Annotated in this window: 51 protein-coding genes (1 of these 51 only partly in view); 32 read left to right on the forward strand and 19 right to left on the reverse strand. The window is 70.2% G+C overall.

Annotation, left to right across the window (positions count from 1 at the left end):
- The 6 genes from D7Y04_RS18000 to D7Y04_RS18025 all read right to left on the reverse strand — a co-directional run.
- Positions 1-491, reverse strand: a 491-nt coding sequence (locus D7Y04_RS18000) for a glycoside hydrolase family 18 protein (protein WP_199749694.1), incomplete at its 3' end; no start/stop codon positions are given.
- Between the two features lie 85 nt (positions 492-576).
- A complete protein-coding gene (locus tag D7Y04_RS46775; protein ID WP_366928067.1) occupies positions 577-798 on the reverse strand; it encodes a YbdD/YjiX family protein in 222 nt (73 codons plus the stop codon).
- A 63-nt stretch (positions 799-861) separates the two neighbouring features.
- A complete protein-coding gene (locus tag D7Y04_RS18010; RefSeq protein ID WP_120596936.1) occupies positions 862-2,199 on the reverse strand; it encodes a hypothetical protein in 1,338 nt (445 codons plus the stop codon).
- 82 nt (positions 2,200-2,281) lie between these two features.
- Positions 2,282-3,700 carry an RICIN domain-containing protein gene (locus D7Y04_RS18015; protein ID WP_121760112.1) on the reverse strand — a complete coding sequence of 473 codons (1,419 nt, stop codon included), beginning with the start codon at positions 3,698-3,700 and terminating at the stop codon, positions 2,282-2,284.
- Between the two features lie 86 nt (positions 3,701-3,786).
- Entirely contained in the window at positions 3,787-3,993 is a 207-nt protein-coding gene (locus D7Y04_RS18020) for a YbdD/YjiX family protein (protein WP_120596934.1), read from the reverse strand.
- Entirely contained in the window at positions 3,990-6,056 is a 2,067-nt protein-coding gene (locus tag D7Y04_RS18025) for a carbon starvation CstA family protein (protein ID WP_121760113.1), read from the reverse strand. The genes D7Y04_RS18020 and D7Y04_RS18025 overlap by 4 nt, the downstream gene beginning before the upstream one ends.
- Here D7Y04_RS18025 and D7Y04_RS18030 point away from each other — a divergent pair.
- Positions 6,055-7,563, forward strand: coding sequence for a S41 family peptidase (locus D7Y04_RS18030; RefSeq protein ID WP_158627538.1), 1,509 nt, complete (start codon positions 6,055-6,057; stop codon positions 7,561-7,563). The genes D7Y04_RS18025 and D7Y04_RS18030 overlap by 2 nt on opposite strands.
- A gap of 94 nt (positions 7,564-7,657) precedes the next feature.
- The gene (locus tag D7Y04_RS18035; RefSeq protein ID WP_121760114.1) at positions 7,658-8,152 is read left to right on the forward strand and encodes a DUF6321 domain-containing protein; all 495 of its coding nucleotides are present in this window, start codon (positions 7,658-7,660) and stop codon (positions 8,150-8,152) included.
- 15 nt (positions 8,153-8,167) lie between these two features.
- On the opposite strand, the gene D7Y04_RS18040 is transcribed toward D7Y04_RS18035, so the two are convergent.
- Positions 8,168-9,712, reverse strand: a complete 1,545-nt coding sequence (locus D7Y04_RS18040) for an NAD(P)/FAD-dependent oxidoreductase (RefSeq protein WP_199749688.1) — start codon at positions 9,710-9,712, stop codon at positions 8,168-8,170.
- Between the two features lie 122 nt (positions 9,713-9,834).
- On the opposite strand from D7Y04_RS18040, the gene D7Y04_RS18045 reads away from it, so the two are divergent.
- Positions 9,835-10,356: a GNAT family N-acetyltransferase gene (locus D7Y04_RS18045; protein WP_121760115.1), complete on the forward strand. Its 522-nt coding sequence runs from the start codon at positions 9,835-9,837 to the stop codon at positions 10,354-10,356.
- 26 nt (positions 10,357-10,382) lie between these two features.
- Here the strand turns inward: D7Y04_RS18045 and D7Y04_RS46550 are convergent, their stop codons facing one another.
- Positions 10,383-12,260: a collagen-like protein gene (locus tag D7Y04_RS46550; RefSeq protein ID WP_121760116.1), complete on the reverse strand. Its 1,878-nt coding sequence runs from the start codon at positions 12,258-12,260 to the stop codon at positions 10,383-10,385.
- 184 nt (positions 12,261-12,444) lie between these two features.
- Here D7Y04_RS46550 and D7Y04_RS18055 point away from each other — a divergent pair, with 184 nt between their 5' ends.
- Positions 12,445-12,969 carry a phage tail protein gene (locus D7Y04_RS18055; RefSeq protein ID WP_121760117.1) on the forward strand — a complete coding sequence of 175 codons (525 nt, stop codon included), beginning with the start codon at positions 12,445-12,447 and terminating at the stop codon, positions 12,967-12,969.
- Between the two features lie 51 nt (positions 12,970-13,020).
- Here the strand turns inward: D7Y04_RS18055 and D7Y04_RS18060 are convergent, their stop codons facing one another.
- Positions 13,021-13,656, reverse strand: coding sequence for a YafY family protein (locus D7Y04_RS18060; protein ID WP_121756108.1), 636 nt, complete (start codon positions 13,654-13,656; stop codon positions 13,021-13,023).
- Positions 13,657-13,847: 191 nt separating this feature from the next.
- Here D7Y04_RS18060 and D7Y04_RS18065 point away from each other — a divergent pair, with 191 nt between their 5' ends.
- The 22 genes from D7Y04_RS18065 to D7Y04_RS18170 all read left to right on the forward strand — a co-directional run bounded on the left by D7Y04_RS18065 (position 13,848) and on the right by D7Y04_RS18170 (position 35,871).
- A complete protein-coding gene (locus tag D7Y04_RS18065) occupies positions 13,848-16,331 on the forward strand; it encodes a ribonuclease H-like domain-containing protein (protein WP_121760118.1) in 2,484 nt (827 codons plus the stop codon).
- 85 nt (positions 16,332-16,416) lie between these two features.
- Entirely contained in the window at positions 16,417-17,955 is a 1,539-nt protein-coding gene (locus tag D7Y04_RS18070; RefSeq protein WP_233601497.1) for a hypothetical protein, read from the forward strand.
- 247 nt (positions 17,956-18,202) lie between these two features.
- A complete protein-coding gene (gene mdcG / locus D7Y04_RS18075; RefSeq protein WP_158620643.1) occupies positions 18,203-18,862 on the forward strand; it encodes a malonate decarboxylase holo-[acyl-carrier-protein] synthase in 660 nt (219 codons plus the stop codon).
- Between the two features lie 346 nt (positions 18,863-19,208).
- On the forward strand, positions 19,209-19,949 hold the full coding sequence (locus D7Y04_RS18080; protein WP_171810819.1) for a beta-ketoacyl synthase chain length factor: 741 nt from the start codon (positions 19,209-19,211) through the stop codon (positions 19,947-19,949).
- On the forward strand, positions 19,942-20,721 hold the full coding sequence (locus D7Y04_RS18085; protein WP_121760120.1) for a 1-acyl-sn-glycerol-3-phosphate acyltransferase: 780 nt from the start codon (positions 19,942-19,944) through the stop codon (positions 20,719-20,721). Before D7Y04_RS18080 ends, D7Y04_RS18085 begins: the two co-directional genes overlap by 8 nt.
- On the forward strand, positions 20,708-20,971 hold the full coding sequence (locus tag D7Y04_RS18090; protein WP_014398640.1) for a phosphopantetheine-binding protein: 264 nt from the start codon (positions 20,708-20,710) through the stop codon (positions 20,969-20,971). Before D7Y04_RS18085 ends, D7Y04_RS18090 begins: the two co-directional genes overlap by 14 nt.
- 36 nt (positions 20,972-21,007) lie before the next feature.
- Positions 21,008-21,268 carry an acyl carrier protein gene (locus D7Y04_RS18095; protein WP_120563604.1) on the forward strand — a complete coding sequence of 87 codons (261 nt, stop codon included), beginning with the start codon at positions 21,008-21,010 and terminating at the stop codon, positions 21,266-21,268.
- Positions 21,265-21,816, forward strand: coding sequence for a hypothetical protein (locus D7Y04_RS18100; RefSeq protein ID WP_120595675.1), 552 nt, complete (start codon positions 21,265-21,267; stop codon positions 21,814-21,816). The genes D7Y04_RS18095 and D7Y04_RS18100 overlap by 4 nt, the downstream gene beginning before the upstream one ends.
- Positions 21,809-23,518 (forward strand): AMP-binding protein, encoded by a 1,710-nt coding sequence (locus tag D7Y04_RS18105; protein ID WP_121760121.1) that lies wholly within the window; start codon positions 21,809-21,811, stop codon positions 23,516-23,518. The genes D7Y04_RS18100 and D7Y04_RS18105 overlap by 8 nt, the downstream gene beginning before the upstream one ends.
- Positions 23,515-24,252, forward strand: coding sequence for a glycosyltransferase family 2 protein (locus D7Y04_RS18110; protein WP_121760122.1), 738 nt, complete (start codon positions 23,515-23,517; stop codon positions 24,250-24,252). Before D7Y04_RS18105 ends, D7Y04_RS18110 begins: the two co-directional genes overlap by 4 nt.
- Positions 24,249-25,196: an acyltransferase gene (locus tag D7Y04_RS18115; protein ID WP_121760123.1), complete on the forward strand. Its 948-nt coding sequence runs from the start codon at positions 24,249-24,251 to the stop codon at positions 25,194-25,196. Before D7Y04_RS18110 ends, D7Y04_RS18115 begins: the two co-directional genes overlap by 4 nt.
- Entirely contained in the window at positions 25,168-26,727 is a 1,560-nt protein-coding gene (hutH, locus tag D7Y04_RS18120; RefSeq protein WP_121760124.1) for a histidine ammonia-lyase, read from the forward strand. The genes D7Y04_RS18115 and hutH overlap by 29 nt, the downstream gene beginning before the upstream one ends.
- On the forward strand, positions 26,717-27,136 hold the full coding sequence (locus tag D7Y04_RS18125) for a thioesterase family protein (RefSeq protein ID WP_120563610.1): 420 nt from the start codon (positions 26,717-26,719) through the stop codon (positions 27,134-27,136). Before hutH ends, D7Y04_RS18125 begins: the two co-directional genes overlap by 11 nt.
- Positions 27,133-27,741, forward strand: coding sequence for an outer membrane lipoprotein carrier protein LolA (locus tag D7Y04_RS18130; protein WP_120575945.1), 609 nt, complete (start codon positions 27,133-27,135; stop codon positions 27,739-27,741). Before D7Y04_RS18125 ends, D7Y04_RS18130 begins: the two co-directional genes overlap by 4 nt.
- Positions 27,731-30,028, forward strand: a complete 2,298-nt coding sequence (locus D7Y04_RS18135) for an MMPL family transporter (RefSeq protein WP_121760125.1) — start codon at positions 27,731-27,733, stop codon at positions 30,026-30,028. Before D7Y04_RS18130 ends, D7Y04_RS18135 begins: the two co-directional genes overlap by 11 nt.
- On the forward strand, positions 30,025-31,254 hold the full coding sequence (locus D7Y04_RS18140) for an NAD(P)/FAD-dependent oxidoreductase (protein ID WP_120595668.1): 1,230 nt from the start codon (positions 30,025-30,027) through the stop codon (positions 31,252-31,254). The genes D7Y04_RS18135 and D7Y04_RS18140 overlap by 4 nt, the downstream gene beginning before the upstream one ends.
- Positions 31,242-31,811, forward strand: coding sequence for a DUF3261 domain-containing protein (locus D7Y04_RS18145; RefSeq protein WP_121760126.1), 570 nt, complete (start codon positions 31,242-31,244; stop codon positions 31,809-31,811). Before D7Y04_RS18140 ends, D7Y04_RS18145 begins: the two co-directional genes overlap by 13 nt.
- A 6-nt stretch (positions 31,812-31,817) precedes the next feature.
- A complete protein-coding gene (locus D7Y04_RS18150; protein ID WP_121760127.1) occupies positions 31,818-32,999 on the forward strand; it encodes a beta-ketoacyl-ACP synthase in 1,182 nt (393 codons plus the stop codon).
- Complete coding sequence (locus tag D7Y04_RS18155; protein ID WP_014398653.1) at positions 32,996-33,463, forward strand: hotdog family protein; 468 nt, start codon at positions 32,996-32,998, stop codon at positions 33,461-33,463. The genes D7Y04_RS18150 and D7Y04_RS18155 overlap by 4 nt, the downstream gene beginning before the upstream one ends.
- A complete protein-coding gene (fabG, locus tag D7Y04_RS18160) occupies positions 33,456-34,187 on the forward strand; it encodes a 3-oxoacyl-ACP reductase FabG (RefSeq protein ID WP_120595665.1) in 732 nt (243 codons plus the stop codon). Before D7Y04_RS18155 ends, fabG begins: the two co-directional genes overlap by 8 nt.
- Positions 34,184-35,422 carry a beta-ketoacyl-ACP synthase gene (locus D7Y04_RS18165; protein ID WP_120575952.1) on the forward strand — a complete coding sequence of 413 codons (1,239 nt, stop codon included), beginning with the start codon at positions 34,184-34,186 and terminating at the stop codon, positions 35,420-35,422. Before fabG ends, D7Y04_RS18165 begins: the two co-directional genes overlap by 4 nt.
- Before the next feature lie 17 nt (positions 35,423-35,439).
- A complete protein-coding gene (locus tag D7Y04_RS18170; protein ID WP_121760128.1) occupies positions 35,440-35,871 on the forward strand; it encodes an excinuclease ATPase subunit in 432 nt (143 codons plus the stop codon).
- A 28-nt stretch (positions 35,872-35,899) separates the two neighbouring features.
- On the opposite strand, the gene D7Y04_RS18175 is transcribed toward D7Y04_RS18170, so the two are convergent.
- From D7Y04_RS18175 to D7Y04_RS18185, 3 genes are all read right to left on the reverse strand, one after another.
- On the reverse strand, positions 35,900-37,507 hold the full coding sequence (locus D7Y04_RS18175; protein ID WP_121760129.1) for a hypothetical protein: 1,608 nt from the start codon (positions 37,505-37,507) through the stop codon (positions 35,900-35,902).
- An 89-nt stretch (positions 37,508-37,596) separates the two neighbouring features.
- Positions 37,597-39,117 (reverse strand): CocE/NonD family hydrolase, encoded by a 1,521-nt coding sequence (locus D7Y04_RS18180; RefSeq protein WP_233601498.1) that lies wholly within the window; start codon positions 39,115-39,117, stop codon positions 37,597-37,599.
- 165 nt (positions 39,118-39,282) lie between these two features.
- Positions 39,283-39,912: a GNAT family N-acetyltransferase gene (locus tag D7Y04_RS18185; protein ID WP_120595662.1), complete on the reverse strand. Its 630-nt coding sequence runs from the start codon at positions 39,910-39,912 to the stop codon at positions 39,283-39,285.
- Between the two features lie 188 nt (positions 39,913-40,100).
- Here D7Y04_RS18185 and D7Y04_RS18190 point away from each other — a divergent pair, with 188 nt between their 5' ends.
- The 3 genes from D7Y04_RS18190 (at position 40,101) to D7Y04_RS18200 (ending at position 43,949) form a co-directional block, all read left to right on the forward strand.
- Positions 40,101-42,254, forward strand: coding sequence for a M13 family metallopeptidase (locus tag D7Y04_RS18190; protein ID WP_199749689.1), 2,154 nt, complete (start codon positions 40,101-40,103; stop codon positions 42,252-42,254).
- An 84-nt stretch (positions 42,255-42,338) separates the two neighbouring features.
- On the forward strand, positions 42,339-43,010 hold the full coding sequence (locus tag D7Y04_RS18195; RefSeq protein ID WP_121760131.1) for an O-methyltransferase: 672 nt from the start codon (positions 42,339-42,341) through the stop codon (positions 43,008-43,010).
- 24 nt (positions 43,011-43,034) lie between these two features.
- Positions 43,035-43,949, forward strand: coding sequence for a LysR family transcriptional regulator (locus D7Y04_RS18200; RefSeq protein ID WP_121760132.1), 915 nt, complete (start codon positions 43,035-43,037; stop codon positions 43,947-43,949).
- Here the strand turns inward: D7Y04_RS18200 and D7Y04_RS18205 are convergent.
- Positions 43,939-44,607, reverse strand: coding sequence for an O-methyltransferase (locus tag D7Y04_RS18205; RefSeq protein WP_121760133.1), 669 nt, complete (start codon positions 44,605-44,607; stop codon positions 43,939-43,941). The two genes, D7Y04_RS18200 and D7Y04_RS18205, sit on opposite strands and share 11 nt — an antisense overlap.
- A 136-nt stretch (positions 44,608-44,743) precedes the next feature.
- On the opposite strand from D7Y04_RS18205, the gene D7Y04_RS18210 reads away from it, so the two are divergent.
- The 3 genes from D7Y04_RS18210 (at position 44,744) to D7Y04_RS18220 (ending at position 47,950) form a co-directional block, all read left to right on the forward strand.
- Positions 44,744-45,973, forward strand: a complete 1,230-nt coding sequence (locus tag D7Y04_RS18210) for a S8 family serine peptidase (protein ID WP_121760134.1) — start codon at positions 44,744-44,746, stop codon at positions 45,971-45,973.
- Positions 45,974-46,111: 138 nt separating this feature from the next.
- Positions 46,112-47,302, forward strand: a complete 1,191-nt coding sequence (locus D7Y04_RS18215; RefSeq protein ID WP_158627539.1) for a toxin-antitoxin system YwqK family antitoxin — start codon at positions 46,112-46,114, stop codon at positions 47,300-47,302.
- Between the two features lie 63 nt (positions 47,303-47,365).
- Positions 47,366-47,950, forward strand: coding sequence for a TetR/AcrR family transcriptional regulator (locus D7Y04_RS18220; RefSeq protein WP_121760136.1), 585 nt, complete (start codon positions 47,366-47,368; stop codon positions 47,948-47,950).
- 43 nt (positions 47,951-47,993) lie between these two features.
- Here the strand turns inward: D7Y04_RS18220 and D7Y04_RS18225 are convergent, their stop codons facing one another.
- The 6 genes from D7Y04_RS18225 to D7Y04_RS18250 form a co-directional block, all read right to left on the reverse strand.
- A complete protein-coding gene (locus D7Y04_RS18225) occupies positions 47,994-49,604 on the reverse strand; it encodes a peptidoglycan-binding protein (protein WP_121760137.1) in 1,611 nt (536 codons plus the stop codon).
- Positions 49,605-49,911: 307 nt separating this feature from the next.
- Positions 49,912-53,301 carry a Dauer Up-regulated gene (locus D7Y04_RS18230; RefSeq protein ID WP_199749690.1) on the reverse strand — a complete coding sequence of 1,130 codons (3,390 nt, stop codon included), beginning with the start codon at positions 53,299-53,301 and terminating at the stop codon, positions 49,912-49,914.
- 247 nt (positions 53,302-53,548) lie between these two features.
- Positions 53,549-53,911, reverse strand: coding sequence for a hypothetical protein (locus tag D7Y04_RS18235; protein ID WP_147454535.1), 363 nt, complete (start codon positions 53,909-53,911; stop codon positions 53,549-53,551).
- Positions 53,912-53,982: 71 nt separating this feature from the next.
- Entirely contained in the window at positions 53,983-55,140 is a 1,158-nt protein-coding gene (locus tag D7Y04_RS18240) for a phage capsid protein (RefSeq protein ID WP_233601479.1), read from the reverse strand.
- Between the two features lie 66 nt (positions 55,141-55,206).
- Positions 55,207-55,539, reverse strand: coding sequence for a hypothetical protein (locus D7Y04_RS18245; protein ID WP_120599806.1), 333 nt, complete (start codon positions 55,537-55,539; stop codon positions 55,207-55,209).
- 117 nt (positions 55,540-55,656) lie between these two features.
- Positions 55,657-56,426: the 3' end of an aminopeptidase P family protein gene (locus tag D7Y04_RS18250; RefSeq protein ID WP_121760140.1), read on the reverse strand. 1,051 nt of this gene lie beyond the right edge of the window; the window shows 770 of its 1,821 coding nt (coding positions 1,052-1,821); its start codon lies beyond the right edge, outside the window — the gene reads right to left on this strand; it ends in the stop codon at positions 55,657-55,659.

Genomic DNA, 56,426 nt, shown 5'->3' on the forward strand with positions numbered 1-56,426 from the left:
GACGTGCCGGGGTCCGGGTACTCCCAGTCGATGTCCACGCCGTCCAGCCCGGCCGCGTTGACGAAGTTCACCACCGTGTTCACGAACGCCGTGCGCGTGCCCGCGTTGGCTGCCATCTGCTCGAAGCCGCTGTCGTTGCCGTCGTTCCAGCCGCCTACGGCGATGAGTACCTTCACGCCCTGCGCATGCGCCTGCGTCACCAGCGAGCGCAGCCGCGCGTCAGAGCTGCTCACCCCCGTGAGCCCGCCGGACGCAGTGGGCAGCGCGAACGCGTAGTTGATGTGGGACAGCTTCGAGTACTGCAGCGCATTCACATCCCCCGCCCACGTCGGCAGGTAGCCCACCACGCGCGTGGACAGCGCGGCCGCCTCCACCTGCCCCACCGGCTCCCCGGCGGCAGGAGCGTCCTCCGCGCCCGAGCAGCTTCCCAACGATGCGAGAAACACGGCGCCCAGCGCCCACGTCCGGAACGGCGTCGAGGTACGAGACACAGCAGACTCCTGCGAAGGGGCTTGACGGGCTTAACCAGCAAAACCAACTAGGCAGTTTTGTCCGGAAGACTCAATGACTCATCACTCAGCAGCACCGGCCGCCACCGGCGCGGTAGCGGGCCTGGAGGCGGTCGTTGAAAAACTCCGCGTAGGTCATCACCGGCCGGTCCGGATGGTGACGGCGCATGTGGGCGACGTAGGTGCGGAAGCCTCCCGCTGGGACCACGGCTGGGCCGCCTACGCGCCCGGCGGACTGGACATGCACACGGTGCCCGGAGACCACTACTCCTTCCTCAAGCCTCAGCATCTCCAGGTGCTCGCCGCCAGGCTTCGCGACGCGCTCGCGAAGGCACAGGAGCCCTGAGCGCGATCACGGCCCGGGGCGCGAGGCGCCTCGGATCCGCATCGCCCATCCCTTGGGATTGATGCGCACGCTCGCCTCCGCCCCTGGCGTCTCGCGGACCTCTCGGATGCGTCGGGCGGTCTGGGCCCAGTCGCGCTCGGGCCCCCACGGCTCGAAGGTCCAGCGTGGATGGGCCAGCACCACCACGCAGACGCACAGGCCCCCGGCGAAGACGGTCCGGATCCGCCCCAGCGCCGCCACCCAGAGGGTGAGCCCCGCCGGGAGCGCGAACAGCATGTAGCGGGCATCCATCACGTCCGGATCCCGGAGCACGCCGAACGTGGGGAATTCAGCCGCGTCGGCGCGCACATACCAGGTGAGCGGGATCAACACGGAGACGCAGGCGCAGGCGGCCAGCAGCAACACGCGCGGACGCGCGGGCAACCGGCGAAGCCCCAGGACGAGCACGGCGACGAACCCGGACACCACCGCCATCCGCACCGCGAACGGCCAGAAGAAATAGGCCATCGCCCCTTTGTCGCCCAGCACCGGGTGCAGCACATAGCGGTCGTTCAACGTGATCCAGAGGTGCTCCGCCATGCGGGACAGCGGCCAGGTAGGGAAGTCCGCGGCGGGCAAGTCGGCCTGGCGGAGGAGCACCGTGTTCACCCCGGCCGGCACGGTCAGCACCGCCGCCGCCAGTGCCTCCCCCACCACTTCGCGCAGGGGCCGGCCATCGCGCCACCGCATCACCCCGCGCAGCAGGAAGACCGGCGCCAGCAACACGCCTTCGCCCGCGCTCGTGGCCACCGCGAGCAGCACCAGCCCGTCGGCGAATCCCAGCGGGCGTTCCAGATCCTGGAGCGCCACCAGCATGACTCCGTAGAAGAGGACGGAGTGGAGGTTGGCGAGGTTGCCCGTCACCTCCCAGGTGCCCGACAGGAAGCAGAACGCCACGGCGGTGAAGATCCGCACGCCGTCATGGGGCACCAGCCAGCGGCAGCCGTCCCGCGCGATGAGCGCGAACAGTGCCGCGTTGAGGGCCAGGGTGACGAGCGCCACCCCCAGCGCGAACGCTTCGAGGGGCAGGAGCGCCACACCCCACGCAATCAGTCGCGGGACGACATGCAGGTAGCCCGCATAGGGCATGAACGTGGCGCCCAGGCCGTGTTCGAGCGCATCCGCCAGGAACCTCCATCCGTCTTCCGCCCAGAGGTGCGCCTGCGCGAGCCGGGCGTGCGAGCGCAACAGCAGCAACGCGAAGCACATCCCGAGCGCCGTCGCATACGGGGAGCGCAGGCGCTCCCACCCCAGGTGGATGGGACGACGGAGCAGGCGTCCCCACCGGGCGAATGAGTCAATCATCGAGGGCACCCCTATACCATCCGCCCCGATCCCGATGCACGACGGGGCCGGCGCGGCGCCGGTCCCGCATCCCTGCAAGGGGCTACAACGCTTCCAGCCGGAACTGCTGGCAGTCGTTGTTGGACCAGGTCCACTGCTGGATGAGCGTGCCGTCACCGCTGCCCTGCTGGCAGCCCGTCACGTCCAGCACCTTGCCGCTGTGGCGCGCCTCCAGCCGGTGGTAGCCGTTGCCCAGCGTCACCGGCTTGAACTGCTGGTTGCTCCCGCCGCCGTAGGACCACTGCTGGAGCCCCGCGCCGTCCGCCGTGCTCACCTCCTTCACGTCCAGCGCCTTGCCGCTGTGGCGCGACACGAAGCGGTAGTAGCCGCTGTCCGTCGCCTCCATGGACCACTGCTGGCTCGCGCCCGTATGGCACGCCCACTGGTGGATGGTGGCGCCGTCCGCCGTGCTGGGACCGTTGATGTCCACGCACCGGCCAGAAGCCTTGTTCACCAGCCGGTAGGCCCCCGTGCCGCCCGTGCCCTGCGCCACGGAGTAGATGGCGTTGAGCAGCGACGTGCTCCCGGACGTGTCCTGGGACAGCTCCCAGATCATCACGCCGCCGTTCTGCTTCCCCAGCTGCGTCTTCGCCTGGATGGTCGCGATGCCGTTGTAATAGACGTCCCCCACGTTGTCCTTGTAGGGCGCCTGCGAGTCACGCGCGACGAGCTCCGAATAGCCGACGTAGCTCGACGGCGAGCGCCCGTAGAACGGCACGCCCAGCACCGCCTTCGACGCCGGCAGCCCGCGCCCCTTCCAGTAGTTCAGCGACTGGACCGCCAGGTCATACGTCGAATGCGGCTGCCCGCCGTCGTACGCCATGATGTTGAGGAAATCGACGTCGCTGAACACGGACGCCTGCACGCCGCCGCCCGTGTAGCCGTTGGCCACCACCGCCGCCGTGAGCAGCTTGCCCCGGCTGTGCATGGCCGTGCCCAGCTCGCGCATCAGCGCCGCGTAGTTGTTCCCTGACGTGCCGGGGTCCGGGTACTCCCAGTCGATGTCCACGCCGTCCAGCCCGGCCGCGTTGACGAAGTTCACCACCGTGTTCACGAACGCCGTGCGCGTGCCCGCGTTGGCTGCCATCTGCTCGAAGCCGCTGTCGTTGCCGTCGTTCCAGCCGCCAACGGCGATGAGCACCTTCACGCCCTGCGCATGCGCCTGCGTCACCAGCGAGCGCAGCCGCGCGTCAGAGCTGCTCACCCCCGTGAGCCCGCCGGACGCCGTGGGCAACGCGAACGCGTAGTTGATGTGAGACAGCTTCGAGTACTGCAGCGCATTCACATCCCCCGCCCACGTCGGCAGGTAACCCACCACGCGCGTGGACAGCGCGGCCGCCTCCACCTTCCCCATCGGCTCCCCAACGACAGGAGCGTCCTCCGGGCCCGAGCAGCCTCCCAACGATGCGAGAAACACGGCGCCCAGCGCCCACGTCCGGAACGGCGTCGAGGTACGAGACACAGCAGACTCCTGCGAAGGGGTTGAACGGGTTTGACCCGTAAAACCCACTAAGCAGTTTTGTCTGGAAGACTCAACGACTCATCCGCTCAGCAGCACCGGCCGCCACCTCCGCGGTAGCGGGCCTGGAGGCGGTCGTTGAAAAACTCCGCGTAGGTCATCACCGGCCTGTCCGGATGATGACGGCGCATGTGGGCGACGTAGGTGTCGTAATCCGGCACGCCAATCATCGACCGCGCGGTGCGCACGGCCTGCCGCCAGCCGTGCTGGAGCGCCTGCGTGAATGCGCGCCTCACGGCTTCACCGGGACGGCGGCGGCTACGTAGGGCGTCTCGTGCGACGTGGGCACCGGCGAGGCCCGGGCCCGGAGCGCGGCGCGCACGCCGAAGAGGATGGTCGCCACCACCACCCCCATGAAGAACACGGTGAGGCCGGCATCCAGATAGTCATTGTGGATGATGGCCTCCATCTCCTCCACGGACTTCGCCGGGGCGATGAGGCGCCCTTCGGCCACCGCCTGGGAGAAGGCCCGCGCGTGGGCCACGAAGCTCACGCGCACGTCGCCGCCGAACACCTTCTGGAAGCCGGCGGTGAGCGTGCACAACACCAGCCATGCGGCGGGGATGCCGGGCACCCAGACGTAGCGCTCGCGCTTCATCTTCACCAGCGCCACACAGCCCAGCGTGAGCGCCACCGCGGCGAGCATCTGGTTGGCGATGCCGAACAGCGGCCACAGCGTGTTGATGCCGCCCAGCGGATCCACCACGCCCTGATAGAGGAAGTAGCCCCAGGCGGCCACGCACAGCGCGGTGGCCAGCAGGTTCGCGCCCCAGGACTCCGTGCGCTTGAGCGGCGCGTACACCAGGCCCGCCAGCTCTTGAATCATGAAGCGCCCCACGCGCGTGCCGGCGTCCACGGTGGTGAGGATGAAGAGGGCCTCGAAGAGGATGGCGTAGTGGTACCAGAAGGCCATCATCCCCTTCCCGGACACCAGCCCGTGGAGGATCTGCGCCATGCCCACCGCCAACGTGGGCGCGCCACCCGCGCGGGAGAGGATGGTCGTCTCACCGATATCGCGCGCCGTCTGCTCCAGCACCTCCGGGGTGACGACGAAGCCCCACTGGCTGAGCGTCGCCGCCGCCTGCGCCGCTTCCGTGCCGATGAGCGCCGCGGGCGAGTTCATGGCGAAGTAGACGCCCGGCTCCAGCACCGACGCGGCGATGAGCGCCATGATGGCCACGAAGGCCTCCATCAGCATGGCGCCGTAACCCACGAGCTTCGCGTCACCCTCCGTGGCGAGCATCTTTGGCGTGGTGCCGGACGCGATGAGCGAGTGCCACCCGGACACCGCGCCGCACGCGATGGTGATGAAGAGGAACGGGAAGAGGCTGCCGGAGAACACCGGGCCGGAGCCGTCCACGAACCGCGTCACCGCCGGCATCTTCAAGTGCGGCGCCGCCAGCACGATGCCCACCGCCAGCAGCAGCACGGTGCCAATCTTGAGGAAGGTGGACAGGTAGTCGCGCGGCGCGAGCAACAGCCACACCGGCAGCACCGCCGCGCAGAACCCGTAGCCGATGAGCAGCCACGCCAGCGTGCGGCTGTCGAAGGTGAACCAGGGGCCCCAGGTCGCGGACTCGGAGACCTGGCCACCCAGCCAGATGCTGAGCATCAGCAGCACGAAGCCGACGATGGACACCTCCAGCACCTTGCCGGGCCGCACGTAGCGCAGGTACAGGCCCATGGCCACCGCGATGGGGATGGTCATCGCCACGGTGAAGGTGCCCCACGGGCTGTGCGTCAGCGCCTTCACCACGACCAGCGCCAGCACCGCGAGGATGATCATCATGATCATCAGCACGCCCACCATGGCCGTCACGCCGGCCGCGGGCCCCAGCTCCATGCGCACCATGTCGCCCAGCGACTTGCCGTCGCGGCGCACGGACAGGAACAGCGTCACGAAGTCCTGCACCGCGCCGGCCACCACCACGCCCGCGAGAATCCAGAGCGTGCCGGGCAGGTAGCCCATCTGCGCCGCCAGCACCGGGCCCACCAGCGGACCCGCGCCCGCGATGGCCGCGAAGTGGTGGCCGAACACGACCCACCGGTCCGTGGGCACGTAGTCCAGGCCGTCGTTGCGGCGCTCGGCGGGGGTGGCGCGCGAGGGGTCCACCTGGAGCGCTTTTTCGGCAATGAAGCGGCCGTAGAAACGATATCCCAGCATGAAGACCGCGACCGAGGCGATCACCAGCCAGATGGCACTGATGGACTCTCCCCGGTGCAGCGCCACCACGCCCAGACAGAAGGCCCCGACCAACGCCAGGGCCACCCATCCCAACTTCCGAGCGACTCCACCCATGATGTCTCCCATCAGCGGGCAGGCCACCCCCACCCCGCGCGAGGCTTATAGCGCACGCTCCGCATCCCCCCGACCCGCTCGCGACGGGGTGTCGGGTGGTGGAGGAAGTTGGCGCGAAGCCGTTCTCGTCGTCCTCGCGGGCCTGCTCGCCGCGTGTGCCACGCCGCACGCGGTGCCGAAGGCCAGCGCCGCGGACGGGTATGGCGTGTGGCGCTCGCGCGGGTACGGATGGCTGCTCACGGTGAGGCCAGAGGGCCTGCGCCTGCACCACGAGACGGCGGCGGGGTGCATCCCGGATCCGGCGTCGTCGGCGGAGCTCGTGGAGATGTTCGGTGTGCAGGAGCCGGGGCCCTCGGCGGACGTCCGGGACTTCCTCGCCGGGCCGGGGGAGACGCGCTACCGCTTCGACCGGCTGGCCGCCCTGCCCGCCCGCTGCGACACGCCTCATGTGTGGAGCGCGCTGGAGATGTTCGACGTGTTCCGGGCGACCTTCGCGGAGCACTACGCCTCCTTCGCCCAGCGAGACCCGGACTGGCTGGCCCGCCTGGACGCGCAGCGCTCGCGGGTGACGCCGGGCATGGACGGCCGCGCGCTGTTCACCCTCTTCGCGGACGCGCTCCGTTCGTTGAACGACGCGCATGTGGAGCTGATCGCGGACGACGCGTCCTCGGACACGTTGACGTACGAGCCCCGTCCCACGGGCACGTTCGAGATGCTGGAGCTGGCCATGGATCGCCCCGCCAGGGAGGTACAGAGGGAATGGATGCGCACGTACCGCGACGGCATCCTCCAGACGGTGCTGCGCGGAGAGGGCCATCACGTCGCGAACCAACGCGTCCTCTGGGGCTTCGCCGCGCCCCGCGTCGCCTACCTCAACCTGTTGACGATGGGCGGCTTCGTCGCCGGGGAGGAAGGAAAGACGCCCACGCTGGCCCAGGAACTGGCCGCCCTGGAGCCGGTGCTGGATGAGGCGCTGACCGCCTTCGCGGGTGCGGGCGCGGTCATCCTGGACGTGAGCAACAACCGGGGCGGCTACGACGCCGTGGCCCGCGCTGTCGCGGAGCGCTTCACGGCGAAACCCGTGCACGCGTATTCCAAGTGGGCGATGGGCGCGAAGGACGTCCCGCCGCAGATGTTCACGCTCCAGCCCTCGTCGCGTCCGTTCTTCCACGGGCCTGTGTACGTGGTGACGAGCGACGTCACGGTCAGCGCGGGCGAGGTCCTCACGCTGGCCCTGCGAGCGCTCCCGAACGTCGTCCACGTCGGCACCGCGACGCGGGGCGCGTTCTCCGACATGCTCGTCAAGCCGCTGCCCAATGGATGGACGGTGCACCTGTCGAACGAGCACTACGCCGACGCGCAGGGCCAGGACTACGAAGCCCGAGGCCTGCCACCCCAGCGCCCGCTGGATGTCTTCAAGGGCGAGGACATGTGGCACTCGCATGCGCGCGCCATCCGTGCGCTGGCGGATTCGCTGGTGCCCCCGGAGGCGAAACCCACGCCCTAGGAAGCAGGCAGCCTGTCACGTCATGCCAACAAGGCAGGGACGACCTACCTCTCATGCGGAAGCCTTCACCTCCGTTCAACGAGGAGCACCTCCGATGCCGACCCGGGCCCCCACTCGCAAGAGCGTCACGCGCACGCGGCGCCTGAAGGATCCGAAGGGCGGCCTCACCGCGGCGGGCCGCGAGTGGTTCCACGAGAAGGAAGGCGCGAACCTCAAGCCCGGCGTGAAGGGCAAGGCGGACACGCCGGAGAAGATGCGCAGAAAGGGCAGCTTCCTGCGCCGCCACTTCGCGCACCCGCGCGGGCCCATGGTGGACGCCAAGGGCAAGCCCACGCGCCTTGCCCTGTCCGCCCGCGCCTGGGGTGAACCCGTGCCGAAGGACAACGCGGGAGCGAAGCGGCTCGCCACCAAGGGCACGAAGCTGCTGGAGCGCTACCACGCGACACAGGAGCGCGCGAAGCCCGCCGCCAAACGCTCCGGCGCCAAGAAGACGCGGACCGCCATCGCGGCCCGCCGTGCGACGGCGAAGAAGCGCGCATCCCCCACCGCGAGGAAGACCGCGGCCCGGAAACGCGCGAAGCGTTCCTGAAGCCGCGTCACCGCCTCACCGCCGGAGCGCGCGAGGGACAGCTGCCCGGGGAAGCGTGACGTAGTCCGATGGTTCGAAGTGCTCCACCCGGTGGCGGAAGGCCGTGGTGGAGCCGGGCCAGAGGGCGGAGTTTCGCCCCGAGGCATCCATGTACCAGCTCCGGCATCCCCCCTGGTTCCACACCGTGCCGGACAGCCGCGCCTCCAGGTCGCGCACGAAGGCGTCCTGGGCTCCTGGATCCGGCTCCACTGCGGCGGCGCCCCGGGCCTCCAGGTAGCGCAGCGCGCCCAGCACGTGCTCCACCTGGGCCTCCATCATCAACAGCACGGAGGTGTGGCCCAGCGTGGTGTGTGGCCCCTGAAGCAGGAAGAGGTTGGGGAAGCCACTCACGGTGGTGCCCAGGAAGGCCCGGGGACTGCCCGCCCACACCTGCGCGAGCGTCCGGCCGTCACGGCCGTGGATGTGGTGCCCCATGGGCATGTCCGTCGCCTGGAACCCGGTGCCGAAGATGAGCGTGTCCACCGGGTGGACGGCGCCGTCGCCGGTGACGACCGCGTCCTCGCGCACCTCGCGGATGGGCGCGGTGACGACCTCCACGTTCGGACGCGTGAGGGCCGGCAGATAGTCGTCGGAGACGAGGATGCGCTTGCACCCCATCGTGTACCGGGGCGTGAGCCGGTCGCGCAGCGAAGGATCCTTCACCGTCTTCAGCATGTGCCGGAGCACCACTGGCTGCGCGAGCCGGAGGATCCACGGGTGCTGGAAGCCCAGGGCCAGGCTCTCGCGCAGCATGCGCAGCGCCCCACGAAGCAGCCACCGCGCGCCCGGCACCCACCGGTACAGGGCCTTTCGCAGGGCGCTGTTGGGTTTGTCGCCCCGGGGCAAGACCCATGCGGGCGTGCGCTGGAAGAGGACGAGCCGGCCCACCTCCGGCTGGATGGCCGGGACGATCTGCACCGCCGACGCGCCCGTGCCCACCACCCCCACCTGACGCCCGGCCAGCGCGTAGCCCGCATCCCACCGCGCCGAGTGCATCACCTTGCCCCGGAAGCGCTCCAGCCCGGGCAGGGGTGGAATCACGGGCTCGCTCAACGTGCCCACCGCCGCCACGAGGGCGTCCGCGGTGAGGGTGCCGTGGGATGTCTCCAACACCCAGCGCCGAGTCGTCACGTCCCACTTCGCGCGGAGGACCGCGTGCCCGAGGCGGATGAAGGGCGCGAGCTGAAAGCGCCGCACACAGTCGCGCAGGTACTCCTGGATCTCCCAGCCCGGTGAGTAGGCGCGCGACCAGCCAGGGTTCGGCGCGAAGGAGAACGAATACAGCAGCGACTGCACGTCGCACGCGCAGCCGGGATAGACGTTGTCACGCCAGACGCCCCCCACGTCATCCGCGCGCTCCAGGATGACGAAGTCGTCGATGCCGTCCTGCTTCAACCGGATGGCCATGCCCAACCCGGCGAAGCCCGCGCCCACGATGGCGACGCGCACATGCTGCGGAAGACGGGGAGCCACCGGATGGACCTCCTGGATGCGAAGGGGCACGAAGCCCCCGACCTTCATGCTGTGCACATTCCGCCCGACACGGCACCTACGGGAAGGTCCGGAGACCTGGGGAAGCCAGCCGAGGCGGCCTCAACCTGTCCGACTGTCGGACAGGTTCGCGCGGCGTAGGATGCCCCGCCGTGACGACGCCCCCATCCTTCGCGCCCCTCTTCCGCACGGTCACGTCCGCGGACGAACCGTTCCTCTTCACGCTCTACGCGAGCACGCGCGAACAGGAGCTGGCCGCGTGGGGCTGGCCGCCCGCGCAAGCGGAGCTGTTCCTGCGCATGCAGCACCAGGCACAGGCCCGCCACTACGCGGCGACCTATCCTCCGGAGGGACACGCCATCGTCGAAGTGGAGGGAGTTCCCGTGGGCCGCCAGTGGCTGGTGCGCACCTCCGCGGAGCTGCTGCTCCTGGACGTGACCCTGCTTCCGACGCAGCGGGGACAAGGCCTGGGCACGCACCTGCTGAATGCGATTCAAGCGGAGGCGGCGCGGGCGCTCGTGCCCGTGCGGTTGCACGTCACGCGCGACAATCCGGCGCTGCGGCTCTACACCCGGCAGGGCTTCACGCTCGTGCCGGGCAGCGACCCGGCGTCGCCGTACCTGGAGCTCCAGTGGCGGGATCCAGAAGGCGACTCCGGAACCGGCGGCGGGTGAGCCCGCCGGTCCCGTGAGGCCCACGCCTACAGCCCCAGCAGCGTCTCGGGTTCCGGGGCGATGGTCTGGAGGAAGTAGCCGCCCATACCTACAGAGGGGGTCTCGATCGTCGGCGAGCCCACGAAGGCGTTACCGCCCGCGTTGCCACCACTCCCGCCGCTGCCGCCCCCTCCGCCGCCCGGAATGATGGTGGTCGGACCTCCCGTGGGAGCCGCATTGGTCCCCGCCGCGCCTCCCGCCACCGCCACGGAGCCCGTCACGCTGGGGGTCGTCGAGGAGATGAAGTGGACGATGCCGCCGCCGCCGCCGCCGCCGCCGCCTTCACCCGTGCCGTCGTTGCCGTTGAAGCCATTCGCGCCCTTGCCGCCCATCGCCTTGATGGTCCCCCCCAGCGTGATGCTTCCCTTGGCCGCGACCACGACGATGCCGCCACCGCCGCCGCCCGTGCCCACGATGGACACGCCGCTGGTCCCCGGGTTCACGCCGTCCTCACCGAACGCGTCGATGGACCCACCCACGGGGATGCGGATGTTGCCGCGTGCCGCCAGCATCAGCGCGCCGCCACCCGCGCCACCGTCGGCATTGGGCCCCGGGTAGATTCGCGCGCCGGCTCCGCCTGACGCCGACTGCACCCGGCGCACCTGGGCGGCCTGGAACGACGTCAGCCCCGCACCACCGTTGTAGTTGGTCGCCGCCGACCGGGCGATGCCTTGAGGGGCCTCACCGTTGCCCGGATCATCCGCGTCGGGCATCACGGTCACCTTACCGCTCACCGTGATGTCCCCGGAGGAGCGCAGCACCGTGCCGCTCGGGACGATCAGCGTTCCGGCGATGGTGATGTTGCTGAACTGGAGGTTGAACCCCGACGGCAGTTGGGACACGCCCGTCGAGAGGGAGAGGTTCACCGTCTGGCCCACGCCCACGTTGAACGCCCCCGCCGAGCCGTCGCCGTAGAGCCCCTGCGTGCCCGCCGGTCCTTGCAGCCCCTGCGCACCCGTGGACCCCTGGGGACCCGCGGGTCCGGTCGCGCCGACGGGTCCGACCGCGCCGGTCGCTCCCGTGGCTCCCGTCGGCCCTGCCGCGCCCGTGTCTCCCTTCGCGCCAGCAGGACCGGTCGCACCGGCGGGTCCAATCGCGCCGGTCGCTCCCGTGGGCCCTGCCGCGCCCGTGTCGCCCTTCGCGCCAGCAGGACCGGTCGCGCCAGCAGGGCCGATCGCGCCGGTCGCTCCCGTGGGGCCTGCCGCGCCCGTGGTGCCCGTGTCCCCCTTCGGACCTGCGGGGCCGGTCGCGCCAGCGGGTCCGACCGCGCCGGTCGCTCCCGTGGCTCCCGTGGGACCTGCCGCGCCCGTGGCGCCCGTGTCACCCTTCGCGCCAGCAGGGCCTGTGGCTCCCACCGAGCCCGTATCTCCCTTCGCGCCCGTGTCGCCCTTCGCTCCCGTCGGACCCGCAGGACCGACAGCACCCGTGTCGCCCTTCGCCCCCACGTCGCCCTTCGCTCCCGCGGGGCCCGTGTCGCCCTTCGCTCCCGCAGGACCGGTGGGCCCCGAGGCGCCCTGCGGCCCCATGGGGCCCATCAAACCGATGAGCCCCTGAGGACCTGTCGCGCCCGCCGGTCCCTGCACGCCCTGAGGCCCCTGGGGACCGGGCGCGCCAGCAGCACCCGACAGGCCCTGCGGCCCCTCGGGACCCAGCAGGCCGGGTTCACCCGTGGCGCCCTTCTCACCTCGCGGGCCGGCCGAGCCCTGGGGACCTGTCGCGCCCGCGGGCCCCGGAGGTCCTTCCGGTCCCACCGGCCCATCGCCCGTCTCTCCCGTGCAGGCGGACACCATCAACGTCGCGCAGAGCGACAGCACACCAAAACGCGAGAACGCCCCACGAATGGGCAAGAAAGCTCGAAGCGACATGGACCAGGTCCTCCCCAACGACAGACGGTGCGGCGACGTGCGGCGTAGGAAAATGGGCCGTCACGGAACGTGAAGCTTCGCACACGTTGGGTTGGTTTGCCTGATGACGCGCCGCGGTCTTTCATCAGGGGGCTGCCCATGGTCTGTTCGCTGGCACACACCAGCCGGAACACCAGGGGGCACCATGTCCACGCCGTACATTGGGCAGATCATCATGTTTGGAGGCGACTTCGCGCCGAAGGGTTGGATGCCCTGCAACGGTACGCTGCTGTCCATCGCGCAGAACCAGGCACTCTTCGCCATCCTGGGGACCACCTACGGCGGCGACGGGATAACGACGTTCGCGCTGCCGGACCTGCGCGGCCGCTTCCCCATGCAGCCCGGCCAGGGCCCCGGTCTCGCGCCGCACTCGCTGGGTGAGATGGCCGGCCAGCAGCAGGTGACGCTCATCTCCTCCCAGATGCCCGCGCACACCCACCCGCTGATGGCCAGCATGCAGGAAGGCAACACGGAGAGCCCGGAGGGCGCGTACCTCGCGGCCGTCCCCCCCGGCACCCTCCCCGCGCCGTATGTCACGACCCCCAGCACGGTGATGGGCCACCAGGCCGTGGGCATCGCCGGCGGCAACCAGCCGGTGCCCATCGAGAACCCGTACCTCTGCGTGAACTTCATCATCGCGACGGAAGGCGTCTTCCCCTCGCGCGGCTGAAGCCCACGACAGGAGGGCGCCGCCCCATGAGCGCGGCCCCTCCTTCGCGCTTCAGGCCCCCACCACTTCCGCGCGTGTGATGCGGTCCAATCGGAAGTGGCGCCGCTCCCCGGACGCGAGGTCCACCGCGTCCAGCCGGGTCTCGTGTCGGTCCATCACCACGGACTCGACGCGCACCTCGCGCACCGTCTCCAGGAAGTTGCTGTCCACGTAGGTGATGCGCAGCGGCTGGCGCTCGAACCACGCGCGCTCCAGGGCTTCGCGCACGGGCTTGCGAGTGGGCAGGGACGGCACGCCCAGGAACGTCAATTCGCGCAGCCGGGCCAGCAGTTCCCGCTGCGCGGACGTGGACAGCGCGGAGCGCACCTTGTCCAGCGCCGACTCCAGCGTCCCCGTGAAGGGCAACAGCCGCATGTCGATGGCGAATCGCCCCAGCGCCACCACCAGCGCCGCCTCGCGCGCGGTGAAGTTCACCGGCGGCAGGCTGTAGCCCCGGTCCAGCGCGTAGCCACCGCCCCGGCCCCGCTCCGCGCCCACCGGCAGCGCCGCGGCGCGCAACGCGTCCAGGTCCCGGTAGATGGTCCGCACCGTCACGCTGAAGCGCTCCGCCAGCACCTCCGCGGTGACGCCGGTACGGCGGCCCCTCAGGTACTCGGCGAGGGCGAAGAGTCGCTCGGTGCGCTGCATGACGGTGAATCCTGACATACCGCTGTCAGCCGGGGGCCTCAAGCTGGGGCCGAGCCCCAGCGATGCGAAGCCCTTCCGACAGCGCCACGCCGCTCCTGTCCGCCCACCCTTGCGAAGCGGGCCCTCGCGCGCCTATGAGCGGCCGGAGCAGCGCCCGCGCGCCGCGCCTTCCGCCCCCTGAGTCCCCGCCCATGGTCCCGCCGCCCCATCCGCTGGAGGACGAGTGGTTGTGGGGATGGGACCCGACGCCGGGCATCGTGTCCGTCTGGGCGGAGCCGGACGGGCGAGCCTTCATCTGGAAGCGGCAGCAGGGCACGCACGCGAGGCTGCGCGAGGACGCGAGGTACCGGCCCTGGGTGCTGCTCGCGTCGCTTCAAGACCTGGAGCACCTGGGGGACGCGCTCCGCCCGGAAGGCATGCCGCCGGTGCCGGGCGCGATGACGTTCCGTGAACTGGAGGGCCCCGGCGCGCTGCGCTTCCTCGTCAGCGCGGATGACGGCCGCGCGCTGGCGTCCGCGGTGCTCAAGGGCGCATCGAAGCGGTTGGATCAACGCGTGGGCCACCTGCGCGACCTGGGCCCGGCCGCGGCGCTGGTGCTGCCTCCGGAGGAGCAGTACCTGGTGGCCACCGGCCGCACGTACTTCCGCGACCTGGTCTTCGACGACCTGCGAAGGCTCCAGTTCGACCTGGAGACCACCGGCCTGGACCCATCCAGGGACCGCATCTTCCTCGTGGCGGTGAGGGATCCGGACGGCCGGGCGGAGACGCTGGAGGTGACAGCGGACGGAGACGCGGGAGAGGCGGACCTGTTGCGCCGGCTGGTCGCGCGCATCCGAGAGGCCGACCCCGACGTGGTGGAGAACCACAACCTGCATGGCTTCGACCTGCCCTTCCTGGACCAACGCGCGAAGCGGCTGAACGTGTCGCTGGCGCTGGGCCGAGCGGGGCTGCCGGGCCTGCGCCACCGCCCTTCGGCGAGAGGCGCCGCGCTGAACCGAGGGCCCGGAGGCCGCGACGCGGACGCCATGCGCCGCGCGCGCTACACCGTCCCCGGCCGCGAGTTCATCGACACGCTGGACGCCGTGCGCCGCCACGACTTCGCCGCCCGCGACCTGCCCGGCCACGGGCTCAAGGCGGTGGCGCGACACCTGGGCCTGTCCGGTCCCGACCGCGAGCTCATCCCCGGCGCGCGCGTGCACGAGGTCTTCCTGAAGGATCCGGAGCGCGTGCGCCGCTACGCGCGCGAGGACGTGACGGAGGCCGCGGGGCTGGCGCACCTCATGGGCGGCGCGGCGTTCGCGCTCGCGCGCATGGCCCCCCGGCGCTACGAGCGGCTGGCGGACGCGGGCCCGGCGACGGGCGTGTTGGATCCGCTGCTGGTGCGCGCCTACGTGCGCTCGGGCGCGGCGCTGCCCGGGCACGAATCCGGCGACGGCACGTCCCACAGCGGCGCGGCGCTGCACCTGTTCGCCACCGGCGTCGCGCGGCACATCGTGAAGGCGGACGTGGCCAGCCTCTACCCGTCGCTGATGCGCCAGTACCGCATCGGGCCGAAGCGCGACCGGCTGAACGCGCTGCTCGCGCTGGTGGACCGTCTGGTGGATCAGCGCCTGGACGCGAAGGCCAAGGGGAAGAAGGCTCCGCCCGGCTCCCCGGAGCGGCACACGCACGAAGCCATCTCCGCGGCGATGAAGCTCCTGATCAACTCCGCCTACGGCTACATGGGCGCGGTGGGCCTCACCCGCTTCTCGGACGTGCACGCCGCCAACGAGGTGACGCGGCGCGGGCGCGAGCTGCTGGGCCTGATGTGCCGCGAGCTGGCGCAACGGGGCGTGACACTGCTGGAGGCCGACACGGACGGCGTCTACTTCGCGGTGCCGGAAGCCTGGACGGAAGCCGACGAGCGCCGCGTGGTGTCGGAGGTAGCGGCCCTGCTGCCGCCGCGCGTGAAGCTGGAGTTCGACGGGCGCTACGCCGCCATGCTGTCGCACGAACCCAAGAACTACGCGCTCCAGCCCTACGCCGGGCCCCTGCTGCTGCGCGGCGTGGCCTTCCGCTCCAGCCGCGCGGAGCCCTATGGAGAAGACTTCCTGCGCCGGGCCCTCCAGCACCTGCTGGCCGGCGACGTGCGCACCGTGCGCGACACGTACGTGGACGCGGTGATGGCGCTCCGACGGCGGAAGGTGCCCACCTTCGAGGTCACCGCGCAGGTGCGGCTGACCAAGTCCCCCTCGCAGTACCTGGCCACGCGCAAGCAGCGCAGGGAGATGCCGTACGAAGCGCTGCTCACGAACGGCCGCGAGCACTGGTCCCTGGGCGAGCGCGTGCGCATCTACCGCGCCACCGGCGGCCGCGCGGGCCTGCTCCCGGAAGCGCTCACCGAGGACGGCGAACCCGCCCCGCGCCCCGCTCCAGGCGAGCCCGCGGGCGACGACGCGCGCGACTACGACGTCGAGTACTACGTGCGCCAGCTCAAGGACTCGTTCGCGGCCCGGCTCGCGCGAGGCCTGGCCCCGGAAGACTTCGCCACCGTGTTCGCGGACCCCGACCAGCCCTCTCTCTTCACTCCGTCGCTCGCGGACGCGCGCCCCGTGCTCACCGTCGTGAGAGAGCCCCGAGGCCCGGAGTTCGGTGAGGACACGCAGGTGGTTGGAGCCCCGCCCTTCTCACCGTGACTGGAACCCTGCCGTGTCCCGGTTGCTCCGGGAGTCAGTGGGAGGCTTCTGCTACGTTGCGTCAACTTCGATGGCCTTCTCGTTGATGAAGCGTCTCCCGCCGCGCGCGCTGGTGGTTCCCGGCACCGTGGCCCTGCTGCTCCTGCTTCCCTGGCTCATCTATTGGAGCGCGGTCATCCACCGGTATGGCCTGCGTGACGACTACGCCATCCTGCGCGAGGCGCGCGAGGAGCCGGGGAAGATCCTCCGTTTCTGCGCGTCGCAGGGCCGCCCGCTCTACGGCTGGATGCTGGAGGTGTCCGCGAAGGCGGCCAACGGCATCGACGGGCTGGTGGGGCTGCGGCTGATGGGCGTGGCCGGCCTGGGCGTGCTCGCGGCGGCGGTGTTCCTGCTGCTGCGCAAGGAGGGCTGGCGGACGGGCTCCGCCGCGCTGCTGGCGGGGTTCCTCACGGTCACGCCGTCCGCGCAGGTCATCGCCAACTGGAGCATCTGCTGGCCGCAGGCCCTGGCGCTGATGCTGGGCCTGGGCGCGTTCGCCTTCGCCCGCCGCGCCATCGGTCCGCCGGGAGCGGAGGCCTCCGTCCGGTGGCCGTACGCGCTGGCCGCGGTGGGGAGCATGGCCAGCGCGACGCTCATCTATCAGGTGAGCGGCCTGTTCTCCGCGGTGCTGCTGGCGGCATCGCTGGTGGTGCGCCGCGACGTGTCGCTGAAGGACACGGCGCGATGGATGCTCAAGCACCTGCTGGTGATGGCCGCGGGCCTGGCGCTCGCGTACGCCGTCACGCAGGTGCTGTTCAAGGCGGGCATCTTCCCGCCCTCGCCCCGGCTCAACTTCGAGAAGCACTGGGTGGACAAGACCGTCTGGGCGCTCATGCACGTGTTCCCCAACGCGCTCGCGCTGTCCGCGCTCAACGAGGCGCCACTGGGCGACATGGACGGCTACTGGGCCATGGTGGTGCTGACGCTGACGCTCCTGGGCGTGGGCATCGCGGTGGAGGGGCGCCGCTCGGGGCTCGGGGGCGTGGGGCGCTGGCTGCTGGCGCTGGTGACGCTGTCGGGCGTGGCGTACTCGGTGAGCTTCCTCGCCGGGGAGCGGTGGCCCACCTATCGCACGCTCAACGCGCTCACGGGAGTGTGGGCCGTGTTCTTCGCCGCGTCGCTGGTGAACCTGGGCACCATCTGGCCCAGGCATGGCCCGCGCATGGCCACGGGCCTGCTCACCGCGTTCGTGGCCTTCAGCGCCCTGCTCGCGCACGAGCAGTCCCTGGAGCTGTTCGCCCTGCCCCAGGGCCGGGAGCTGGCGCTGATGGAACAGGGCGCCAGCCTCGTCGTCCCGGACCGGAAGCCGCGCGTCTTCGTCCTCACCGCGAAGCAGTCGGACTCCACCGCGCCCTTCCACTATCTGGACGAGTTCGGCTCCGTCTCCGTGGACGCGGAGTGGGTGGCCAAGGAGATGCTCAAGGCCCTGGTGAAGGAGCGCTTCCCCCGCGAGCGCGACGTGAGCGGCCTCTACCGCTTCGCCGCCGGCCCCGTCGCCCCGGAGCCGCGCAACTACGACATCCTCATCGACATGCGCCGCCAGCACGTGAGCGCCGTCAGCCCCATTCTCCAGAAGCCCCGCTAGCTTCCCGCGTCTCAGGGGAATCCCTGAGGCGTGCGCTCGGCTCCCACCCGGATTTCCGGGGAGATTCGCGCCGCCGAGAGCAACCGGCACCGAGCGGTGCAGGATCGCTCCCACCGGCGGCGTGAATCCGGGTAATGAATCGAGGAGTGAGTTCCACCGCTTCCGCTTCCGCATGTCCCGGGGGCAGCCCCGTCCCGCGTCGCGGAAGCGGGCACGGCTTCCCCCTGGCGGCAGGAGATGCCCGCTGATGGGCGGTGAACGTCCGGTGCGGCACGACTGGGTGTACCTGGGCGCCAACTGGGCGGCAGCCCTGCGCTCTCCCCTGGTCCCGGACGTCCTCGCGCACGTCACTGCGTGGCGGGATCAGGGCCGGCCCTTCGCCGTCGCCCGGCAGGAGCCGCCGGACCTGGAGGACGACCTGCGGCTGGGGCTCACCCTGCCCGACCGCCGCCACCTGTCGCTGCATGTGGCCCTGTCCGCCGTGGAGCGCCACCTGCCGCCGCCCACGGTGCAGGAGGTGCGCGCCTCCGCCCCCGCGGCCTGGGGCCCTGCCCTGGACGACGTCATCGCCCTGGGCACCGCGCTGGATTTGACGGTGGGCGTGTTCGGTTCGCTGGCCTGGCAGCACCGCTCGGGCGTGCCCTTCGTGCGGCCGCTGTCGGACGTGGACCTGCTGTTCGCCCCCGCGCGCTGGTCGGACGTGGAGCGGCTGCTGTTCGGGCTGGAAGCGGTGTCCCGGCGCCACTCGGTGGTGCGCCTGGACGGCGAGGTGCTGCTGCCCGACGGCGGCGCCGTGTCCTGGCGTGAGCTGGCTCTGGAGCCCGAGCGCATCTGGGTCACCGGCCCCCGCGGCGCCAGGCCCCGCACGCTCCGCGAGCTGCGCGCCCTCTTCCCCTCCGAGTCCTGAAACACGCGAAGGAAGCACGCGCCGCGTGAATAGGCGCGCCCGCCGCCACGTCACGCAAGCCGCCGTCACAACCCGTTTCCACCGCCCATTTCGAATGACTCGCGGGGCGCTTCACGCTCTGCGCGACGCACGGGCGCGTCACCGCCCTGGACAAACCCGGAAGAACGTGAAGGCCGAGGCCGCGTTGCGTCTCTCATCAACAAGAACCTGGGGTTGCAACGGACACAGGGCAGGCGGCAGGGCGGGCTCCCGGCGTCTGGCCCGCTCGGGTCGGCCGCCCAATTGTCACCCTGTGAATGGTTTGGTAAAGGTTGTCTTTGGGGGCGATTGGGGCCTCTCCGTCACGATGGTGGGATTCTCCGTACAGCGCTGGGCCGCCTGGGCCCCCGGGCTCGTCAATCCTGCTTCCTGGGAAACGTGGCTCGCGACCCCGCATCCGCTCCCCGCGGAAGGCACGCCCGCGCTCGCGGCGATGCCCGCGATGATGCGCCGCCGGGTGGACCGGCTGGGCCGCATCGCGTTGCAGGCTGCGTATGACGCGCACGTGGACGCGCCGGACGCGCCCGTCATCTTCGCATCGCGTTATGGCGACCTGGGCCGCTCGGTGGAGCTGCTCACGCAGTTGGCGCGCTCGGAGCCGCTGTCGCCCACGTCCTTCAGCCTGTCGGTGCACAACGCCATTGGCGCGCTCTACTCCATCGCGCGGGGGGACACGTCCGCCTACGCCGCCATCGCCGCGGGAGAAGAGACGGTGGAGGCCGCCTTCACGGAGGCGTGCGGCCTGCTGTCGGACGGCGTCCCCCGGGTGATGGTCGTCGTCTACGAAGAGCCCGTGCCCTCGCCGTGGGAACACTTCTCCCGGGACGTGGCGTTTCCCCACGCATGGGCCTGCCTCCTCTCCGCCAGCACGGGTGCGGACGCCATCCACCTGGACTGCGCGGCCAGCGCCCCAGACTCGCCCGCCGCGCCGATGGATGCGGCGGACCTCCCGGCGGACCTGCGCGCCCTGCGCTTCCTCGTTTCCGGCGCCTCGCGGTGGGAGCATGCGACGGGCGGCCGGTGTTGGCGGTGGGCGCGCCATGCTTGAGAAGCTCGACCGGCCGTGGCGCATCTTCGCCACCGGGTTGTCCTTCGCCACCTTCGGGCTGGGGGGACTGGCGCTGCGCCTCATCTACTTCCCGCTGCTCGCGCTCTTCGTGCGCGACCCGGAGCGGCAGCAGCGGTTTGCGCGGCTCGCGGTGCACTACACGTTCCGCTTCTTCATCGGCTACATGCGCGCGCTGGGCGTGCTGCGCTACGAGCTGCAAGGCGTGGAGAAGCTGGCGCGCTCCGGGCTGCTCATCCTGGCCAACCACCCGTCGCTCATCGACGTGGTGTTCCTCATCTCACTGGTCCCCAACGCGGACTGCGTGGTGAAGGCGAGCCTGGCGAACAACCCGTTCACGCGCGGCCCCATCCGGGCGACGCGCTACCTGTGCAACGACTCCGGGCCCGGACTCGTCCAGGACTGCATCGCGTCCGTGAAGGCCGGCAACAACCTCATCATCTTCCCGGAGGGTTCGCGCACACCGATGGACGGGAACATGCAGCTGCAGCGAGGCGCCGCCAACATCGCGGTGCGCGGCCCGTGCGACATCACGCCGGTCATCATCCGCTGCGAGCCTCGGGGCCTCACCAAGGGCCTGCCCTGGTGGAAGGTGCCGGAGAAGCCCATGCACTACGTCATCCGCGTGGAGGACGACATCCCCGTGTCCGCCCAGGACGCGGAAGCGGGCGAGGCGGCGAAGGCCGCGCGCCAGCTCACCACCCGTTTGCACGACCATTTCTCCAGGGGGAGCCAGGAACATGTTGGAGCTTGAGCAGGAAATAAAGCGGCTGGTCATCGACACGCTGAACCTCGAGGACCTGAAGCCGGACGACATCGATCCGGCGGCGCCGCTGTTCGTCGAAGGGCTGGGGCTGGACTCCATTGACGCCCTGGAGCTCGGCCTCGCGTTGCAGAAGTCCTATGGCGTCGTGCTGGCGAGCGACTCCAAGGAGAATCGCCGTCACTTCGCAAGTGTTCGGGCGCTCGCGGACTTCGTCAGCACCCACCGCACCCGTTCCTAAGCAGCCCCGTTCAAAAACAAAGCGAGGAGTCACCCCATGACCAAGCACGAGCTGTTCGAGCGCCTGAGCGCCATCCTCCAGGAAACCTTCGACATCGAGCCGTCCCGCATCGTCCCGGAGGCGCGTCTGCACGACGACCTCGACATCGACAGCATCGACGCCATCGACCTGCTGGTGCGCCTGAAGCCGGTGACGGGCCAGCGCGTTCCGCCGGAAGTCTTCCGCTCCGTGCGGACCATCCAGGACGTGGTGGACGCGCTGTACGGTCTGCTCGGCAGCGACTCCGCCGCGGCGTGAAACGTCTGCGTCCGGTGCTGTTGGGGCTCTTGAGCCTCGCCTACCCGCCGCTCGTCTATCTGGGTCTGGGCCACTTCGAGCCCCGCTGGATGGCGCTGCCCCTGGCGGCCATGGCGGTGGTGCGCGCGGTGGCCACGCGGGAGAAGATGTGGCTCGCGGCCGCGGTGGGCGCCCTGGTGCTCGCGGGCTCCAGCATGCTGGGCAACAACGCCCTGCCCCTGAAGCTCTACCCGGTGCTGGTGAACGCGGTGCTCCTCACCGTATTCCTCACCAGCCTGGTGTATCCACCCAGCGTGATTGAGCGGCTGGCGCGGCTTCGGGAGAAGGACCTGCCACCGTCGGGCGTGGTCTACACGCGCCGGGTGACGCAGGTGTGGTGCGGATTCTTCGTCCTCAACGGCGCGCTCGCGCTCACCACGGCGCTCTTCGCGAGCGACGCGACCTGGGCGCTCTACAACGGCCTCATCGCCTACGGCCTCATGGGCCTGCTGTTCGCGGGCGAATGGGTGGTGCGGCAGCGGGTGCGCGCACGGCACGCCCATGGTTGAGCCGCTCGCGCTCGAAACCCTCCTCGTCCACGGCCGTCCCGCCGGGCACCCCGTGGCCCGCAGCGAGGACGGCGTGCGGGACTTCGGTGCGTTCCGCGCCCGGGTCGCCGGCTGGCGCTCTGCCTTCGCGGCGCACGGCGGCCAGCGCTACGCCCTCTTCACCGAGGACACCTTCGAGTTCGCCGCCGCGCTGCTGGGTGCATGGCACGCGGGCGTGTGCGTGTACCTGCCCGCGGACGCGCGCCCCGCCACGCTGGACGCGCTGAAGGCCCACGTCGACGGCTTCGCGGGCCGGGCCCCCCAGGGACAGGGGCCACTGGCGCCCGCGATGAACGAGGACGGGACCGCCGCCGCGTTCCAGGCACTGTCACCCGGGCTCGCCGCGCTGGTCGTCTACACGTCGGGCTCCAGCGGAGAGCCCACCGCCATCCCCAAGCGCCTGTCGCAGCTGTCCAGCGAGGTGGCCACGCTGGGCCGGCTGTTCGACGAGGCCGTGGGGGACGTGCCGGTGCTGGCCACCGTGTCGCACCAGCACATCTACGGCCTGCTGTTCCGGGTGCTGTGGCCGCTGACGTCCGGTCGTCCTTTCGACGTGCACGCCCTGCCCTATCCGGAGGACATCCTGGCCGCGCTCCAGGCCGGCCCCGGCGTGCTGGTGGCGAGCCCCGCGCACCTGAAGCGCTTGCCGGCGACGCTGGACTGGGCGGCCGTGCGCGGGAACCTGCGCGGGTTGTTCTCCTCAGGCGGACCGCTCACCCCCGAAGCGCTCCAGGCCTGCCGCGACCTCCTGGGCCGGGCGCCGGTGGAGGTCTACGGCAGCTCGGAGACGGGCGGCGTCGCATGGCGCCGGCGCGACACGGACGACAGCGCGTCCTGGCACACGATGCCGGGCGTGGAGGTGCGCGCGGAAGACGACGCGCTCCGCGTCCAATCCCCCCACCTGGACCTGCCCCCGGGCGAGTGGTTCACCACGGAGGACCGCGCGCGGCCCGTGCCCGGCGGCTTCGAGCTGTTGGGGCGCCGCGACCGGCTGCTCAAGCTGGAGGAGAAGCGCGTGTCGCTCTCCGCCATGGAGCGGACCCTGGTGGCCGGGGGCCTGTTGCGCGAGGCCCGGGTGCTGCCCCTCACGGAAGGGCACCGGGTGATTCTGGCGGTGGTGGGGGTGCCGGACGCGGAAGGCTGGCGGCTCCAGGAGTCGGGGGGCAGGCGGTCCCTGAGCCAGGCGCTGCGCGAGAAGTTGGCCCCGCATTTCGAGTCCAGTGCCTTGCCGCGCCGGTTCCGGTATCTGGAGGCCATGCCGGTCAACTCCCAGGGCAAATCCACCGAGGCGGCGCTCACCGCGCTCTTCGACCCGAAGCGTCCTCCATTCCGCGTGCTGGAGCGCTCCGACGAGCGCGTGCTGCTGGCGGTGGAGGTCCCCGCGAATTCGCCCTACTTCGAAGGGCACTTCCCGGGCTCGCCCATCCTGCCCGGCGTCGTGCAGGTGGAGTGGTCACTGCTCCTGGGCCGCGAGCACTTCGCGCTGCCGCCGGACTTCCTCCGTATCGAGACGCTGAAGTTCCAGCAGGTCATTCCACCCGGCACGCTGCTGTCGCTGGAGCTCACCTGGGCGAAGGAGTCCGGGCGGCTGGGGTTCAAGTTGACGTCGGCCGCGGGCTCGCATGCCAGCGGCCGCATCGTGTTGGGGGGAGGGGCAGGATGAAGGTCTGCGCGGTGATTCCGGTCTACAACCACGGCGAGGCCGTGGGCGCGGTGGTGAAGGCGGTGCGCGGTCACGGGCTGCCCTGCGTGCTGGTGGACGACGGCAGCGAGCCCGGCTGCGCGGCGGTGCTGGACGGCCTGGCGCGCGAGGACAGCGAGCACGTGGAGGTGGTCCGCCTGCCCCAGAACGAGGGCAAGGGTGGCGCGATGATGGCGGGCCTGCGCACGGCCCTCTCCCGCGGCTACAGCCACGCGCTGCAAATCGACGCGGACGGCCAGCACAACGCCAACGACATCCCGCGCTTCCTGGAGCTGGCGAAGGCGCAGCCGGACATGATGGTGTGCGGCACGCCCGTCTATGACGAGTCCGTGCCCAAGGGCCGGCTGTACGGCCGCTACGCCACGCACATCTGGGTGTGGATCAACACGCTGTCGTTCGCCATCCGCGATTCCATGTGCGGCTTCCGCGTGTATCCGCTGCAGCCCACCGTGGCGCTCATCGACTCGGTGAAGATCGGCAAGCGGATGGACTTCGACGTGGAGGTGCTGGTGCGCCTGTTCTGGCGCGGCATGCGCATCCTCAACCAGCCCACCCAGGTGCGCTACCCCACCGACGGCATCTCCCACTTCGACGTGCTCTGGGACAACGTGCGCATCTCCGGCATGCACGCCCGGCTCTTCTTCGGGATGTTGGTGCGGCTGCCCGTGCTCCTCTGGAACAAGGTGGCGAAATGAAGTCCCGCCACTGGGCGGAGATGGGGGAAACCACCTTCGTGGCCGGCATCTGGATCCTCTACTGGGTCCACCGGCTGCTGGGGCGCTGGCCCTTCCGCGTCTGCCTCTACCCGGTGGTGCTGGTGAACTGGCTCCGGCGGCCGGTGCTGCAGCACTCGTCGCGCCAGTACCTGAAGCGGATGCAGGCCGCGACCGGCGCCCTGGGGCACGAGCCCCACTGGCGCGACAGTGTGCGTCACGTGCTGATGTTCGCGGAGACCATGCTGGACAAGCTGCTCGCGGTGAGCGGGCGCTACCGCTTCGAGAGCGTCCGCACCGAGGGCCGCGAGGAGCTCTACGAGGCGGCGAAGTCCGGCAAGGGCGGCATCATCGTCACCGCGCACATGGGCTGCCTGGAGCTGTGCCGCACCATGGCGGAGCGCCGGGGCGAGGTGAAGCTCAACATCCTGGTGCACACGCTGCACGCGGAGCAGTTCAACCGCCTGCTCAAGCGGCTCAACCCGGAGAACGATTTCCGGCTGATGGAAGTCACGGACATGGGCCCGGCCACCGCGGTCGCGCTGAACGAGCGCGTGGAGGCCGGAGAATTCGTGGTCATCGCGGGCGACCGCATCCCGGTGAATTCCGCGCAGTCCGTGCGCGTCGACTTCCTCGGCCACCCGGCGCCATTTCCGGTGGGCCCCTACGTGCTGGCGGCGCTGCTCAAGTGTCCGCTCTACCTACTGGGCTGCATCCATGAGGGCAAGGGCTACACCATCCACTTCGAGCGCCTCTTCGAGCGCGTCGTGCTGCCCCGGGGCAAGCGCGAGGCCGCGCTCACCGACTGCGCGCAGCACTACGCAGCCCGGGTGACGGCGCTCCTCCAGCGCGCGCCCTACGACTGGTTCAACTTCTTTCCCTTCTGGGATCAGGTGCATGTCTCCGCGAAGCCCCCCACTTTCTGACACCCCGGTCCGCTTCGACGGCACCCGGCTGACGCTCGAGGACGTGGGCGCCCTCTCGCGCCGCGAGCGCCCGGCGGAGCTGGGCACCGCCCCCGCCTTCCGCCAGCGCATCGCCAAGGGCGCCGCGTTCCTGGACCGGCTGCTGGCGGAGGACGGCGTCATCTACGGCGTCACCACCGGCTACGGCGACTCCGTCACGGTGTCCATCCCGCCCGCGCTCGTCGCGGAGCTGCCGCACCACCTCTACACGTACCACGGCATCGGCGCGGGCCGGTTCCTCACCCCGGAGGAGACACGCGCGGTGCTGGCCACTCGGCTGGCGTCGCTGTCGCAGGGCTTCTCCGGCGTGGGCGTGCCGCTGCTCACCCAGTTGGAGCTGCTGCTCCAGCACGACGTGCTGCCCATGATTCCCGCGGAGGGCTCCGTGGGCGCGTCCGGCGACCTGACGCCCCTGTCCTACGTGGCGGCGGTGCTCTGCGGCGAGCGCGACGTGTGGCACCGGGGCGAGCGCAAGCCCGCGGCGCAGGTCCTGAAGGAGCTGGGCATCGCGCCCCTCAAGCTGCGGCCGAAGGAAGGCCTGGCCATCATGAACGGCACCGCCGTGATGACGGCCCTGGCGTGCCTGGCGTGGGAGCGGGCGGAGTACGTGTCCCGACTCGCCACGCGGCTCACGGCGTTCAACGTGCTGGCGAGCGCCGGCAACGCGCACCACTACGACGAGACGCTCTTCGCGGCGAAGCCCCACGCGGGCCAGCAGCGCGTGGCGGCCCGCCTGCGCGCGGACCTCGTAACGGACCGGCCGCCGCGCAACGAGCAGCGGCTCCAGGACCGGTACTCGCTGCGGTGCGCGCCGCACGTCATCGGGGTGCTGGAGGACGCGCTGCCGTACTTCCGCACGCTCATCGAGAACGAGCTGAACAGCGCCAACGACAACCCGCTCATCGACCCGGACGGCGAGCGGGTGCTGCACGGCGGCCACTTCTACGGTGGCCACATCGCCTTCGCCATGGACGGGCTGAAGACCGCGGTGGCCAACGTGGCGGACCTGTTGGACCGGCAGTTGGCGCTGCTGGTGGACCCGCGCTTCAACCACGGGCTGCCCGCGAACCTCTCCGCGTCCACCGGCGCCCGCGCGGCCATCAACCACGGCCTCAAGGCGGCGCAGATCAGCGTCTCCGCGTGGACCGCGGAAGCGCTGAAGCAGACCATGCCCGCGTCCGTCTTCTCCCGCTCCACCGAGTGCCACAACCAGGACAAGGTGAGCATGGGCACCATCGCCGCGCGCGACTGCCTGCGCGTGCTGGAGCTGACGGAGCAGGTGGTCGCGGCCATGCTCATCGCGGCGCGCCAGGGCGTCACCCTGCGTCAGCGGATTGACGCGGACGCGAAGCCCGGCCCCGCGATGGCCGCGATGCACGCGGACCTGGAAGCGCGCATCCCCTTGCTGGTGGAGGACCGGGCGCTGGACGGTGAGCTGCAGGGCCTTATCACCGCCATCCGCCGTCGGGAGTGGAGGCTGCATGAAGCCTGACCTGAGCTGCGAGCTGGAGATCGACCCGGCGTTCCACGACCTCGACATGATGGAGATCGTCTGGCACGGCCACTACGTGAAGTACCTGGAGCTGGCGCGCGCCGTCATCCTGCGCAAGCACGACTACGACTGGCCGCAAATGCGCGAGTCCGGGTACGGCTGGCCCGTGGTGGAGATGAAGCTCAAGTACGTCTCCCCCATCTCCTACAAGCAGCGCATCATCGTGCGCGCCGAAATCACCGAGTGGGAGAACCGGCTGCGCTTCGACTACCTGCTGCGAGACGCGGACACCGGGCGCAAGGTGAACCAGGCCCACACCATCCAGGTCGCGGTGTCTTTGAAGACGGGCGAGATGGAATACGTCTGTCCGGAAGTCCTCTGGAAGAAGCTGGGAGTGTGGCCGGGATGAAGCCCTTCCTCGTGTTGATGCTGTCGCTGCTGTCCGTGAGTGCCCACGCCGCGGACCTGGTGAAGGACGTGCGCGCGCGGCTGGTGGACGCGCCGCTGGTGCGCGGCCAGTTCGAACAGAAGAAGACCGTGCAGGGCTTCAAGAAGCCGCTGGTGTCCAAGGGAGACTTCCTCCTCGCGCGCGACCAGGGAGTGCTCTGGAACACGCGCACGCCGTTCGCCTCCACGCTGACGCTCACGCGCAAGTCGCTGAGCGCGCAGCAGGCCACGGGCGGCGCGGCCTATCACCTGGACTCCACCAAGGAGCCCGCGCTGGCGGCGGTGAACGAGCTGCTCTTCGCGCTCCTGTCCGGCGACGTCGCGGCGCTCCAGAAGCGCTTCACGGTCGAGGGCGCGCTGGTCGGCGACAAGGGCTGGAAGCTGGATTTGACGCCCACGGACGCGGGGCTCGCGCGCGTCTTCAAGCACATCCACCTGGAGGGTGACGGGTACGTGCGCCAGGTGCAGCTGGACGAGACGCGCGGCGACAGCAGCGTCATCACGTTCGAGCAGCTCGCGCAGACGCCGCCCCCCGACGCCACGGAAGCGGAACGCCTTGGCAAATAAGCTGGCCATCCTGTGGGCGCTGGTGGTGCTCGCCGTGGGTGTGCACCAGGTCCAGTTCTGGCGCTCCGCGAGCCTGGACACGGACGTGCTCGCGCTCCTGCCGGAGGACGAGCAGGCGCCGGAGGTGGACGCAGCCACGCGCAAGCTCGCGGACGAAGCCGGCCGGCAGCTCGTGCTGCTGGTGGGCGCCAAGGACTGGCCGTCCGCGCAGAAGGCTGCGGACGAGGCCACGCGCGTGCTCACGGAGTCGTCCGACCTGCTGGAGCCGGCGGTGGTGGACACCTCCGCGCTGGAGCAGGCGGTGGACTTCTACCGTCCCTATCGCGACCGGCTGCTCACGCCCGCGCAGCGCAAGTGGCTGGCGCACGCGACGCCGGAGGAACTGGGCGGCACGGCGCTGATGAAGCTCTATCAGCCCGCGGGCGCGCAGCTGACGGACTGGAACGCGGATCCGCTGGGCCTGTGGCAGGACTGGTGGCAGGCCCGCGCGGCGGAGACGTCCGCCCGGCCCCGCGACGGACGGATGTGGCTGTCCGGCGAGGAGCGCGAGTGGGTGCTCCTCATGTGGAAGAGCAAGGTGTCCGCCTTCGCGCTGGGAGACGGCTCGCGCGTCACCGCCACGGTGGAGCGGGCGCGCGCGAAGGTGGAGGCGGCGGTGCCCGGCGGACGGCTGGTGGCCGCGGGCGTGCCGCTGTACGCGGAGGCCGCCGCCGCGCAGGCGAGCTGGGAGATGTCCACCATCGGCTTCGGGTCGCTGGCGGCGGTGCTCATCCTCGTATGGCTCACCTTCCGCTCGCTGCGGCCCATCCTCCTCGTGGGCGTGTCGCTCACGCTGGGCTGCGCGGTGGCACTCACCGTCACCGCGCTGGTGTTCGACCGGGTGCACCTGCTCACGCTCGTCTTCGGCTCCAGCCTGGTGGGCGTGGCGGAGGACTACGGCTTCCACTACTTCGCCGCGCGCCAGGGCAAGGCCCCGTCGGAGCGCGGTCCGGTGATGCGCGCGCTGCTGCCCGGCATGGTGCTCGCGCTCGTCACCAGCGTGGTGGCGTACCTGGCGCTGGGCGTGGCGCCCTTCCCGGGCCTGCGTCAGATGGCGGTGTTCTCCGCCGCCGGCCTCACCGCCGCGTTCCTCACCGTGGTGTGCTGGTTCCCCTCGCTGGACACGGGCGCCCTGCCCATCACGTCCTTCGCGGAGCGCTTCTCCGCGTCCATCACCCGCTGGCCGCGTATCGCTTCTACCCCGGCGTGGTGGCTGTCCGGCGCGGTCGTCACGGTGCTCGTGGCCGTGGGCATCTGGAAGCTGGAGCCCCGGGACGACCTGCGCCAGTTGCAGGGCGCACCCGCGAACCTCATCGCGGATCAGCGTGAACTGGGACGCCTCTTGGGACTGCCCAGCCCCGCGCAGTTCTTCCTGGTGCAGGGAGACAACGACGAACAGGTGCTCGCGCGCGAGGCCGTGCTGAAGGCGAAGCTGGACGCGCTCGTCTCCGAGAAGGTGTTCGCGGGCTACCGCGCCGTGTCCGACTGGCTTCCGTCCGAAGCGCAGCAGCGCGAGGACGCGGCCCTGAGCGCCCGCGCGGAGGCCCAGGCGGTCGCCGCCGTCAGCGAATCCACGGGTGAAGCCCCCACGCGCGCCGCGTTCTCCCAGGAACCGCTCACGCCCAGGCAATTCCTCTCCGGACCCGCCGCGGCGGTCATCCGGCAGCAGTGGCTGGGGACGCTGGGCAAGGCGCAATACAGCGTCCTCATGCTGCGCGGCCTCAACGACCCCAAGGTGCTGCCCCGTCTGGAAGAGGTGGCCCAGGGCCTGGAGGGCGTCCGCTGGGTCGACAAGACCGCGGAGATTTCCGGCCTGCTCAGCCGCTACCGCCGCATCATGGGCGGGCTCATCGTCGCGGGTTACTTCGCGGTGCTGCTCACGCTGGTGGCGCGCTTCGGCCGCCAGGCGTGGCGCGCGTGGGTTCCCTCCGTGCTGGGCACGCTGCTGACGCTCGCCATCTTCGGGTGGGTGGGCGCGCCGCTGCAGCTCTTCACCGTGCTCGGGCTGGTGCTGCTGCTGGGCATGGGCGTGGACTACGGCATCTTCCTTCTGGAGCACCCCGGTGACGGCTCCGCGTGGCTCGCGGTGGCGCTGGCTGGCGTGAGCACGCTCCTCTCCTTCGGGCTGTTGGGCCTCTCCGCCACGCCCGCGCTGCGCTCGTTCGGCCTCGCCATGCTGCTCGGCGAGGTCACCATCTGGATCCTCACCCCTTGTTTCCGACTCCCACCCGGGAAAGACACACATTGAAAACTGAATCGGCGGACATCCTCATCATCGGCGCGGGCCCCGCGGGCTCCGTCGCGGCGGGCCTCCTTCGCAAGCAGGGCCGTGACGTCCTCGTGCTGGAGCGCGAGCAGTTCCCCCGCTTCTCTATTGGCGAGAGCCTGCTGCCGCAGAGCATGGAGTACATCCAGGAAGCCGGCTTCCTCCAGGACGTGGTGGAGGCGGGCTTCCAGTACAAGAACGGCGCGGCCTTCGAGCGCGCCGGCAAGTACACGGACTTCGACTTCCGCGAGAAGTTCAGCCCCGGCTGGGCCACCACCTACCAGGTGCAGCGCGCCCGCTTCGACCAGATCCTGGCCCAGGCCGCGGAGAAGAAGGGCGCCACCGTGCGCTTCCGCCACGAGGTCCTGACCGTGGACTTCTCCAGCGGGCAGCCGGTGGTGACGGCGCGCTCCCCTGAAGGCGAGACGTACCAGGTGAAGGCGCGCTTCCTCCTGGACGCGAGCGGCTTCGGCCGCGTGCTGCCGCGCCTCTTGAACCTGGAGACGCCGTCCAACTTCCCCGTGCGCGGCGCCATCTTCACGCACGTGGTGGACAACGTTCCGCTCGGCACCTTCGACCGGAACAAGATCCGCGTCACGACGCATCCGGAGCACGTGCACGTCTGGTACTGGACCATCCCCTTCTCCGACGGCCGCTGCTCGCTGGGCGTGGTCGCGAAGAAGGAGTTCCTGGACCAGTACACCGGCACGGACACGGAGCGGCTCCAGGCCATCGTGAAGGAGGCGCCGTCGCTGCAGAACCTCCTGAAGAACGCCGTCTGGGACACGCCCGCGCGCAAGCTCACCGGCTACGCGGCCAACGTGAAGTCGCTGTGGGGCCCGGGCTTCGCGCTGCTGGGCAACGCGGGCGAGTTCCTGGACCCCGTGTTCTCCTCGGGCGTCACCATCGCCTTCAAGTCCGCGAGCCTCGCGTCCGCCTGTATCGCCCGTGAGTTCGCGGGGGAGAAGGTGGACTGGGAGAACGACTACGCGAAGCCGCTCAAGGCCGGCGTGGACACCTTCCGCACCTTCGTGGAGTCCTGGTACGAGGGCGGCTTCCAGGACATCATCTTCCACCCGAACCCGTCGGACGACGTGCGCCGGATGATCTCCGCCATCCTCGCGGGCTACGCGTGGGACAAGAACAACCCCTACGTGGCGGACAGCAAGCGGCGCCTGACCGTGCTCGAGGAACTGTGCGCGGCGTAGTCACCGCCCTGCTCGTCGCGGGGCTGGTGGCCTGCACCAGCACGCCCCGGCCCCGGCCCGCCGCTCCTGGCGAGCCGTTGCCGGAGCTGCGCCTGGCTCCCGCCGCCCTCGGGGCGTCCGTGAGCCTGGCGCAGCAGCTGGTCTTCGCGCACGAGCAGGACCCCGGAGGCCCCCGCTCCCTGGAGGCCCTCCTGGAGGTGGACCCGGCCCAGATGCAACTGGCCGGGCTGGCCATGGGGCACCGCATCCTCACCCTGCGCTGGGACGGCAGCCACCTGGACGAGGAGCGGGACCCCCGCGTGCCCGCCCAGTTCAACTCCGCCCTGGTGCTGCGGGACGTGCAGCTCGTCTACTGGCCGGCCGACGCCGTGCGCGCCGCCCTGCCCGCTGGCTGGACGCTGGAGGACGGACCGGGACAGCGGACCCTGTCGAAGAACGGCAGGGAATGGGTGTCGGTGCGCTACGATGGCACCCCGCGCTGGGAAGGGCGCACGCAGCTCATCAACCACTCCGAGCACTACCAGCTCACCATCGAATCGCACGTCGCGGACGAGTGACTCCTCATGCCTCCTCCTGTCTTCCTCAACCAGCTGGGCCTCGTCTGTGCGTTGGGCTCCGGGAAGCAGGAGGTGGCCCGGGCGCTGTTCGCGGACACCGTCTCCGGCGTCGCTTCGCATGCCGGGTACGCGGACCGTCCGCTGCACCTGGGCGTCGTCACCGCACCGCTCGCGGCGCAGGACGCCCTGCCCCCTTCGCAGCACAGCCGCAACAACGCGCTCCTGCTCACGGCATTGGAGCAGGTGCGCGCCGAGATTGACGCGGCCGTGGCCCGCTTCGGTCCCTCGCGCGTGGCGGTGGTGATGGGCACCAGCACCTCCGGCATCGGTGAAAGCGAGTCGGCCATCGCCGGCCACCTGGCCACGGGCGAGCTGCCGCCCCGCTTCCATTTGCAGCAGCAGGAGCTGGGCTCCCCCGCGCTGGCGCTCTCGCACGTGCTGGGCACCCGGGGCCCCGCCTACGTCATCTCCACCGCGTGCTCCTCCAGTGCCAAGGCCCTGGCCAGCGCGGCGCGGATGCTGCGCACGGGCACCGTGGACGCGGTGCTGACGGGCGGCGTGGATTCGCTGTGCGGCTTCACCGTGGCGGGCTTCCGCTCGCTGGACTCCGTGAGCGAGGAGCGCTGCAACCCGATGAGCGTCCACCGCCATGGCATCAACATCGGAGAAGCGGCGGCGCTGTTCCTGATGACGCGCGAGCCAGGGCCGGTGCGCCTGTCCGGCTGGGGCGAGTCCTCCGACGCGCACCACATCTCCGCGCCGGAGCCCGGCGGCAAGGGCGCCATGGCCGCCATCCAGGAGGCCCTGAAGCGCGCGGGGCTTTCGCCGGAGCAGGTGGACTACGTGAATCTGCACGGCACCGCCACGCCGCAGAACGACGCCATGGAGACCCGCGCCGTGCACGCGCTGCTGGGGCCGGGCGTGAAGGCCAGCTCCACCAAGCCGCTCACCGGCCACACGCTGGGGGCCGCGGGCGCGCTGGAGGCGGCCTTCGCGTACCTCACGCTGGTGGACAACCCGCACGGCAAGCTGCCCGGGCACTTCTGGGACGGGGCCGTGGACGACTCCCTGCCGACGCTGTCGCTGGTGAAGCCGGGCGAGGCGCTGGGGCGCCCGGTGAAGAGCGTGCTGAGCAATTCGTTCGCCTTCGGGGGCAGCAACGCCGCCCTCGTGCTGGAGCGCGCATGATGCGCATCGTGATTGATCAGCCCGTCGAGGAGCTGGTGCCCCATCAGGGGCGCATGCGGCTGCTCGACCGCGTCCTGGAGGGCGACGCGGACTCGCTGCTCGCGGAGGTCACCGTACGCGAGGACAGCCTCTTCTACGCGGACGGCGTCGTGGGCGGCTGGGTGGGCATCGAATACATGGCGCAGGCCGTGGCCGCGTGGGCCGGGTGGCATGCGCGCAAGCGCGGCGGCACGCCCCGGGTGGGCTTCCTGCTGGGCACGCGCCGCTACGAGTGCAGCCGCCCCACCTTCAAGCTGGGCGAAACCCTGCGCATCGAGGTCCACCGCCAGTTCTCCGCGGACAACGGGCTGGGCCAGTTCGACTGCACCTTGCGCATCGGGACGGAGCAGGTGGCCACGGCGGCGCTGACGGTCTACGAGCCGCAACCGGGGCAGGACCTGGGAAGGGGCAACACAGATGGGTGACAAGACGGTGCTGGTGACGGGCTCCAGCCGGGGCATCGGCCGAGCCATCGCGCTGCGCCTGGCCCGCGACGGCTACGACGTCGTGGTGCACTGCCGCAGCAAGCGCGAGGAGGCGGACGCGGTGGCCGCCCAGGTTCGTGAAGCCGGCCGCGAGTCGCGCGTGCTCCAGTTCGACGTGGCGGACCGCGCAGCCACGCAGGCCGCGCTGCTTTCGGACGTGGAGGCCCACGGCTGCTACTACGGCGTGGTGTGCAACGCGGGCATCGCTCGCGACAACGCCTTCCCCGCGATGACGGCGGAAGAGTGGGACGGCGTCATCCACACCAACCTGGACGCGTTCTACAACGTGCTCAACCCGCTCACGATGCCCCTGGTGCGCCGCAAGAAGCCGGGCCGCATCGTCACGCTGTCGTCCGTGTCCGGGCTCATGGGCAACCGGGGCCAGGTGAACTACAGCGCCGCCAAGGCGGGCATCATCGGCGCGACCAAGGCGCTGGCGGTGGAGCTGGCCAAGCGCGACATCACCGTCAACTGCGTGGCGCCGGGCCTCATCGACACGGAAATGGTGCCTCCGGAGGTCCTGGAGGAGGCGCTCAAAATCATTCCCGCCCGCCGGATGGGCAAGCCCGAGGAGGTCGCCGCCGCGGTGGCCTTCCTCATGTCCGCGGACGCGGCCTACATCACGCGGCAGGTGATTTCGGTGAACGGGGGGATGATCGGATGAAGCGCGTAGTCGTCACCGGAGTTGGTGCGCTGAGCCCCCTGGGCCATGACTGGAAGACGGTCGAGGCGCGGCTGCGTGCGCGCCAGAACGCAGTCCAGGTGATGGAGCCCTGGAAGGCCTACGAAGGTCTGAACACGCGGCTGGGCGCGCCCGCCCTGCCCTTCGAGCTGCCGCCGTCCGCGTACTCGCGCAAGACGACGCGCACCATGGGCCGCGTGGCGCTGATGGCGACGCGGGCCAGCGAGCTGGCGCTCCAGGACGCGGGCCTGTTGGGCAGCCCCCTGGTGAAGAGCGGGAAGATGGGCATCGCCTACGGCTCCTCCGCGGGGACGCCGGAGAACATGGGCGACTTCGGGAAGATGATCACCCACAAGACGACGGAGGGCATCACCGCGACGACGTACCTGCGGATGATGTCCCATACGGCGGCGGTGAACATCGGCGTCTTCTTCGGCGTCACCGGGCGCATCATCACCACGTCCAGCGCGTGCACGTCCGGCAGCCAGGGCATCGGCTACGCGTACGAAGCCATCAAGCTGGGCCGCCAGGTGGCGATGCTCGCGGGCGGCGCGGAGGAACTGGACGCCACGGGCGCGGCGGTGTTCGACACCCTCTTCGCCACCAGCACCAAGCACAACGAAGCGCCGCACCAGTCCCCCCGCCCCTTCCACGCCGAGCGCGACGGGCTGGTGCTGGGCGAGGGCGCGTGCACGCTGGTGCTGGAGGAGCTGGAGCACGCGAAGGCGCGCGGCGCCACCATCCACGCGGAGCTTCTGGGGTACGGCACCAACAGCGACGGCCGCCACGTGACGCAGCCCAACGCGGACACCATGGCGGAGGCCATGCGGCTGGCGCTGGAGGACGCGGGCGTGCCTGCTTCCGCCATCCCCTACGTCAACGCGCACGGCACGGCGACGGACACGGGCGACGTGGCGGAGAGCGCGGCGACCAAGACGGTCTTCGGGGAGAAGGTCGCCATCTCCAGCCTCAAGAGCTACATGGGCCACACGCTGGGGGCCTGCGGCGCGCTGGAGGCGTGGATGACCATCCAGATGATGCGCTCGGACTGGTTCGCGCCCACGCTGCACCTGACCGCGGACTCCGTGGATCCGAAGTGCGCGCCCCTGGACTATGTCGTGGGTGAGGGACGTGCGTTGCAGACGGACCTGGTGATGAGCAACAACTTCGCCTTCGGTGGCATCAACACGTCGTTGATCTTCCGCCGCTGGCCTTGATGCCTGGAGACACCGCCATGAAGAAAGCCCTCCTGTTGCTGGCCCTGACCGCCGCGAGCCCCGCCCTGGCGCGCGACACCGTGACGAAGGTGAAGCTGGCGGACGTGATGGCCCTGCCCGAGGCCAAGCAGAAGCTGGACGGCTCGGTGAAGTTCTTCATGGCGGGCGCGAAGACGCCCAACGTGCTGAAGACGCTGGGCAGCGACACCACGAACAAGAAGACCAACGGCGTGGGCAAGTCGGACGACTACGCCTGCAAGTGGGCCGCCCTCTCCGCGATCATCGCCCTGCAGGAGGGCGCGAAGAAGAACGGCGCCAACGCGGTGGTCAACGTCGTCAGCTACTACAAGAAGGTGGAGTTCAAGAGCGCCACCGAAATCGAGTGCCACGCAGGCAGCTTCGTCACCGGCGTCGCGCTCAAGGGCGACTACGCCACCATCGCCAAGTAGTCCCGAAGACTGTTCCGCGCGGTGGGTCCTACCGCCGCGCGGGCACCTCGATGCGGCAGACACTCCCGGGCGCCAGGTTCCGCGAGCGCATCCAGTCCTCCAGGTCGCGGTCGATGCGCGCCGAGGCCTCCGCGTTGAAGCGGCGGTTGTCCTGGAGCGTCCAGCCCTGCGGGTAATTGCCCGAGTAGCCATTCACCGTGGGCACCCCGTGCTCGCCGGACGCCCACACGGCGTCCAGCTGGTACTTCCACTCCTGGGCCTCGCCGGACGTCGGCGCGTAGAAGAAGGTCGCGCAGCCCGGTGCGATGCGCGCGGCCACCGCCTCCACGTCCGCGCGGGCTTCGTGCCGGTCGTAGGCGGGACTGTTGAGGCCCTGCTCAAGAAGGCACAGCGCGCCCAGGCCCACCGCCAGCGCCGCGCGTCCGGAGTCCCACTGCCGCTGGAGGTACAGGGCCAACCCCACGGCCGCGGGCACCAGCAGCCACATTCCAATGCGGGCCAGGGCCCGGATGGCCGCCGCGCCGGGCACGCCGTGGAAGACGAGCCACCAGGGCGTGTAGCCGCCGGTGTAGCGCGACGCGAGCACCACCGTGGCCACGGCCACGACGAGCAGCAGTCGCACCGCGGGCCGTGAGCGCGCCTGCCACAAGCCGATGCCCGCGAGCACCGGGGTGACGAAGCCGAAGCCCAGGCGGTGCTCCCACGCCACGGGCATGCGCTGGAACTTGGAGAAGCCGTTGGTCCACCCGTACAGCCAGCTGTCCTGGCCCACGAAGAACCAGCTCCAGAAGCGCGGCACCATGGGAGAGACTTCCGCGAAGGTGCGCAGCCCCACCGTGCCAATGGCCTGGCGTGAGTGCAGGACGAGCGGCGCGAGCAACGCCAGCCCCACGACCCCGAAGCCCGCGAGCGCCGGGAGGTGGCGGCGCAGCGCCGTCAGCAGCGGACCGCGCGTGTCCCGGAATGCGAGCCCCGCGATGAACGCCAGCAGCAGGAAGAAGAAGAGGAACCAGCCCCAGTAGAAGCCCGCGTAGAGCTGGGCCACGAACGCGCCCACCAGCAGCGCGGACCAGGCAATCCCACGCCGCCGGTCCGTCTCCGGCCGCGTCAGCGCGACGACCGCGCCCACGGCGATGAGCGCGAAGAACTGTCCTTCCAGCTGCGGATGGTTGAGCTGGTTGATGCGCGGCGCGCCGGCCGTGAAGAGCACCGCGCCCACCACCGCGGGGAAGGCGCGCAGGCCAAAGCCTCGCCGCAGCAGCCACACCGCCGCGGCGTAGTTGAGCGCCGCCATGGTGAGCGACCACGCCTGCCAGGACAGGTCCGCGCCAAGGCCCAGCGCGCGCCACAGCCAGTAGAACGGGGCCACGCCCAGGAGCACGTCGGAGTACGCGGCGACGTTGAGCTCCGGGAAGAACATCGGCGGATCCCAGAAGCGCGCGTGCGCAGGGTCGCCGGTCACGAAGCGCCAGCCGTGCTCCAGGACATAGTGGTTGAAGCGCACGTCGCCCTCGTCACCCTGCACCAGGCGCAGCCCGGACAGGATGGCGGGATGGTGCGACAGCAACAGGGCCAGCACGCCGCCAGCGAGGACGAGCAGGGCGACGCGGGTGCGTTCCGTGACGGCGGTTCCCATGGGCGCCGGGAGCGTTAACACACCGACAGTCCCCCTGGAACGACGGAGGGCGTCCAGCAAGCGCGCCCTCCGTCCCCGTCACGCGGTGGTCAGCGCGTCGGCAGGTCCAACCAGGACGGCCCGCCGAGCGACAGCGTCGCGCCGGTGGTGTTGGCGTCCAGGTAGAGCGGGTCCTCCGTGTCCACGACGAGCGCCAGCCGGTGCAGCACGGGGACGTCGTACGCGGTGGCGGGGAACGTCAGGTCCAGGTCGAGCGGCACGCCCGGCGTCGCGTTCTTCCACGTGAGAGGCACGTGGGTGATGAGCCCGCCGTAGTCGCCCAGGAGGTCGTACAGGTAGGCGACGACCGTGCCCGACGCGGTGGAGGGCGTGACGCGCAGGCGCAGCGTGGCCGTGCCCCGGATGGCGACGCCACTCGTGGTGAGGGACGACGTCCAGACGCCCGCGTTGAGGCGGTTGACGCCCGGCAGCCAGACCACGGGCGGAATGCCGGTCAGCGCCTGGAGCCCGTTGGTCAGCAGCGCCACGCCCGCGTCGGCGTTCGTGTCGAAGCCGGACCAGACGGTCCGCGAGCCGCTCGACGACGGCGTGCCGCCCAGGGTGCCGGTGCCATCCAGGACGCGGATGGCGCCCAGGCCGAAGCGCTGCGTGCCCTTGGAGACCTGGGCCCAGGTCGCATAGCCCTCCGTGTCGCCGTCGTAGGTGCGCAGCACGACGGGCGCCTCACGGGAGATGCCGGTGTCCACGCCCGCGACGTACTGGTCCATCCAGCGCGTCACGCTGGTCCAGACGCCGTTGGGCAGGCCCAACAGGCCCGTGGCCTCCACGACGGCGTGGTCGCCCGGCGCGAACTCCAGCCGCTTGGGGCCCGCGAGCTGGCCGTAGAACGACACGAGCTGGTTGGGCGGGAAGAGGCTGTCGCCGTACGCATTGGCCATCAGGATGGCGGGCTTGTTGGCGTTGATCTGGCTGATGTACGTGGCCGCCGAGCGCACGCGGCCCCAGGCCTTGATGGACTCGATGTTCCGGTTGGCGAAGTAGTCGTTGATGGTGGTGCTCAGCTCGGGGCCAGGCCGGCCCAGCAGCGTCGCGGCGAGGTTCAAGAGCGCCACCGCCTGCGGACGCCGCGTCTCTCCACCGAACAGCGACGCCACCAGGTCCGACCAGCCGGAGAGCGCCGCCACCGCCTTCACGCGCGAGTCGAAGCCGGAGGCGATGAGGGAGATGCCCGCGCCATACGAAACACCCGCGAGCCCGATGCGAGAGGGATTCGCGGTCGTGTTGGCGAGCATCCAATCAATGACGCGCGACGTGTCCGCGATGTCCGCCGGTCCGGCCGTATCAATGCCACCGCCGGAGGCCCAGAAGCCGCGCGGCGTATAGGACAGCGCCACGTAGCCCTTCTGCGCCATCGCGTTGGCCTGGGCCAGGTACTCCAGGTCGTTGAGTCCCCAGCTCGAGATGAAGACCACGGCCGGATGCGGACCCGGCGTCGTGGGCGCGATGTAGTTGGCCTTCAGGACGGTGCCGTCGCTCCCGGGGATGTCGACGAACCGGAAGCCGGTGGTCGGCAGGGCCAGGCTCGTGAGCGGCAACAACAGGAACAACATGACCACTGGCAAACGCTTGCACCACGCAGGGAGTTTCAAAGTCATTGAGACACCTCAGGGGGCGGCTGGGGAGTGAAGCGCGGACATATTGAGACCCGTTGATTCCCGAGTCAACACGCAGACGAGAATAAACAGAATTCCAAACCAAACGCGATGTTTGTTATCTCAGAGCAGCTTCTGTCCCAGCACGTCGAAGGCCTCGATGACGGTCGCGGCGGCGGGGCTGGCGGCGTACTCCTCGACGAGCAGGGTCCAGATCATCGTGTCCCGGAGCGCTCCGTCAGGTGCGACGAGCCGCTGTCTCAATGTGCCTTCGTGGACGAACCCCAGCCTCCGGGCGACCGCCGCGCTGCGGACGTTGCGAGGGTCGCAGTGGATCTCCACCCGGCGCACACCCTCCACTTCGAAGGCGACGCGGGTGAGCGCCCCGGCGATTTCCGTCGCGAGCCCCTGGCCCGTGTGACTGGCTGAAATCCAGTAGCCGATCTCCAGGGCCCCCTCCCCCACCCGGGGATGCAGGCCCGTGCCGCCGAGAACCTCGGAGCCGTCGCGACTGAACACGCCGTAGGCGAAGTCCTGTCCCAGGTCGAAGAGCCCGCGCATCCGGCGCAGCTGCCCGGCCTGCTGCTCGACGCTCATGGGATAGCGCTTCGCCCACTCCATCCAGGGACGCAGGTGTTCCAGGCTGGCTTCGATGGCTCGCAGCGCCAGCGGCGCATCCGCTGGTGACCAGCAACGGAGCACGGTGCGCGCGGTCTGGACCGTGTATGCGGGACGAAACGCGGTGGAAGTCATGGGCCCTCCGGATGGCTCAATCCCTGACCGTAATCAGAACTCGATGCCCGTGGGACACCGCACCGCGCCATCGACCCCGGACGTCCAGAACGCAATGGCTGGGATGAAACCGCCATTTGCGCTGTTGGGGACGCGCCCGCGTGCGCCAGAGTGCGCCACCCCGTACGGGCAACAATCCAGGAGCCTCCATGTCGTTCCGTTCCAGACCGCCGTTTGGCGCCGCGCGCATGACGCTCGGCGTCTGCGCTTCCGCGCTCATCACCGCGTGCGCCTCCACCTCGCCCGCGGAGAAGTCCCCGCCGGCCCAGGCCGCCGCCACCCCGGCTCCGGCTCCGGCCGCCCCCGCCGCTCCCAAGCCGCACTTCGGGAGCTTCGGCGTCGACACTCCGGGCATGGACACCTCCGTCGCTCCGGGCGACGACTTCTACCGCTACGTCAACGGCAAGTGGGCGGACACCTCGGAGATTCCCCCGGACCGCTCCTCCTTCGGCATGTTCACGCGCCTGGCCGAGGACGCCACGAAGCAGACGCGCGACCTGCTGGAGGCCGCCGGGAAGTCGGACGCCCCCGCCGGCAGCGAAGAGCGCAAGCTGGGTGACTTCTACGCCAGCTTCATGGACGAGGCCGCCATCGAGGCCAAGGGCGCCACGCCGCTCAAGCCGGAGATGGATCGCATCGCCGCCGTGGCCAACCGCAAGGGCCTGGCCTCGCTGCTGGGCACCACGATGCGCAGCGACGTGGATCCGCTCAACACCGGGGACTCCACCACGGACCGACTCCTGGGCCTCTGGGTGGCGGAGGACCTGAACGACCCCAGCCGCTACGCCGCCTATATCCTCCAGGGCGGCCTGGGCCTGCCGGACCGCGACTTCTATCTGAAGGACACGCCGCGCTTCAAAGAGGTGCGGGAGAAGTATCAGCAGCACATCGCGACCCAGCTGAAGAACGCCGGCATCCCCGACGCGGAAGCGAAGGCCCGCGCCATCTTCGGCCTGGAGATGAAGATCGCGAAGATCCACTGGTCCGCGCAGGACACGCAGGACGTGGAGAAGGTGAACAACCCCTGGAAGCAGGCGGACTTCGCGAAGAAGGCGCCCGGCATGGACTGGGCCGCGTACTTCGCGAGCGCCGGCCTCGCGGCCCAGAAGGACTTCATCGTCTGGCAGCCGTCCGCCATCACCGGCATCGCGAAGCTGGTGGGCAGCGAGCCCCTGCAGACGTGGAAGGACTACCTGGCCTTCCATGCCATCCAGCAGGGCACCCCGTACCTGTCGAAGGCCTTCGTGGACGCGGGCTTCGACTTCAGCGGGAAGACGCTCTCCGGCGCGCAGCAGCTGAGCGACCGCTGGAAGCGCGGCGTGAACTTCTCCAACTTCGCCATGGGTGAAGCGGTGGGAAAGCGCTACGTGGCGAAGCACTTCCCGCCCGCCGCCAAGGCAGAGGCGGACCTGATGGTGCGCAACATCCTGGCCGCGCTCGGCCGTCACATCGACGCGCTCGAGTGGATGTCGCCGGAGACCAAGGCCCGCGCCAAGGAGAAGCTGGGCACGGTGCAGGTGGGCATTGGCCACCCGGACACCTGGCGTGACTACTCCGGCCTGGAGATCGTGAAGGGAGATGCCTTCGGCAACGCGGAGCGCGCGGAGCTCTTCGAGCACCAGCGCAACCTGGCCAAGCTGGGCAAGCCCGTGAACCGCATGGAGTGGTTCATGACGCCCCAGGAGGTCAACGCGCTCAACTCGCCGCAGCAGAACTCCATCATCTTCCCGGCCGCCATCCTCCAGCCCCCGTTCTTCGACCCGAACGCGGACCCGGCCGTGAACTACGGCGGCATCGGCTCCGTCATCGGCCACGAAATCGTCCACAGCTTCGACGACGTGGGCGCGCAGTTCGACGCGAAGGGCAAGCTGTCCAACTGGTGGACGCCCAAGGACCTGGAGCAGTTCAAGGCCGCGGGCAAGGCGCTGGCCGCGCAGTACGACGCGTACAAGCCCCTGCCGGACATGAACGTGAACGGCGAGCTGACGCTGGGCGAGAACATCGCCGACGTGGCGGGCGTCTCCATCGCCCATGACGCCTACGTGATGTCCCTGGAGGGCAAGCCCGCGCCCACGCTGGAGGGCTTCACGGGTGAGCAGCGCTTCTTCCTGGGCTTCGCGCAGGTGTGGCGCAACAAGTTCCGCGACCCGCTGCTGCGCCGGCTGCTCGTGACGGATGGCCACTCGCCCGGCATGTTCCGCGCGGCCACCGTGCGCAACCTGGACGCGTGGTACCCCGCGTTCGACGTGAAGCCGGGCCAGGGCCTCTACCTGACGCCGGAGCAGCGCGTGAAGGTCTGGTAGTCCGCTTCCCACCTGCACCGGGCGCACGAAGGCCGTGCGTCCGGTGCACTGGTGCCCAAAGCAGCGCGGGCGCACGGTGAGGGCATGACCACGACCCTTCATTCGCCCCCTGTCGCCTCGCTGCTCACCCACCTCTTCGCGGATGCGCGCAAGACGGACGCCGCCGTGCTCGCGCCCTTCAGCGCCCTTCCCGCGGACGAACGCAGGGCCCGGCTGGACCAGGACCCGCGCGCCTTCTACGCGAGCGTCGCGGAGGCCTACCTGCCCGTGTCCCAGGAGCTGGGCCGGCTGCTCTACGCGCTCGCACGCGCGCGCCGCGCTCGCACGATGGTGGAGTTCGGCACGTCCTTCGGCATCTCCACGGTGCACCTGGCGGCGGCGCTGCGTGACAACGGCGGCGGCAAGCTCATCACCACGGAGTACGAAGCCTCCAAGGTGCGCCGAGCCACGGAGAACCTCACGAAGGCGGGGCTCGTGGACCTGGTGGAGTTCCGCGTGGGCGACGCGCTGGAGACGCTGCGCACGGACGTGCCGGACGGCGTGGACCTGGTGCTGCTCGACGGCGCGAAGCCGCTCTACCTGCCGCTCCTGCGGCTCCTGGAGCCGAAGCTCGGGCCCGGCGCCATCCTGGTCGCGGACAACGTGAAGATGAGCCCGGAGTTCGCGGCGCACCTGTCGCGGCCGGAGCACGGCTACGTCACCATCCCCCTGCCCTGGGACGACGACGACTGCCTCTTCGCCGTGCGCGCCGTCTGAGGACTCACGGCTAGACTGGCCCGGATGGCGGACCTGGACCTGAACCTGCTCGTGGCGCTCGACGCCCTCTTGCGCGAGGGCAGTGTGGCGCGCGCCGCGGACCGGCTGGGTTTGAGCGCGCCGGCCATGAGCCGCACGCTCACCCGCATCCGGACTGCATTGGGAGACCCGGTGCTGGTGCGCGCGGGGCGCGGCCTGGTTCCCACGCCCCGGGCCCTGGCGCTCCAGGAGAAGGTGCGCGCCGTGGTGCGGGACGCCACCGCGCTGCTCGCGCCCGGCACGCCCACCGCGCCGGAGCAACTGACGCGCACGCTGACGCTGCGGGTGAACGACGGCGTCATCCCGCTATTGGGCACCACGCTCCACCAAAGGGCGCGCGCCGAGGCTCCCGGCCTGACGCTGCGCTTCGTGGCGGAGGGGCTGGAGGACGTGGAGTCCCTGCGCGACGGAGAGGTGGACCTGGACATCGGCGTGCAGGGCGCGCTGGGGCCGGAGATCCGCGTGCAGCGGCTGGGCGAAGAGTCCTTCATGTGCCTCGTGGGCCGTGCGTCGCCGCTCGCCCGGGGACGGCTGACGCTGGAGCGCTTCGCCCGCGCCGAGCACGTCGGCGTCTCGCGGCGGGGGAAGCTGCGCACGCCGCTGGACGACGCGCTGGAGCAGCAGGGCCATTCGCGCCGGGTGACGGCGGTGGTGCCCAACATGCTCGCCGCGGCGGCGCTGGTCGCGGGGACGGACGCCGTCACGACGGTGAACGGCGCCTTCGCGCGCGCGGCGGCCCGGCTGATGCCCGTCAAGGCGCGCCCCGTGCCACTGCCCCTGCCCCGCGTCACCGTGGCGCAGGCATGGCATCCCCGCTTCGACCGCGACCCCGCTCACGTCTGGCTGCGGCGCACGGTGAAGGCCCTCTGCGAAGGGCCCATGTTTGGCGCTACCCCGTGACGAGCGCGAGCGAGAAGCCGTCGTAGCCCTTGCTGCCCACCGTCTGCACGGCGGTGGCGCTCACGCGGGGTTCGGCGGCCACGGCTTCGTAGAAGCGGCGCATGCCCTGGATGTTCGCGTCCGTGCTGTCCGCGTCCACGACACCACCCTTGCGCACGACGTTGTCCGTGAGGATGACACTGCCCTTGCGCGACAGCTTGAGCGCCCACGCGAAGTACTCCGCCGTGCGCACCTTGTCCGCGTCGATGAAGGTCAGGTCGAACGGGGCCTGGCCCTCCTTCTCCAGCTGGGCGAGCGTGTCCACCGCGTTGCCCAGCCGCACCTCCACCACGCCGGACAGGCCCGCGCGGGCGATGTTCTCCCGGGCCACCTCCGCGTGCTTGGGCACCGCCTCCAGCGTGATGATGCGGCCTTCCGGCGGCAGCGCCCGCGCCAGCCACAGCGTGCTGTAGCCGCCCAGCGTGCCCACCTCCAGGATGCGCTTCGCCCCATGCATCCGGGCCAGGAGCATCAGCAGCTTGCCCTGGTTCGGCGCCACGTTGATGGCGGGCAGCCCCGCCTTCGCGCTCGCCTCCAGTGCCGCGTCCAGCGCGGCGTCCGGCGCCACCATGTGGTCGGTGATGTAGCGATCGACCTCGGTCCACTGTTCCTGGCTCATGCGTCCTCCTTGGAAGTGGACCTGTCCTAACGCCCTCGCCCCGCCGAAAAACCATTGGGGACGAAACTTAAAACGGCGCCATGCGACAATGTAGGAGTCAGTAGGCCGCTCCTCATCCCCCCCTCGGAGGAACACCATGGAAATCAACCGCAAGTCGCCCGCCTCCATCGCCCCCACCACCAACACGGCCACCTCGCGCGCCCAGGCGCCCAAGGCGAAGCCCCTGACGGTGCGTGACGGCTTCGACTCCCAGGGTGCGCGTCCCTCCAACTTCGTGGACCGCCCGACGGGCCGTCCCTCGACCCCAGGCGCCAGCGTGCCGGCGTCGGCCTTCGCCTTCGGCGGCGGCAACGTCGCGGTGAAGCCGGGCGCGAACAAGATCGCCGACACGAAGCCGGTGGATCCGTCTCAGCCCAAGCCCAAGCTCACGGGCGAGCCGGTCATCGCGGTCATCGACGGTGGCGTGGACTACAAGCACACCGACCTGGACGACGCGATGTGGACGAACCCCGGTGAGATCGACGGGGACGGCATCGACAACGACGGCAACGGCATCGCGGACGACATCCACGGCTTCAACGTGGGCACCGGCAAGGGCGATCCGTTCAAGGGCGAGGGCACGGACCACGGCACGCACGTGGCGGGCATCATCGCGGCCGAGGACAACGGCGAGGGCAACACCGGCATCGCCGCGGGCAAGGCGAAGATTTTGAGCGTGGGCGGCCTGTACGACGGCGCGGACCTGCTCACCAACTTCGAGCGCTCGGTGGACTACCTGGTGAAGATGAAGACCGAGCACGGCGTGAACATCCGCGCCGCCAACGCGAGCTTCGGTGACTCCTACCGCGACGCCGCGTCCCAGAAGCGCTGGGAGGCCGCCATCCAGAAGCTGGCGGACGCGGACATCCTGCTGCTCGCGGCCACGGCCAACGGCAACGGCAGCAACATGAACAACGTGCCGGACATGCCCGCCAACGTGGACCTGCCCAACGTCCTCACCGTGGCGTCCATGGACCGCAACAACGACAAGCTGGCCCGCTTCTCGTCGCACGGCGACAAGGTGGTGGACATGGCCGCCGTGGGCGAGGACGTGCTCAGCACCGTGCCCGGCAACGACTGGGAGGAGATGAGCGGTACCTCCATGGCCACCCCCACCGTGGCCGCCACCGCCGCGCGAATGTTCGCGGAGAACCCGGACCTGACGGCCGTGCAGGTGCGCGACCTCATCCTCAAGACGGTGGAGCAGGACCCGGACCTCAAGGGCAAGGTCATCACCGGCGGCAAGCTGGACATCCAGGCCGCCATCGACGCCGCCAAGGCCACCCTGGAGCCGAAGCCGGAGACGCAGCCCGTCGCCTCGCGCTGAAGAGCCCCTTCGCAACCTCGCGGTCTTCCTCCGGGCCCCCTCGCCATGTCCATGGCGGGTGTGGGCCCGGAAGCCGTTCCAGGACCCGGCGCTTCGCGGCTACGGTGCACCCATATCTTCCTCTTTCGTGAGTCACCCATGCGCGCGCCGTCCGTGATGCGTCTCCTCGTGCTGTCCGTGCCCCTCTTCTCCGCGCCCGCGTGGGCCATCGAGCGCTGCTCGTTCAAGGGCGAGTCCATCAACCTGGACAACGGCAACACCACCAAGAACCTCACCGGCACCGTGCGCTGCGTGGACGAGGACACGAAGAAGGAGACGCACACCGTCTCGTTCAAGAACGGCAAGAAGGACGGCTGGGAGGTCCGCCGCTGGTCCGACGGCCGCGCCGTGGAGCAGGAGTACAAGGCCGACAAGCGCCAGGGCGGCTTCAAGCGCTACGAGGACGGCCGGCTGGTGGAGACCAGCCATTACGTGGACGACAACGAGCAGGGCGAGATGCTGCGCTACCACCCCAACGGCAAGGTGTCCCGGCGCGTGGACCGGCAGCCGGAGGACGCGAAGAGCACCTACGAGGACTACGACGAGACCGGGCGCCTGACCAAGGCGGGCTGCGGCCTCCAGTCCTCATGGGAGGCGGGCCTGAAGGACTGCGTCTGGAAGGGGCCCTCGCCGCTCGTGTTCTTCCACCCCAACGGACAGAAGCGCGCCGTCATCCAGCTGAAGAACGGACGGCGCGAAGGAGTGACGGAGCTCTTCGACAAGGACGGGCAGCGCACCGCGACGAATGCGTACGCCGCGGGCGTGCTCGACGGCGTGAGCACGCGGTACTCCGACGGGAAGGCCCTCACCTCCACGACCTGGGCCAAGGGCGAGCGGGAGGGCGACGAGACGGAGTTCTTCAAGGACGGCGGCAAGAAGCAGGTCGTCACCTGGAAGAGCCGCCAGCAGGTGAAGCGCGTGGAGTACTTCCAGAACGGCGAGCGCAAGCATGAGCTCGTGGTGACGGGAGACCGCGCGGTGGAGTCCTTCTTCGAGGACGACGGCGCGCTGCGCGAGCGGCGGAACCTGATCAAGGGAGAATGGCACAACGGCTTCGACCCCGACGGCGTGACGGAGGCCTTCCTCCCGGATGGCGGCACGGAGCGCCGTGAGCACTACGTGAAGGGCAAGGCGGAAGGCCGCCGCCAGGTGTGGGCGGAGAACGGCACCCTCATCGAGGACTCGCAGTGGACGAAGGACCGTGTCACCGAGCGCAAGCGCTGGAACCCCGACGGCGGGCTCGTGGAGGACGAGGCCTTCTACGAGGACGGCTCGCGCAAGAAGAAGTAGCAGGCGCGCGAGGGAGCGCCATCTTGACGGTGGATGGCGGCAAGATTACTGCCGTCATCCATCATGACGCAGAAGACGGAGCAGAAGCAGAAGTCGCATGACGCCATCCTCGCGTCCGCCGCCACGCTGCTGCTGGAGCGAGGCATCCAGGCCAGCTCCATCATGGACGTGATGAAGGGGGCGGGGCTCACCGTGGGTGGCTTCTACGGTCACTTCGACTCGAAGGAGCACCTCTTCACGGAGACCCTCCGGGCGACCGCTCGCACGACGTGGAACGCGCTCCTGCGCAAGGCGAAGGAGGACGCGCCGGAAGCGCCCGCGCTCAAGGTGTTGGTGCGCTACCTGTCGCGCAAGCACCGCGACGGCGTCACGCCCACCTGCCCGCTGCCCAGCATCACCTCGGAGGTGTCGCGCGCGGGGGAGCCCTACCGGGGCGCGCTGGAGGCGGAGCTGCAGGAGTTCGTCCAGTCGTACGCAGAGCTGCTGCCCGCTGGGGCGCGGCGCCGGGAGAAGGCGCTGGCCGCCATCGCGCTCATGTACGGCGCGCTGTCACTGGCGCGCGCCGTCCGCGGCACGAAGCTGGGAGACGAGTTCCTGGACGCGGCAAAGAAGCTGGGCGCAGAGCTGCTGACGAAAGAGGGGGCGTGAAGCTTTTCAGCCTCAGCCCCCTCCCCGTCTCATCAGGCCATCATCAGTCGCGCTGGATGGCGCCCTTCGGGACCAGGATGACGACCTCCTTGCAGTCCGAATAGATGATGGAGTTCATGTCCTGGTAGTTGTGGGTCGTCTTGCCGCCGTTGCGCACGATGCCCATGTCGTTGCCCTTGGAGCCGCCGCTGTAGTCCCAGCCGTGGCGCGACTGGAAGATGATGGCGCCGTCCGGCACCTTCCCGTCCGCGACGAGCTTGCGGTACTGGTCCGCGGTCACGACGTTCGCGGTGGCGTTGCCGTACGGGCTCTTGATGGCCTTCTGCTGGGCACCCGGGAACGGGATGGACTCCCAGCCGTTGCGCAGCATCTGCGCCATGCCGCCGCGGGGGTTGTTCGGGTCATTGCCCGTCGCCGCCGGCGTGTTCGGGATGCCCAGCCGGGTCATGTTGTCCAGCGTGGTGCGCACGCAGTAGCCCGTCTGGCCGTTGTTCAGGCGGGACGTGGCCAGCTTCTTCAGCGTGGCGTTGTTGGTGTCGATGCGGACGCCGTTGCCCAGCACCGCGCCGTTGTTGTTCGTGCCCTGGGTGTTGTTCGTGCCCTGGGTGTTGTTCGTGCCCTGGGTGTTGTTCGTGCCCTGGGTGTTGTTCGTGGTGCCGGGGCGGTTGCCCTGCAGCGCCTTGAGCGTGTCGGGGCCGACCTGGCCCGCGTTGCTGCCCGCCTTCACGCCGTTCGCCCGCTGGAAGTCCTCCACGGCCTTCTTGGTGACGGGGCCAAACTTGCCGTCCGCCGGGACGCCCAGCATTTCCTGGAGCTGCTTCACCGCCGGGCCCTGCATGCCCTCGCGCAGGTTGTTGCCACGCACCTTCACCTGGTCCATCGAGGGCGCGGGGGTCCACGTCTTCGCCCCCGGCTTCTGCTGGGTGCTCGCGGGCTCGAAGGTGTCGGCGGTCTGCGACGGACGCGTGGGGGTGTTGGTGTTCGTGTTGGTGGCGCCGGGCGTCGCGGCACCGCCGAAGTGCGGCGCCAGCGCCTGCGCGCGCGCCCACACGTCGTTGGAGTAGTCATTGCCCGTGGTGCCCACGTCCATGCCCGCCAGGGTGCGGACGTTGCCCGGGCCGGAGTTGTACGCGGCCACCGCGCCACGAAGCTGCTGCGCCTCGGACCAGTCCGGGTGCGCCTTCTTCATGTCGTTGACGTAGCCCTTGAGGATGCCCGCCGCCTGGTCGATGTGCTCCGCGCTGGTGGGGCCGCCCTTGGTCGTGTGGTAGCGGTGATCCACCTGCATCACGCCAAAGCCGTTGCCGCCGTCGCCGTGGCCCGTGCGATCCAACGCCGCGCCCGCGCGCGACTCACGGCTCGCGATGGCCGCCAGCAGCGCGGGGGGCAGGCCGTGCTTCGCCGCCGCCGCCTCGATGTTGCCCTTGTACTGCTGCAGGCGCGCCAGGTCCGTCTGCGCCATCTTCGTCGACGCGGCCACGCCCGGCTGCAGCCCGTCCTGCCGCGCCGTACGCGCGGAGGCGCCCGTGGGCTGGTACTGGGACAGGATGGCGTTGGGGTTCGAGCTGTTGCGAACCGAGCTCGTCGTCACAGCCTGGGAACGATTCGAGAAGACAGAGTTCGTGCGCTGGGACGTCGTCGCGGAGAGGCTCATTCGGGGATTCCTCGTTGGAGGCTGTGATTCCTGCCCCGATTATCCAGACCCCTCCCTGTGAGTTGCGTGAGATCTGGAAATAAAGATCTCACAGTTTAACCAGTACGTAATTTTCCGCTCAAAGTTGTCTGGGTTGCATGGCTTGTCACGAACGGGCAACGGCGACACCCCGGGTCCGTCTTGCTTCACAGTCGTTGACCCACGGTGATTGGTGTAAAACTTCAATCACACACCACGAACGCGAACGGGGCCTGTTCCCGTGAAGGAACAGACCCCGTGCGGCGCTACAGGCCTGTGACGCGGTGGGTTAGATGCCCGGGATGCCGGGGATGTCGTCCGGGATGAGGTCGTCGAAGAAGTCCTTCACCTTGCCGGCCACGTCCCCGGCCAGGTCGCCGATCTCTCCGCCCAGGTCCGCGAGCACTCCGAGCGCGTCCTTGGCGGCCTCGACGCCGTCCTTCGCCAGATTGCCCAGGTGGCCGATGGCGGCCTCCGCCAACTGACCGCCCGCGCCAGCCAGGTCCTTGAGCGCGTCCACGCCCGCGTCGCCCAGGTCCGCCACGGCGACGAGCAGCTCCTTGCCGCCCTCCGTGAGGTTGTCCTTCCAGGCCTTGGCAACGTTCTTGAAAGACTCCACGCCGTCCTTGAGCAGGTCCTTGGCGAAGTCCTTGGCCCACGACACGCGGTTGTCGACGAAGTCCTTGATGGCCCCCGCCGCCTTGGTGGCCAGCTCGCCGCCCTTGCGCGCCATGCTCGACAGCGTGCTGCCCACCCACTCACCGGCCTTGGAGAGGGCCTCGCCGGGGTTCTCCGCGATGTACTTGAGCGTCTCCACGGCCTTCTCGCCCGCGTTGGCCAGGCCCTTCACCAGGCCCTCCGCCAGTTCGGCGCCCGCGGCGCCCAGGTCCTTCACGGACTCCCAGGCCTTCTTGGCCAGCTCGCCGCCCTTGGCCAGGGCGTCGCCAATGGCCTCCTTCGCCTTGGCCGCGGCCTCGCCCGGGTTCTGCGCGGTCCAGGCCAACAGCTCCAGGCCCTTCTCACCCAGCTCCTTGGCCTTGTTCACCGTGTTGGAGACGAGCGTCGTCGCCCCGTCGATGAGCTCCTTGGCCTTCTCCTTCGCGGCGCCGGTGAGCTTGTCGTAGCCGGCCTTCAGGTCATTCAGCGTGGAGACGGCCTGCTTGTAGAGCGCCTTGCCGGCGTCCGTGGCCAGGTCCAGGCCGGAGTCCACCACGCTCTTGATGCCGTCGAGCGCCTTCTTCGCGGCCTCGCCCGGGTTCTGGGCGATGTACTTGAGCGTCTCCAGGCCCTTCTCGCCCAGCTTCTTCGCGCCGTCGATGACGCCGTCGAGGACCTCCTTGGCCTCCTTCGCCAGCTCGCCACCCTTCTCGATGGCGGTGTTGAAGGCCTCCGTGGCGGCCTTCACCGCGGCCTCGCCGTACTTGGACGGGTTGCGCACCACGTCCGCCAGCTTGTGGATGACCTTCGCGGCGCCCTTGAGGCCCTCGCCGGCCAGCTCCGCCTGGGACACGCCCACGAACTCGGCGGCCTTCACGGCGCCCTTGGCGGCCTTCTCCACGCCCCATTGGATCAGCTGCGCGGTGCCTTCCGGCCCGTAGTACGCGGCCATGTGCGCCAGGCCCGCGGGGCCCTGCGCGGCGGCGCCCGCCAGGTTCACGGCCTTCATCCAGTCCGGAGCCTTGTAGCCCTCGGGGTCGGCCTCGTACTTGGCCTTCTCCTGGGTGAAGCCGATGTCCATCGCCAGCTCGGCGGCGCCCAGCAGCACGCTGGCGCCCACGTCCACGGCCACGCCCACGCCGGTGAGGTCCAGGGCGATGCCCAGGGCCCCGTCCGCGACGTTCAGCGCCGCGGCGGTGTGCGCGAAGTAGCCCAGGTCGTTGTTCTTGCCGTGCAGCTCCAGGGATTCCTTCTCGTACTTCACCGCGTCGATGGCGTTGGGCAGCGCGCCCGCCACCGGGACGACCTTCGCCAGGTTCTTGAAGACCTTGCCGGCCACGTCGGCGGTGATCTCCACGCCGATCTTGCCCAGCACCTTCTCCATCACCTTCAGGCCCTGGCCCACGAGCTTGCTGCCCGCCTTGTCCAGCAGCGGGCCCAGGCCCTTCACGGTGGTGTTGAGCGCGTCCGCGCCCAGGCCGTCCGTGAGCTTGAGCAGCGCCTTCACGGCGCCGGAGTCCATGTCCGTCACCAGCTTGGACACGATCTTCGCCGCGTCGCCGTCCAGCTTGCCCGCGAGCTTCGCGAACTGCTCCGTGGTCTTCGGATCCGACAGGACCTCGTTGAGGACCTTGTGCTCCATGCCGCCCAGGGCGCTCACCAGCTTCTTGCCGGCCTCGGCGTCCACCTTGCCCAGCTGGCCCACCAGGTTGTCCAGGGCCTTGGGGTCGGTGATGCCCTTGAGCGCGGCCTCCATCGACTCCGGACCGCCCAGCTTGGTGGCGGCGGACTCCAGCTTCTTCAGCTGATCCGGCGTGAGCTTGGACGCGAGCTGCGGATCCAGGCCCTTCACCTTCACGTTGGCCAGCTGGGAGCCCTGCTGCGCCACGTCCGTCGCGTTCTTCACGCCCGCGTTCTTGAGGACGTCCGCGAAGGCCTTGAGGTCCTTCTTGAGGTCGGGCACCTCCGCCAAGAGCTGCGCGGCGGCGAGCGCCTTGTCCTGCGTGGACGCGTTGGGGTCCGCCAGGGTGATGGCGGCGCCCGCGGCGCGCAGCGACCCGTCCAGCTTGCGCAGGTCATTGGCGAGCGCGGGGAACTTGTCCCCGGCGAAGTCCTTGAGCGCCTTGCCCAGCTCCAGCGTGGCGGTGGCCTTGTCGGTGGCGGAGGCGTTGGGGTCCGTCCACTTGCCAATGGCGCCCACCAGCTTCTCCGCCGCGGGCAGCCCCTTGAGCGCGGTGTCCAGCACGCCCTTCAGGTCCTCGGGCGCGAAGATGTCGCCAGCGGCCTTCGCCAGGGTGAGGGCCGCCTGCGCCTTGTCCGTCTTGGTCGCCTTGGGGTCCGTCAGCTTGCCCAGCGAGGTGAGCGCGTCCGAGTTGGTGGCCAGCTTCGCCAGCTTGTCGTCCTTGATGCCCATGCGCTCCAGGGCGTTGGGGACCGTCTCCGGGAACTGCGAGGCCAGCTCGCCCAGGGCGGTGGCCTTCTCGGAGAAGCTGCCGGTGCCCAGCTTGTTGAGCGAGTCGTAGGCCTTCTTCAGGTCCTCCTTGCTCTTGTCCTTCAGCTCCGGGAAGAGCTTGGGCAGGTCCTCCGGCTTGTCCGGCAGCGCCTCCGCGTGGGGCGGCTGCGTCTCCCCCGCCGGAGCGGCGCCGTTGACGTCGGCCCGCGCAGGGACCGCGCCGTTGGCATTGCCCGGCACCGGGCCGGTGAGGGGACGCGCATGGGCGCCACTGGTGCCCAGCGGCGTGGCGAACGGGTTGGTCGTCTCGCCCGTCAGCCGGTTCACCCCGCCGCGGTTGTTCTGCGCGCCGCCCGAGGAGAACCCGTCATTGAAGAGCTTCACCGTGGGCTGCTTCGTCTGCTGCTGCGTCTGCTTCGCGGCCTGCTCGGCGGCGGCCTTCGCGGCGGCGTCAGCGGCGGCCTTCGCGGCGGCGGCGGCGCGGGCAGCGGCCTCGGCGGCGGCGCGCGCGGCGGCTTCGGCGGCGGCACGGGCAGCGGCGGCGGCGGAACCATCAATGGGGGTGGTCATGGGCGGAGCTCCTACGTTTTCGAGAATCGAGAAAGTCCCTGGGATTCTCTACATTTCGCGGCGAATGTTGCCTGACTCTCCGCAATCGCGTGAATCCCGGAGCGATGCAGGCGATACGCCAGTGTCGCTCTGCGGGTTACATGGATCGCGCGGGCCCCGCATGACGCATGAAGGCATAGCGGACGCTATGTAATTTCCACGAGGAGCCCCCGCTCCTGTCCGGCCGCGTCATGCCCTCCAGGGTGATTCAGGCCGGAGCGTCGGAGCGGAGCATCCACTGGCCCAGGCCCACGCACCCGGCGGAGGTGAACAGGGTCAGCACCCACGCGACGCCGAAGGGGGCGTCCATGGACATGAGCACCGGCAACGGCGTCCACCCCACGACGAAGGACGCCGGGGTGACCCACAGCGCCCTGAGACCGCGCGTGAGCGCCTGGATGAGACCCAGGGCGAGCCCGGTGAGGGCGAAGCCGACGAACATCGCCAGGGCGTAGGCCTTGTTGAACATCAGCATGTAGACGCCCAGGAACGGGAAGACGTGCACGAACCCGGGGAGCCAGACGAGGAACGCGGCCAGCATCCAGCGGCGAGACGGAGGGGACTTGGACATGGGCCTCAATCCAGCCCATGTCCGGGGTTCCTGACCATTCCCCGCCAGCGGACACTGTCCGCCCGGGCCGGCTAGCGCACCAGGACGCGCTGGGTGCCCAGTCCGTCGATGATGGCGATGACGTCGTTGGGAGCGCGCTCGAAGAGGCCGGGGGTGTAGTTGCGGGAGGTGCCCGTCCAGAGGGGGCTGGGGGCGGACCAGGTCTCGAAGTTGGTCGTGGTCAGCACGAAGCCCACGTGGCAGCTGCGTTGATCCACCGGGGCGCTGGAGAGGTCGGGCGGACCGGCCTTGTCCTCGTCGGTGCAGAACGCGACCCCCACGGGGCCGTTGCCCACGCGGATGGCATAGGGGACATAGGCGTTGTAGCGGCGGCCGGAGCCCGGGTCGATGCGCGACGCATACACGGTGCGGCGCAGCGAGTCGTCCCAGGTGCGGCCGCCGTCCCAGGACTGCACGGCATTGATGACGTTGGCGCGGGCGCCGCCCGTGGAGAAGCCCTCCACGCCCTCCACGACGGCCATGATGCGGTCTCCGGCGAGCTGCACCACCGTGGGCATGCCCTCGCGGCTGAGCGCGCCGGCCCGCTTGTCGCGCGACACCGTCACGGTGCCGTACGCGTTCCAGGCGCCGGTGGTGCCCTGCCGTCCCTGCATGGCGATCCACTGGTGGCCGGGGAAACCGCCCTGCGCGGCCAGCAGCTCGGAATCGTAATAGACCTGCAGGTCGCCGTTGCCGCGCTGGAAGAGGAAGGGCGCGCCCACGAAGCGCGTCGTGGGGCCGACGACGGTGCTGTCGTAGACCCAGCTGTCACCGTCGTTGTCGCTGCGGGTGATGGTGACGCGCCACTGGCCGCCGGAGTACTCGCGGAAGGCACAGAAGATGGTGCGCGTGCCGGGGATGGCGCGCATCGTGACGTCGCCGAACTCCACGTTCGGGTTGTTGGCGACGGAGCCGTGCAGCGCCCAGCTCGCGCCCCCGTTGGTGCTCGTCCACACGTCGATGCCGTGGCCCCAGCTGGCGCCGCCAATGAGCACGCCATCCGCGCGGCGGGTGATGCCCCGGATGGGCCCACCGCCTCCTGGCATCAGCACCCGCCAACCGCCGGCCGGGAGCTCTGCCTCCACCCGGGCCACGGACAGGGAGTCCTCGACGGCCTCCTCCGGCGCGCAGGCACCGAGCGAAGCCGTCAGCAACATCCACATCATCAGACCGCGAGGGGGAGCGTTCATGCCCGCGAGCCTGCACTTCATGGATTTCATGGATCAAGAGTTAGAGCGGTAAAACCACTTTCGCGTCTACAGCTTGACCTGGCAGGCCTTGAGGTTCGTGTTGCTGACGCCGTTGCAGGCGTAGCTGTCCCGGCAGTCGGACTCGGCGTCACAGACGGGCGAGCACATCAGTGTGTCGAAGAACTGGCGCGTGCACAGCGTGCCGGACGGACAGCCTCCGCCCTCCCCTTCCGCGGTGCAGTCCTGCGCGCAGAAGGTGCCGGGGAAGTCCCTCCGGCAGGAGAGGCCGGAATCACAGCCGTCCTCACCGCAGCTCTCCCCCACGCCGCCATTGCTGTCTCCACAGGCAAGGAGGGGGAGAATCGCCAGGAGGGGGAACAGCACTCGAGTCAGTCGCATGCGAAGTCCTTCCCATCACATGCGGAGCCGGCCCCCCGCTCAGCTCAGCTTGCGCGCCTTCAGCGCGACGCGTCCAGTGACGCGTCTGCCTTTCCGTCAGGCCGCGAGCAGTGCGGTTCAGAGCGGCTGGGTGCGCTGGAGCAGCCAGTCGCGCGCCGCGCCTTCGACGTGGGGCTGGAGCCGTTCGCGCACGGTGGAGTGATAGGCATTGAGCCAATCCACCTCCTCGCGGGACAGCAGGGCCGGGTCCACCAGCCGCGTGTCGATGGGGCAGAGGCTCAGTGTCTCGAAGCGCAGGAAGTCACCGAACTCCGTCTTGCGGTCCGGCACGGCGGCGATGAGGTTCTCGATGCGGATGCCCCAGCGGCCCGGACGGTAGAGGCCGGGCTCGTTGGAGGTGACCATCCCCGGCTCCATCGCCGTGGTGAGGTCATTGGGCAGGGTCGGAGAGAAGCCGTGCGGCCCCTCGTGGACGTTGAGGAAGAAGCCCACGCCGTGGCCCGTGCCGTGGCCGTAGTCCAGCCCCTCCGCCCACAGCGGCGCGCGCGCCAGCGCGTCCAGGTTCGGGGAGCGGGTCCCCCGGGGGAAGCGGGCACGGGACAGGTTGATGTTCCCGCGCAGCACGAGCGTGAAGTCGCGCCGCTGCTCGGGTGTGGGCTCGCCCACGGGGACCACGCGGGTGATGTCCGTGGTGCCGGACAGGTACTGGCCGCCGGAGTCGATGAGCAGCAGCCCCTGCGGCTTCTGCCCTGGCAGGCACACCGTCGCGTGCGAGGCCTCCGTGGCCCGGTAGTGCGGCATGGCGGCGTTCGCGTTGTACGCGGCGATGGTGGAGAAGCTGAGCGAGACGAAGCCCGGGCGCCGCGCCCGTTCCGCGGAGAGACGCT

It is taken from the genome of Corallococcus sp. AB038B, from assembly GCF_003668955.1.
Classification (GTDB): domain Bacteria; phylum Myxococcota; class Myxococcia; order Myxococcales; family Myxococcaceae; genus Corallococcus; species Corallococcus exiguus.

Excerpts from the sequence above, each read along its gene's own strand:
- D7Y04_RS46775 (WP_366928067.1), bottom strand. The coding sequence starts at position 798 with ATGCTGAGGCTTGAGGAAGGAGTAGTGGTCTCCGGGCACCGTGTGCAT.
- D7Y04_RS18010 (WP_120596936.1), bottom strand. The coding sequence starts at position 2,199 with ATGATTGACTCATTCGCCCGGTGGGGACGCCTGCTCCGTCGTCCCATC.
- D7Y04_RS18030 (WP_158627538.1), top strand. The coding sequence starts at position 6,055 with ATGATGTCTCCCATCAGCGGGCAGGCCACCCCCACCCCGCGCGAGGCT.
- D7Y04_RS18025 (WP_121760113.1), bottom strand. The coding sequence starts at position 6,056 with ATGGGTGGAGTCGCTCGGAAGTTGGGATGGGTGGCCCTGGCGTTGGTC.
- D7Y04_RS18035 (WP_121760114.1), top strand. The coding sequence starts at position 7,658 with ATGCCGACCCGGGCCCCCACTCGCAAGAGCGTCACGCGCACGCGGCGC.
- D7Y04_RS18040 (WP_199749688.1), bottom strand. The coding sequence starts at position 9,712 with ATGAAGGTCGGGGGCTTCGTGCCCCTTCGCATCCAGGAGGTCCATCCG.
- D7Y04_RS46550 (WP_121760116.1), bottom strand. The coding sequence starts at position 12,260 with ATGTCGCTTCGAGCTTTCTTGCCCATTCGTGGGGCGTTCTCGCGTTTT.
- D7Y04_RS18055 (WP_121760117.1), top strand. The coding sequence starts at position 12,445 with ATGTCCACGCCGTACATTGGGCAGATCATCATGTTTGGAGGCGACTTC.
- D7Y04_RS18060 (WP_121756108.1), bottom strand. The coding sequence starts at position 13,656 with ATGCAGCGCACCGAGCGACTCTTCGCCCTCGCCGAGTACCTGAGGGGC.
- D7Y04_RS18065 (WP_121760118.1), top strand. The coding sequence starts at position 13,848 with ATGGTCCCGCCGCCCCATCCGCTGGAGGACGAGTGGTTGTGGGGATGG.
- D7Y04_RS18070 (WP_233601497.1), top strand. The coding sequence starts at position 16,417 with ATGAAGCGTCTCCCGCCGCGCGCGCTGGTGGTTCCCGGCACCGTGGCC.
- mdcG (WP_158620643.1), top strand. The coding sequence starts at position 18,203 with ATGGGCGGTGAACGTCCGGTGCGGCACGACTGGGTGTACCTGGGCGCC.
- D7Y04_RS18080 (WP_171810819.1), top strand. The coding sequence starts at position 19,209 with ATGGTGGGATTCTCCGTACAGCGCTGGGCCGCCTGGGCCCCCGGGCTC.
- D7Y04_RS18085 (WP_121760120.1), top strand. The coding sequence starts at position 19,942 with ATGCTTGAGAAGCTCGACCGGCCGTGGCGCATCTTCGCCACCGGGTTG.
- D7Y04_RS18090 (WP_014398640.1), top strand. The coding sequence starts at position 20,708 with ATGTTGGAGCTTGAGCAGGAAATAAAGCGGCTGGTCATCGACACGCTG.
- D7Y04_RS18095 (WP_120563604.1), top strand. The coding sequence starts at position 21,008 with ATGACCAAGCACGAGCTGTTCGAGCGCCTGAGCGCCATCCTCCAGGAA.
- D7Y04_RS18105 (WP_121760121.1), top strand. The coding sequence starts at position 21,809 with ATGGTTGAGCCGCTCGCGCTCGAAACCCTCCTCGTCCACGGCCGTCCC.
- D7Y04_RS18110 (WP_121760122.1), top strand. The coding sequence starts at position 23,515 with ATGAAGGTCTGCGCGGTGATTCCGGTCTACAACCACGGCGAGGCCGTG.
- D7Y04_RS18115 (WP_121760123.1), top strand. The coding sequence starts at position 24,249 with ATGAAGTCCCGCCACTGGGCGGAGATGGGGGAAACCACCTTCGTGGCC.
- hutH (WP_121760124.1), top strand. The coding sequence starts at position 25,168 with ATGTCTCCGCGAAGCCCCCCACTTTCTGACACCCCGGTCCGCTTCGAC.
- D7Y04_RS18125 (WP_120563610.1), top strand. The coding sequence starts at position 26,717 with ATGAAGCCTGACCTGAGCTGCGAGCTGGAGATCGACCCGGCGTTCCAC.
- D7Y04_RS18130 (WP_120575945.1), top strand. The coding sequence starts at position 27,133 with ATGAAGCCCTTCCTCGTGTTGATGCTGTCGCTGCTGTCCGTGAGTGCC.
- D7Y04_RS18150 (WP_121760127.1), top strand. The coding sequence starts at position 31,818 with ATGCCTCCTCCTGTCTTCCTCAACCAGCTGGGCCTCGTCTGTGCGTTG.
- D7Y04_RS18155 (WP_014398653.1), top strand. The coding sequence starts at position 32,996 with ATGATGCGCATCGTGATTGATCAGCCCGTCGAGGAGCTGGTGCCCCAT.
- fabG (WP_120595665.1), top strand. The coding sequence starts at position 33,456 with ATGGGTGACAAGACGGTGCTGGTGACGGGCTCCAGCCGGGGCATCGGC.
- D7Y04_RS18165 (WP_120575952.1), top strand. The coding sequence starts at position 34,184 with ATGAAGCGCGTAGTCGTCACCGGAGTTGGTGCGCTGAGCCCCCTGGGC.
- D7Y04_RS18170 (WP_121760128.1), top strand. The coding sequence starts at position 35,440 with ATGAAGAAAGCCCTCCTGTTGCTGGCCCTGACCGCCGCGAGCCCCGCC.
- D7Y04_RS18175 (WP_121760129.1), bottom strand. The coding sequence starts at position 37,507 with ATGGGAACCGCCGTCACGGAACGCACCCGCGTCGCCCTGCTCGTCCTC.
- D7Y04_RS18180 (WP_233601498.1), bottom strand. The coding sequence starts at position 39,117 with ATGTTGTTCCTGTTGTTGCCGCTCACGAGCCTGGCCCTGCCGACCACC.
- D7Y04_RS18185 (WP_120595662.1), bottom strand. The coding sequence starts at position 39,912 with ATGACTTCCACCGCGTTTCGTCCCGCATACACGGTCCAGACCGCGCGC.
- D7Y04_RS18190 (WP_199749689.1), top strand. The coding sequence starts at position 40,101 with ATGTCGTTCCGTTCCAGACCGCCGTTTGGCGCCGCGCGCATGACGCTC.
- D7Y04_RS18195 (WP_121760131.1), top strand. The coding sequence starts at position 42,339 with ATGACCACGACCCTTCATTCGCCCCCTGTCGCCTCGCTGCTCACCCAC.
- D7Y04_RS18200 (WP_121760132.1), top strand. The coding sequence starts at position 43,035 with ATGGCGGACCTGGACCTGAACCTGCTCGTGGCGCTCGACGCCCTCTTG.
- D7Y04_RS18205 (WP_121760133.1), bottom strand. The coding sequence starts at position 44,607 with ATGAGCCAGGAACAGTGGACCGAGGTCGATCGCTACATCACCGACCAC.
- D7Y04_RS18210 (WP_121760134.1), top strand. The coding sequence starts at position 44,744 with ATGGAAATCAACCGCAAGTCGCCCGCCTCCATCGCCCCCACCACCAAC.
- D7Y04_RS18215 (WP_158627539.1), top strand. The coding sequence starts at position 46,112 with ATGCGCGCGCCGTCCGTGATGCGTCTCCTCGTGCTGTCCGTGCCCCTC.
- D7Y04_RS18220 (WP_121760136.1), top strand. The coding sequence starts at position 47,366 with ATGACGCAGAAGACGGAGCAGAAGCAGAAGTCGCATGACGCCATCCTC.
- D7Y04_RS18225 (WP_121760137.1), bottom strand. The coding sequence starts at position 49,604 with ATGAGCCTCTCCGCGACGACGTCCCAGCGCACGAACTCTGTCTTCTCG.
- D7Y04_RS18230 (WP_199749690.1), bottom strand. The coding sequence starts at position 53,301 with ATGACCACCCCCATTGATGGTTCCGCCGCCGCCGCTGCCCGTGCCGCC.
- D7Y04_RS18235 (WP_147454535.1), bottom strand. The coding sequence starts at position 53,911 with ATGTCCAAGTCCCCTCCGTCTCGCCGCTGGATGCTGGCCGCGTTCCTC.
- D7Y04_RS18240 (WP_233601479.1), bottom strand. The coding sequence starts at position 55,140 with ATGAACGCTCCCCCTCGCGGTCTGATGATGTGGATGTTGCTGACGGCT.
- D7Y04_RS18245 (WP_120599806.1), bottom strand. The coding sequence starts at position 55,539 with ATGCGACTGACTCGAGTGCTGTTCCCCCTCCTGGCGATTCTCCCCCTC.